Raw genomic sequence first — 55,582 nt, forward strand, 5'->3', positions numbered from 1 at the left:
ATAAGGGGCGCGGGGAACTGCGCAAGGCCTCAGCCCCGACGCAGCCGCACCCCGCACCGTGGCGGGCGCGGCTGCGCTTGCCGGCCCTGCGCCTATGGCGCAGACCTCCCAAGCGGGGTGCCCCCCCGCAAAGGGCCCCGCCTAGTGCGCGCCGATCTTCGTCAGGAGGTCGACGATGCGGGACTGGACCTCCGCGCTCGTCGACCGCTCCGCGAGGAACAGCACCGTCTCGCCGGAGATGAGCCGCGGCAGCTGCTCCGGGTCCAGGTCCGCCGAGGTGTAGACGACGAACGGGGTCCGGTTCAGCAGGCCGTTGACCCGCAGCCAGTCGATGATCCCGGCACGCCGGCGGCGGATCTGCATGAGATCCATGACCACCAGGTTCGGCCGCGCCTCGGCCGCCACGTTCACCGCCTCGGAGTCCGAGGGCGCGTGCGCGACCTGCATGCCGCGCCGCTCCAGCGACGCGGTCAGCGCACCCGCCACCGCCTCGTGCTCCTCCACCAGCAGCACCCGCGGCGGGTGCTGCTCGCTGTCCCGGGGCGCCAGCGCCTTCAGCAGCACGGCCGGGTCGGCGCCGTACGCCGCTTCCCGCGTCGCCTGGCCCAGACCCGCCGTCACCAGCACCGGAACCTCCGCCGCCACGGCGGCCTGCCGCAGCGACTGGAGCGCGGTACGGGTGATCGGCCCCGTCAGCGGGTCGACGAACAGCGCCGCCGGGTAGGCCGCTATCTGCGCGTCGACCTCCTCGCGCGAGTGCACGATCACGGGCCGGTAGCCGCGGCCGGCGAGCGCCTGCTGCGTGGAGACGTCCGGTTCGGGCCACACCAGCAGCCGGCGCGGGTTGTCCAGCGGCTCGGGCGGCAGCTCGTCGTCGACGGGCCCGTCCGGCACGGAGGTGCCCCGCCCGTCCGAGACCTCGACGAGGCTGTCCGGACCGTCCAGCGGCTCGGGCCCCTCGGCGGAACCCGCCGCCGGAGCGCCTATCGCGAACTCCCGCGCCGGGCCCTCTCCCTGGGGCTGCGGCTGCGGCATCGGTCCCGGCGGGGGCTGCGGCGCGGCGGCCGGAGCCTGCGGCGCCTGCCCGGCGGCGTCGGGCGCCTCCTCCGGCGGTGCCGCCAGTCGCCGCCGACGGCCGGAGCCGGGCGTCGAGGGGGTGGACGGTATGGCCGTCGCGGTGGACGGTACGGCCATACCGCCGCCCTCCGTCCGCTGCTGTGGCTGCTGCTGTTCGGCGATCCGCTGCGAGAACGGCACGCCCTGGCCGAGCGTCCGCACGCACGGGCCGCCGTCCTGCGCCTCGCCCGGGGGCACCGGCTGCTCACCGGCCTCGGGCTGCGGCAGCTGCTCGGCGGCCGGGACGCCGTCCTGCGCGGGCACAGGACCGGCCGACTGCGGCTGCTCCTGCGGGAGTTCACGCGGCAGCGGCATGGCACCCGGGGGCGTCCCGGGCGCGTTCGCGCCGCTGTCCGCTGCGCCGTCGGCACCTTCGGGGGCGTCGGCGGCGGCTTCCACGCCGTCGGCAGCCGCGTCACCGGCGCCGTCCTCCGGGGACGGGCCGTCGGCTGGTCCGGCCTGGGCGGGCAGCATCGGGGTCTCGCCGCCGGCGGGCAGCGCGTGCGGGCCGGGTGCGGCCTGCTGGGGCTGCTGCTGTCCGGGCGGAGCCGCGAACTCCGGCCCCTGCGCGGGCACTCCGGCCGGAACCGCCTGCGCGCCGGGTGCCTCCAGCTGGGGACGTCCCTGCTGCGGCGAGGGCTCGGCCACCGGCCGGTCCTCGGGGCCGGCCTGCGCGGGCAGCGCCAACTGGGCGCCGCCCTGCGCCGCTTCCGGCTCCGGCTCGGCACCGTTGCCGACGGGACGCCGGCCACGGCGGCCGGTACCCGGCTGCACCTGTTCCGGTACGGGCCCGGCCTGCGGGTCGCCCGCGCCCTCCTGCGCGGGGGAGGCCAGCGCGCGCCGGGCGCGCCTGCCGGTGCCCTGCGCCGGTACGGGAACGTCCGCGCGGGCGTCCGCGGCCGCCGGGGGCAGCGCGAGCGCGCCCCGGGCGCCCGACTCGTCCTGCGCCAGGGCCTGTTCGTGCTGTTCCTCCGCCGGGCTGGGCCGGCCGCGCCGCCTGCCCGTCGGGCGGGGCGCTTCGGCGACGGCCGCGGCGGGAAGCTGCTGCGGCGCCCCGGCCTGCCCCTCGGCCTCGCCGGATTCCGGGCCGGAGACGTCACCGGGAACGGCCAGCGCAGTACCGGGACCCTCGCCCTGGGCGGCGGGCATCATGCCGTCCGCGCCGTCCTCGGGCGCCTGCGGCGCCGTGCCGTCGCTGGTCCAGGCGCCGCCCGTGCCGACGGCCGCCGACCCTTCGGCGGCCTGCAGCTCCGTGCCGCGCACCGGCTGCGCCGGGACGGGCATCACCGTCGTCTCGTTCTCCCGCTCCACGGAGTGCGCGCCCGGCAGGCCGTCGTGGCCCGCCTCGTACGCGACTCCCGCGCCGTCCGTGGCACCCGGGACCGGCTCTGCGGCGCCCGCCTCGGCGCCCTCGCCGGGGACTTCGCCCGGCTCGCCCGGTACGGGAGCCTCGACCGGCGCTCCGGAACCGTCGGTTCCGGCACCGGGCTGCTGAGCCTGCGCGCCGTACTCGACGGAGCCCGTGCCGCCGGTCCGGCTGCCGTCCTCGCCCGGCTGGCCCGCGCCCGTGCCGACCGTGCCGGGGCCGCCGTCCGCGGAGACCGGCACCTCCAGCACGTACGCGCTGCCGCCCGCGGCGCCCGGCACCTCGTGCGTCTGGAGCACGCCGCCGTGCCGGCGCACGATGCCGCGCACGATCGGCTCGTGCACGGGGCTGCCGCCGCCGTGCGGCCCGCGCACCTCGATCCGGACCACGTCACCGCGGCGCGCGGCGGCGACCACGATCGTCGAGTCGACGCCCTGCGCCGCCTGCACGGGGGTGTTGCCGAGCGCGTCCACGCCGGTGACGTCGGCGACGAGGTGGGCCAGCGCCGTCGACAGCCGCTCGGCGTCGACCTCGGCCTCGACCGGCGGCGCGTGCACGGCGAACTGGGCCCGCCCGGGGCCGATCAGCTCGACCGCGCGGTCCACGCCGTTCGCGACGACCTTGTCCAGCGGGGTCATCTCGCGGCGCAGCTTCTCCTGCCCCGCGTCGAGCTGCTGGTAGGCGAGGACGTTGTCGACGAGCGCGGCCATCCGCCCGTATCCGGCGGTCAGATGGTGCAGCACCTGGTTCGCCTCGGGCCACAGCTGGCCCGCCGGGTCGGAGGCCAGTCCGGCGAGCTCGTCGCGCAGCTGGTCCAGCGGCTTGCGCAGGGTCTCGCCGAGCACCGTCCGCAGGTGCTCGTGCCGCGCGGTGAGGTCCTCGTACGCCCGGCGGTCGGTGAACGTCAGGACGGCGCCGACGAGTTGATCACCGTCCCGCACCGGGGCCGTGGTCATGTCGACGGGCACGCCCTGCCCGCTCTTCGTCCACAGCACCTGCCCCGCGCGCACCCGGTGCTTCCGGCCGGAGCGGAGGGTGTCGGCGAGCGGGGTCTCCTCGTACGGGAGCGGGGTGCCGTCGGCGCGCGTGTGGTGCACGAGCGGGTGCAGTTCGCGCCCGCCGAGGTCACCGGCGCGGTGGCCGAGGATCTGCGCGGCCGCCGGGTTGACGAGGACGATCCGCCCCGCGGTGTCCACCCCGACGACGCCCTCGGACGCGGCGCGCAGGATCATCTCCGTCTGGCGCTGCTGGCGGGCGAGTTCGGACTCGGTGTCGAGGGTGCCGGTCAGGTCGCGCACGACCAGCATCAGCAGCTCGTCACCGGTGTAGCTGTTGCCCGAGCCCGCGCCGTGGTGGTCGGTGGCGAAGGCGGCGTCGATCGCGGAGGCGTACGGGGTGCGCCCGTCCTCCAGGTTGGCGCTGGTCACCTCGACCGGGAACTCGGCGCCGTCGGTGCGCCGCGCGACCATTCTGGTCGGCTTCTGGCGCTCCCGCGGATCGGTCTCCTGGTCGGGCCTGCGCATCGAGCCCGGAATCCGCTTCGAGTCGAACTCGGGCAGCAGATCCAGCAGCCCGCGCCCCACAAGAGCCGTACCCGGAGTCTCGAACGCCTCCAGCGCGATGGCGTTGGCGTTCACCACCGTGCCGTTGCAGTTCACCAAGAGCAACGCGTCGGGCAGTGCGTCGAGTATGGCTGCGAGGCGAGCAGCGCCTCGGGATGGCCTGCTGCTCACGACGACATTTCCTCCCTGATAACCCCACGGTGCATGTGACCGGACGCGCCCCGCACCCCGTGCGGGATCGGGGCCCGGTCCCGGCTGCCGGTCTGCCGGGGACCGCGACAGTGCCACGGGAGGGAGTCTACGGGCCGAGCTTGTGCGTGAGGCGGCGGATCCGCGACAGAAAGGTGAGCGCACGGCCCCGCCGGGCCCGCCCGCGAGGACGCTCCGGCGCCGATCTCCCGTGCGTCGGGGGGCCGTTCGGCGACGCCGCCCGGGGCGGGTTCGGGCGGCGGAATTTCTTCGGGTTTTCTCGTCGCGTGCATGCCGGGGGCGTGCGCCCTCCCGCCGAAGTCCTACCGGATCTGCCCAACCCGCTCGGAGACTGCGGAACTTCACCCGGCGTGACGGGTGCGAAGTACCCGAAGTACCGGCAGAGGAGGGGAGAAGGGGCGCCCCGGCGGGCAAACCGGACGCACTCCGTCCGCTCCTCTGCCCGGCCCGCCGGTCAGTCCTCCCGGCCGGCCTTCGGGAGCGCGGGTACGAGGGCGTCCCAGCGCGCGGTCTCGCAGCCGTCGGTGCGCTTGAAGTGCGCGTCCACCTCGCGGCCGCGCCAGGTGCCCCTGATGTGTGCCGTCGCGGAGCCGCCGTAGATCTTCGTGCAGTTCTCGTCCGGGTGGACGGGACGGAACGGGTCGCGGTCGCCGCGGCTCGCGTCCAGCAGCGCGGCGCAGGCGGCCTCAGCGCGCGGGTGGTCGCCGCCCGGAGGCTCGCACTCCAGCCGGTACAGCCCGTCCTTCGCCGAGTACCTGCTGTCGGTGACGGTGAAGAACAGCTGGTGCGAGCCGTCCGGCGGTGCGGCCTTCCCGGGTCTCGCCGGGGGGCCGGCCGGGGCGGACGCGGAGGCGGCGGACCCGGTCAGGCCCGCGGCGAGCGCGAGCACGGAGACCAGGACGGTGAGGGACGCGTGGCGACGCGGCATGGTCTGCTCCAGATGTGTGCGTCGGTGGCAGCCGCGGGCCGGCGGCATCGCTGTCCCGGCCCCCGGAACGTGCGGATGTCCCATGACTGTCCCCCGTCCCCCGCGGTCCTAACGCGAAGCGGCCCCGCCTGCCGCCGTACGGGCAGGCCCCGGCCGGGGCGCGGGGTGCTCCGTAACGCTTTGCCCAGCGGCGCGGCGACCGAGTACTGTAGGGGCCGATTGGAGACAGCCGTCCCGGCTGTGCCATCATCGGCACACACCACGACATCGCTTCGCGGGTGTGGTTGGAGGCTTCGCCTAGTCTGGTCTATGGCGCCGCACTGCTAATGCGGTTTGGGGCAACCCCCCATCGAGGGTTCAAATCCCTCAGCCTCCGCACTTGATCCCCGGATCACGGAAACCCCGGCTGTTCTCAGCCGGGGTTTCTTCGTGTCCGGGGGTGTACTCGCGCCTGTTCGGTTCGGGGGACGCCCTCTTGCGGTCCGGGCCCGTGACGGCGGTCACTCCGAGGCCTTTGCGGTCGGGGCGTACCCGTGGGGCAGATCTGGTGCTGAGGAAGTTTCCGCAGGTCAGAGGCGGTCTGGCTATCGGATTTCGCCTCTGGGCGCGGTTCATGTAATGTTGTTCCCGCAACGCCGACGGGGCGGAAAAAACGGCCCGGAAGCCAAGCGCTCGTAGCTTAACGGATAGAGCATCTGACTACGGATCAGAAGGTTGCAGGTTCGAATCCTGCCGAGCGCACACCGCCGAAGAGGCCGGTTCCGATCAGGAACCGGCCTCTTTCGTGTTTCCGCCACACCGACGCGCCGCCCGGCCCCGTGGGAAACGCGGGGCCGGGCGGCGCGGGTTCACCGCGCCGTCGCGCTCACGCCCTGCCCGCGCCCCGCCCGTCCAGCGGAAGTGCCCGGGCGAGGGTGCGCCAGGATTCGCAGGGGAGGGAGTCGAACTGGGCCTCGGGGAGGACTACTTGGACGGCTACGTGGTCGGCGCCGGCGGCGAGGAACTCCTCGGTGCGGGACGCGGCGGTGTCGGCGTCGCCGATCGCGTAGACCGCGTCCAGGAGGCGGTCGCTGCCGCCGTCGGGGAAGTCGTCCTCGGTGAAGCCGAGGCGGAGCAGGCTGTTGCGGTAGTTCTCCAGCGCGAGGTAGCGGCTGAGGTAGCCGCGGGCCGTGGCGCGGGCGCGTGCGCGGTCGGTGTCGAGGACGACCTTGAGTTCGGGCGCGAGCAGCGCGCCGGCGCCGAGGGTTTCCCGGGCCCGCGCCGTGTGCTCGGCCGTGACCAGGTACGGGAGCGCGCCGAGGGTGCGCTCGCTCGCGAGCTTGAGCATCTTCGGGCCGAGCGCGGCCAGCGCGCGCCGTTCTGCGGGGAGCGGCTCGGGTGCGGCGTCGAGGGCGTCGAGGTAGGTGCGCATGGCGGTGTAGGGGCGGGCGGCGAGCGGGTTGCTCTCCGTCGTCGCGCCGCGGGTCTCGGAGTGGCTGACGCCGAGGCCGATGAGGAGCCGGTCGCCGTGCGCGGCGCTCAGCTCCGCGTGCCGGGCGGCGAGCTCGGCCGCCTCGTAGCGCCAGATGCTGAGGATGCTGCTGGCGACGGTGATGCGGGAGGTGGCGGCCAGTACCGGCTCGACGAGCTCCAGGGGCGGGTCGCCGCCGAGCCAGAGTGTGCCGTAGCCCAACTCCTCCAGTTCCGCCGCGGCTTCGGCGATCTCGCCGCTCCGTGCCGGGTCCGGGTTGCGGAGGCCGGTGTTCCAGATGCCGATCGTGCCGAGGTGCTCGTGAGGTGCCATGGGAACGTCAGCCGGGCGGGGGCGCGGGCTATTCCGCGCCGGGCGATACTGTCGCCCGGGCGGTACGTCAACCACTCGGACGGGTGCCGCCGGGATTCTCAGACGATTCACAGACTGTGGACAGTCTGTTCTCAGAGACCGTCAGCAGTCTGGTCCCATGAACGCCGCTACGCATCCCTCGCGCGCCCTGCGCGTGCTCGTGGTCGACGAGGAACCGTCCCTGACCGATCTGCTGTCGATGGCCCTGCGCTACGAGGGCTGGCAGGTCCGTGTGGAGCGCGACGGCGCCGGGGCCGTACGGACGGCCCGCGGCTGGCGGCCGCACGCCGTCGTGCTGGACGTGAAGCTGTCCGGGACGGACGGGCTGACCGTGCTGGGGAACCTGCGCCGGGAACTGCCGGACGTGCCGGTGCTGTTCCTCACCGCGAAGGGCGCGCTGGAGGACCGGATCGCGGGGCTGACTGCGGGCGGCGACGAGTACGTGACGAAGCCGTTCAGCGTCGAGGAGGTCGTCGCCCGGCTGCGCGGGCTGCTGCGGCGGGCCGGCGCGATGGAGGAGCGCACGCCCGAATCGGTGCTCGTGGTCGGTGACTTGAGGCTGGACGAGGAGAGCCACGAGGTCTCGCGCGGCGGCGTCGGCATCCACCTCACGGCCACCGAGTTCGAGCTGCTGCGCTATCTGATGCGCAATCCGCGCCGGGTGCTGAGCAAGGCGCAGATCCTGGACCGGGTGTGGAGCTACGACTTCGGCGGCAAGGCCAACGTCGTCGAGCTGTACATCTCCTACCTGCGGCGGAAGATCGACGCGGGGCGGGAGCCGATGATCCACACGCGGCGCGGCGCCGGATACCTGCTCAAGCCCGTCGCGGCCTGACGGACGAGCGCGGCGGTGGGCACCCCGGGCGCCCACCGCCGCGCTCGTACGTCGCCGCCGGTCAGAAGGGCAGCGTCTCGCCCTGCACGGCCTGGATGTCCAGGTCGACCTTGAGGGTGGTGCCGATCGCCGCGATACCGGCGGCGACGACCTGGTTGTAGTTCATCGAGAAGTCCTCGCGCCGCAGTTCGGCGCTCGCGCGGAAGGCCGCGCGGGTGCCGCCCCACGGGTCGGGCCCGGTGCCCAGGTACGTCAGGTCCAGGTCGACGTCCCGGACGACGCCGTGCATGGCGAGTGTGCCGTGCACCGTCCAGCGGTCCGGTCCCGCGGTCTCGACGGAGCTGCTGCGGTAGGTGATCTCGGGGTACTCCTCGACGTTGAGGAAGTCGCCCGACTTCAGGTGGCCGTCCCGCATGCCGTTGCCGGTGTCGATGCTCCCCGCGCGGATGACGGCCTGGACGGCCGACTTCTCCGGCTGCCCGTCGATGTCGATGCGCCCGCTGAACTCGGTGAACCGGCCGTGCACGCTGGTGATGCCCAGGTGCTGCGCCGTCGCCGCCACCGTGGAGTGCATCGGGTCGATCGTCCACGGCCCCGGCGGGGGCAGTTCGACGCCGCCCTGCCGGGCCAGCACCAGCGTGCCCAGGTCGGCCCGGCCCGCCGCGGTGACCATCGCCGTGGAGGCGGCCGGTGCGTAGCCGATGGCGGTCGCGATGACCGTGTACGGGCCGGCGGGCAGAGCCTCGCCGCTGCGTATGACGCCCTCGTCGTCGGCCTCGGCGCGCAGGACCTGTGCGCCCGTCATGTCGGTCACGGTCAGCACCGCGTGCTGGACCGCCCATCCGTCGCGGGTGCGGACCTGTGCCCGTACCCCCGCGCCTGCGCCTGCCATCGTTCTTCGCTCTCCTTCTCGCTCAAGACTGGCCCCGGCACCCCGCGTTGCGGGCCGTCCCCTGCCCGCGTTCCCAGCCGCGGGAGTGCCGGGGCCTTACCCGGCCGGTCCCGTGGGCGCGCGCTCCGCTCGAACTCGCGCGCCCACCGGACCGGGGGATCATTCGTCCGGGTGGTGCAGCTCGATGTTGTAGCCGTCCACTCCGGAACCGCCCACGTTCAGGGCGTTGGCCACCGGCGGGTAGCCGCTGGCGATGACCGAGTAGTCGCCCTGGTCCAGGTCGGTGAAGGCGTACGCGCCGTCCTCACCGGTGGTGGAGGTGGCGACCACGTTCCCGGCCGCGTCGACGAGCGTGACCCGCGCGTCGGCCAGCGGCCTGCGGTCGGCCCCGGCCCGTACGACGCCCTGCACGCGGGCACCCGCGGCGAGGTCGACGGTGATCCGGGTGATGCCCTGTCCGTCGACCTCGACGGGGCGGGCGACGGGGCGGAAACCGCTGCCGTTGACGGCGACGGTGTAGCTGCCGGTCACCAGCTCGTCGAAGCCGAAGTCGCCGCGGTCCCCGGTCTTCCCGGTGGCCAGGACCTCGCCGCGGACGTCGGTGACGACGACCATCGCGTCCGGGACGGGCGCACCGTCGGCGGCGCTGCGGACCAGGCCGGCGAGGCCGCTCGTGCCCGAGAGCAGGATGTCGTGGCTGAGCATCTCGCCGCCCACGAGCACCGTGGACGCCTGCGGCTGGTGGCCGTCGGCGGCGGCGATCAGGACGTAGGAGCCGGGCTCGGGCGCGTCCAGGCTGTAGGCGCCGTCGCCGTGTGCCACGGAACGGCCCAGCTGGCGGCCGCTGAGCGAGATCAGCGTGACCGCGGCCCTGGGCACGCCGGCACCGTCCGCGTTGCGGACCGTGCCGCGTACGCCGTAGCCGGTCGGGCCGGTGCCGCCGCCGGCCGAGGCCATCGCGGCGAGGGGCTGCCGCACGGTCTGGGGCTGCGCCTCGTCCCCGTGCTGCGGGGCGCCGACGAGCGCGGGCTCGGGCTGCGGGGCGGCCTGCGCGGCGGCGGCTTCGGCGGGGGTGTCCGCGCCGTCGCCCTGCTGCTCCAGGCTGTCCTGCTCCAGACCCGACTTGGTGTTCAACGGGACCTCCTTGATGAACAGCACGAAGATCAGGGCGAGCAGCGCGACCGGCGCGGCGTACAGGTAGATGTCGCCGATGCCGTGGCCGTACGCGCTCTCGATCACGGTGCGGATCGGCGCGGGGAGCTTGGACAGGTCCGGGATGGCGCTGCCGCCGCCACCGGTGGGTCCGCCGTGCTCCATGCCGATCTTCGCCATGCCGTCCTCGACGTAGTGGCTGATCCGGTTGGAGAGCACCGCGCCGAGCACGGAGACGCCGACGGCGCCGCCGAGCGAGCGGAAGAAGTTGATGGTGGAGCTGGCCGCGCCGAGGTCGGAGGCGGCGACCTGGTTCTGGGTGGCCAGCACCAGGTTCTGCATCATCATGCCGACGCCGAGGCCGAGCAGCGCCATGAAGATCGCCATGTGCCAGTACTCGGTGTCGTACCGCAGCGAGCCCAGCAGGCCGAGGCCCGCGGTCATCAGGACGCCGCCGGAGCAGAGCCAGATCTTCCACTTGCCGGTCCGGCTGATGATCTGGCCGGAGATGGTGGTGGAGAGGAACAGGCCCGCGATCATCGGGATCGTCATGACGCCGGCCATCGTCGGCGACTTGCCCCGCGCGAGCTGGAAGTACTGGCTGAGGTAGACCGTCGCGCCGAACATCGCGATGCCGACGAACAGGGAGGCCAGGGCCGCGAGCGTGATGGTGCGGTTGCGGAACAGCCGCAGCGGGATGATCGGCTCCTGCACCTTCGACTCGACGAGCACGAAGAGGAGCGCCAGCACGATGGAGCCGCCGACCATCGTGTACGTCTGCCACGACAGCCAGTCGTACTTGTCACCGGCGAAGGTGACCCAGATCAGCAGCAGCGAGGCGGCCGCGGCGACGAAGAACGCGCCGAACCAGTCGACCTTCACGTCCCGCTTGACCACCGGCAGCTTCAGCGTCTTCTGGAGCAGCAGCAGCGCGATCACGGCGAAGGGGATGCCGACGTAGAAGCACCAGCGCCAGCCGAGCCAGTCGGTGTCGGTGATGACGCCGCCGAGGAGCGGGCCGCCGACCGTCGCGACGGCGAAGACGGCGCCGATGTATCCCGTGTAACGGCCGCGCTCCCGGGGGGAGATCATCGCGGCGATCACGATCTGGGCCAGCGCGGAGATGCCGCCCATGCCGATGCCCTGCACCGCACGGGAGGCGATGAGCATGCCCGGGTTCTGCGCGAAACCGGCGCTCGCGGACGCCACCACGAAGATCACGATGGCCGTCTGGACCAGGACCTTCTTGCTCACGAGGTCCGCCAGCTTGCCCCAGAGCGGGGTGGAGGCGGTCATCGTCAGCAGCGAGGCCGTGACGACCCAGGTGTAGGAGCTCTGTCCGCCACCCAGGTCGGAGACTATTCGGGGCAGTGCGTTGGAGACGATCGTGGACGACAGGATGGCGACGAACATGCCGAGCAGCAGCCCGGACAACGCCTCCATGATCTGTCGGTGCGTCATCGGAGCCGCGCCGGCGGAGGCGGCGTCCGCGTGCGGCTGCGCCGCGTGCTTCGCTCCGCCCCCGTCACCGGCTCCGTGCACACCGTGAGTTGGTGTGGTCGTGGCCATTCGCTTCCTTCTTCTCGCTCAGTTCTGTGCGGTGGTCTGCTGCCCGGCCTCCCGCGTGGGCGGGCGTGCCGGGTCCGCGGTCTGCCGCGGCAGGTCCTGCGGGGCGCGGGTACGGCAGTCCCCGAAACTCGTGCGCAGGCGCTCCAGCAGCGCGTTCAGCTGGGCGACGTCGTCGTCGGACCAGTCGTGGAGGTAGTGGGCGAGGGCCTCGGTGACGCCCTCGGACAGCTCGTTCAGCAGTTGTTGTCCCTGTGGGGTGATCCGCAGCAGCCGGGACCTGCCGTCCTGCGGGTCGGGGTGACGGCCGATCCAGCCGTGCTCGGCGACGTGCGCCACATGGCGGCTGGTGACCGACATGTCGATGGCCATCAGCTCCGAGAGCCTGCTGGCCCGCATCTCTCCGTACTTCGCGAGCAGGGAGAGCACGGCGGCCGAGGCGGGCGGACATTCGGGGGGCAGTCCCCGCGACATCTCCCGTTTGACGGCGCCGATGCCACTCAGATGACGGGAGAGCTCTTCGTACTGACTGCGTTCGGCCATCCGTCACCCCTGGACGATTTGTTGCTTAGGGCAACCATAGGTCTGGTTAGTTGCTGCACGCAAATTGATTTCGGGGCATGCGGAGCAAACTTTCCACCAAGGCTCGGTGTGTTCCGCGCCAAAATCGTGATCATGGCCACCCCCGCGACGCCGCCCCACCAGGGCTGTTTCGGCCCCCGCGCGACGCGCTAGTCTCCTGCCCCATGGCTCACAACCCCCACGCCCCGCAGGGCCCCGACGGCCAGCACGACCCCGCGGGCAGCACCCAGATGTTCCGTGCCTTCGTCGACGAGGCGGGCCCGAGCGCCCAGGCGGCACCGCAGGACCGGCCGGGCCCGCGCGTCGGCCTGATCGCCGGTGTCGTCGCGGCCGTGGTGATCGTCGCCGCTGCCGCCTGGCTCGCCTTCGCCTGACCCGACCACGCCCGACCCCGACCACGCCCGACCGCGCGCCCGCGGGCCCGCCGGCTTCGCACCGGGTCCCGCGGGTCCGCCGGCCTCAGTCCTTCCAGCCGGAGGCCTTCACCTCCCGCGTGTCCACCCGCATCCCCAGGGGGACGCGCCAGGGGTCCACGCAGAGCTTCCAGGTCTTCTCCTTCTTCTCCCCCGCCTCCAGCGGCACGGGCAGCTCACGCTCGGACGTGACCGTCGCCCAGTCCACGCCCAGCGCGCCGATCACATGCGTCGCGAACCGGACGGTGCCCGACGTCACCGGCTCCCCGCCCTCGTTGCGGAAGGCGACGGTGACCTTCTCGCACCACCGGTCGCCGGCCTTCTCCCCCTCGGGCTTGCCGACCTCCAACAGCGCGGGGCCCGTCCGGTCCTTGTCCTTGCCCTTGTCCGGGTCGTCGGCGGCCTCGTCCCCGTCCCCGGTGTCCGCGCCGTCGCCGGGTGTCTCCTCGGGGGAGCCGGACGCGTCCCCGCCGGGCGTCGCGCCGTCCGCGGGCGGTGAGCCGGTGCCGGGCGGGGGAGCGGGGGTGCCGGCGTCCTCGTCCGGGGGCTCGGGGGCGGGCGGCTGCCGTTCGGCGTCGTCCCGTTCCAGGGGGGTGAGCGCGACGCCGTCCTCGGGCGGGACGTTCCGCGCGGAGCCGCCGTCGTCCCGTGGCCCGGCGGCGCCGACGGCGACCCAGCCCTCGCCCTCGCCGCCGCTCGTCCCGCAGCCCGTCAACAGTGCGCCCGCGCAGAGAAGAGCCGCCGGGGCGGTCAGTCTCCCGCCGCCCCGACGGCTCGTCGTGTGGTCACGCGGCCTCTTCGTTCCCAGCACTCGCCGTTGCCGTCGCATCGGCACAGTGTCGGTGACGCCGCGTCAGATGTGAATGCCTCCGCCCGTATCCCCCGCATTCCGGACGCCTCCTCAGTCCTCCGTGATCAGTCCCTCGCGCAGCTGGGCAAGCGTCCGGGTCGGCAGCCGGGAGACGTGCATCTGCGAGATGCCGACCTCCTCGCCGATCTGCGACTGGGTCATGTTCGCGAAGAAACGCAGCATGATGATCTGCCGCTCGCGGGGCGGCAGTTTGGCCAGCAGCGGCTTCAGCGACTCGCGGTACTCGACGCCCTCCAGCGCGGTGTCCTCGTACCCGAGCCGGTCCGCGAGCGAGCCCTCGCCGCCGTCCTCCTCCAGCGAGGGGGAGTCGAGAGAGGAGGCGGTGTACGCGTTGCCGACGGCGAGACCGTCGACGACATCGTCCTCCGACACCCCGAGGCAGGAGGCGAGTTCGGCGACCGTGGGCGAACGGTCGAGGGTCTGCGACAGCTCGTCGCTGGCCTTCGTCAGCGCCAGCCGCAGCTCCTGGAGCCGCCTGGGCACGCGCACCGACCAGGAGGTGTCCCGGAAGAAGCGCTTGATCTCGCCGACGACCGTGGGCATCGCGAACGTCGGGAATTCCACGCCCCGTTCGCAGTCGAAACGGTCGATCGCCTTGATCAGGCCGATGGTGCCGACCTGGACGATGTCCTCCATCGGCTCGTTGCGGCTGCGGAACCGCGCCGCCGCGTACCGCACCAGCGGCAGGTTGAGCTCGATGAGCGTGTCCCGGACGTACGCCCGCTCCGTGCTGTCCGACTCCAGCGAGGCGAGCCGCAGGAACAGGGAGCGGGAGAGGGTGCGGGTGTCGATCGCCCCGTACCCCGTCGCGCCGACCGGGGTCGCGGGTACGTCCCCGGCCGAGGGGCCCGTGACGTCGGGCGCGCCGGTCACGACGGGCGCTTCGGACAGGTCACCGGTGAGGCCGTGCGCCTCGGCGGCGTCCGGCGTGAGGGCATCCGGTGTGATGCCGCCTGGCACGAGGTCCGACGCGACATCCGGCGCGATGCCGTGCCGTGCGTCCCCTGTGACGTCGCCGGGCAGTGTCTCCACGGTCGCGGTCTCCACGGTCGTGTCGTCTGTGAGCACCTTCGAGCTGCCCAGTTCTACGGACATGCCACCCCCTTGAGGTCGCGGACGGGTCGCAGCGGCGCCCTCGCGGCGAGGGACACACCTCCCCCTCCATACCGGAAGAGCCGCTGCGGCAAACGCAGCTCTTGCAGAATGTCACAAGTCAGCAACGCGACGTAGCTTCATGTCGATAAAACTGCACAGCCGAGGGCCTGGTGACGGGGCGGAACGCCGGGAGGGTGTCGCTCTATCCGGTTACGCGTCGATTCGATGTACGCGTGACCGTGCGCCGGTCCGGCTCGGACCGGCGCACGGTGCGGGGAAGATGGTTCGCCCGGGGTCGCTCACGCGTCGATACGGTTCGCGGCGCGCAGCCGCGCAAAGCTTCGCGAGAGCAACCGCGAGACATGCATCTGGGAGACCCCCAGCTCGGCACTGATCTGTGACTGCGTCAGATTCCGGTAGTAGCGCAGCAGCAGGATCCGCTGCTCGCGCTCGGGAAGCTGGACGAGCAGATGCCGGACCATGTCGCGGTGTTCGACGCCGTCCAGCTCCGGGTCCTCGTAGCCGAGCCGGTCCAGCAGCCCGGGCGGACCGTCCTCGCGCTCCTGCGCCGCCTCCAACGACGTTGCGCGGTAGGCACGTCCGGCCTCGATGCAGGCCAGCACGTCCTCCTCGGCGAGCTTCAGGCGCTCCGCGATCTCGGCGGTCGTCGGCGAGCGCCCGAGCAGCGTCGTCAGGTCCTCGGTGGCGCTGCTGACCTGCACCCACATCTCGTGCAGCCGCCTGGGGACGTGCACCGTGCGGACGTTGTCGCGGAAGTAGCGCCGGATCTCGCCGATGATCGTCGGCATCGCGAAGGTGGGGAACTGGACGCCGCGTGCGGCGTCGAAGCGGTCGATGGCGTTGATCAGGCCGATCGTGCCGACCTGGACGACGTCCTCCATCGGCTCGTTGCGGCTGCGGAAGCGCGCCGCCACGTACCGCACGAGCGGCAGGTTCGCCTCGATCAGCGCGGCCCGTACGCGTTCGTACTCGGCGGAACCGTGCGACAGCTCGGAGAGCTGCTCGAAGAGCACCTGCGTCAGGGCCCGCGCCTCGGCGCTGCGCTTCCGGGCGGCCGTTCCTCCGGCAGTGGTCTCCGCCGAAGGTTCGCCGGAAGGCTCGGGGAGGGTCGCGGACCCGTCCACTCAGTCACCACCCCTTCACGGTGCAGGTTGGTCTCGCTCTGTCCGTCAAGGCAAAGCGGTCATAGCATCACAAGACATGTGCACTATGTGCAAGCACCGTAAAACGCCGTGTTGTGGGCGAGTTGGGGCCTAGTACGCGTATCGGACGCGAAGCGGAATCCCTTGAAGCGGGCCGGGACGCGCGTGCCGCCGGACAGCGCGAAACCCGCCGTCCGAGGAGCGGCGGGCCGGTTTCCGGGGGCTCGGCGGGGGCGTGGATCGCCCCGCGCGGAGGTTCAGCGCACGAGCTCCGACATGAACTGGCCGACGCCCTGCGCGGCGCTCGATATGCCCTCGAAGCCGATCTGCACCAGATCGGCGGCCCGCGCCGGCGAGGTGATGATCGTGTACAGCACGAAGACGACGACCACGTACAGCGCGATCTTCTTGGCCTGCGCCATCGCCATTCCTTCCCCCGTGACCGAGTGTCGTTCCTCTGTGCGGTCGTGCAGTCTAACGGGGCATTCCCTGGTGGCGATCCGGACGTCGGGCCCAAAGCCCCAGCAAACAGGGCCCTTTGACCCCTGCCGAATCCGCGCGGCCGACCCGAGCATGGACGTGAGGTCTTCCGGAGCGAGACGGCGGTTCGGCGGACCGGACGGCGCCCTCTGCGGGGCTCGCGGACCCCGGTCCGCGGCCTGGGCCCGTCCTCGCGAGGGGGAGGCGGCACTGTCCCCCGAGGCCACCTCTCCCTCGCCCCTCAACCGGCCCGCCGGGCAGGGGAGTTCGGGTGCTGGAGACGACGAAGGGCCGGACCCCGTGGGGTCCGGCCCTTCGTCGTAAGAGCGGTAGCGGTGGGATTTGAACCCACGGAGAGTTTCCCCTCACTCGCTTTCGAGGCGAGCTCCTTCGGCCGCTCGGACACGCTACCGAGAGGAACTCTAGCCCACACCCGCCCGTGTGCCGAAATCGGCGCCGGGCCGCGCGGTTGTGTCCCTGGTCACGCCGGGTCTCGCGGGGTCCGGAAGAACTCCGTGAGCAGCTCCCCGCACTCCCGCGCGCGCACCCCGTGGATCACCTCGGGCCGGTGGTTGAGCCTGCGGTCGCGGACGACGTCCCAGAGCGAGCCCGCGGCGCCGGCCTTCGCGTCGACCGCGCCGTAGACGACCCGCGCGAGCCGGGAGAGCACGATCGCGCCCGCGCACATGGTGCACGGCTCCAGGGTGACGAGCAGGGTGCAGCCGTGCAGCCGCCAGCCGCCCAGCGCGGTGGCCGCCTCGCGGATCGCGAGCACCTCGGCGTGCGCGGTGGGGTCGCCGGTCGCCTCGCGCTCGTTGTGCCCGCGCCCGAGCACCGCCTGGTCGGGGCCGAGGACGACGGCGCCGACGGGGACGTCCCCGGTCGCCGGGGCCAGCGCGGCCTCCCGCAGCGCCTCGCGCATCGGCTCCGTCCAGCGCTCGCGCACCGGGTCGCCGCTCGTGCCGTCCTCGTGTGTCGTCCCCATGCCCACCAGTTTCCCCCTGCGCGGGGGTGCGGACGTGCGAGGGGCGGCGCAGGCCCGTGGGCCGTGCGCCGCCCCTGTGGTCCGGCGTGCGGGTGCGGTCAGCGCACCGCTTCCAGGACGTCGGTGCAGCCGAGGGCGTCCGCGATCTCCGAGAGCGCGTCCTCGGGGGTGAGGGTGATCAGGGCCTTCTCGTCCATGCCGAGGTCCGAGAGCAGGTCGGCCGCGCCCAGCGGTCCCGGCGGGGCGTCCGGCTCCTCCGTGTCGCTGTCGTCGGCGGTGGAGTTCTCCGGCTCGCCGTCCTCCGTGCCGTCCAGGTCGACGAGCTGGTCGAGCGCGTCCGGGTCCTCCGGTTCGCGGCCCAGCAGTTCGTCGGAGAGCAGTATCTCGCCGTAGCTGCTGCGCATCGCTGCGGCGGCGTCCGAGACGAAGACGCGCGGGTCGTCCTCGCCGTCGATCCGGACGACGCCGAACCACACACCCTCCTGCTCGATGCAGACGAGCACGGTCTCGTCGTCGGTCGTGGCCTCCCGGGCCAGGTCGGCCAGGTCGGCGAGGGTCTCCACATCGTCGAGCTCCGTGTCGCTCGCTTCCCACCCGTCTTCGGTGCGCGCGAGCAGTGCGGCGAAATACACCGTGACTCTCCCACTGGTTTCTGAAGTGCCCGAGTCCTGCTGACGAGGACTGTTCCCCCGCCCCTCGGAATCGTGGCAGAAACCGGCGCTGTGAGAAGGGTCTTCGGCGGTGCGTCTTGGCGAGGATTGCCCGGATCGTGCGCGCCGCCACTCACTTGATGACGTACGGCGACGGATCAACGACGTACCGTCACGTCGATCGGGGTGCCGCGGGCGGGGCTACAGGCGGAAGGAGCGCATGCGCATCGCGTGCCGCATGCGTTCGGCGCGGGCCCGGCGGGGCTGCACGCGGTCGCGGAGTTCCTTCGCCTCGTTCAGCTCTCGGAGAAAGCGGGCCCGTCGGCGGAGCCGTTCCGCTTCGGCGGCCTTGCTCCCTGCTGCGGCGGTTTTCCCGGAATCCCCGGGCTGGCGCGGGTCGGGCATCGGCAACACCTCCGGCGTCCGTCCCTACCTTCCCCCCACGCGACGTGGGTACGCCAGTACGGAGCGGCCATGCGGCTCGGTTACTGTCGAAGGATGCGGACCCACGTCGTCGACCACCCGCTGGTGGCGCACAAACTGACCACCCTGCGCGATGAGCGCACCGACTCCCCGACCTTCCGTCGGCTGGCCGATGAGCTGGTGACGCTGCTCGCCTACGAGGCGACGAGGGACGTGCGCACCGAAGAGGTCGCCATCAACTCCCCGGTCACCCGGACCACCGGCGTGCGGCTCAAGCACCCGCGCCCCCTGGTCGTCCCGATCCTGCGGGCCGGGCTCGGCATGCTGGAGGGCATGGTCCGGCTGCTGCCGACCGCCGAGGTCGGCTTCCTCGGCATGATCCGCGACGAGGAGACGCTCCAGGCGTCGACGTACGCGACGCGCATGCCCGACGACCTCTCCGGCCGCCAGGTGTACGTGCTCGACCCGATGCTCGCGACGGGCGGCACCCTCGTCGCCGCGATCCAGGAGCTCATCGAGCGCGGCGCCGACGACGTGACGGCGCTGTGCCTGCTCGCCGCCCCCGAGGGCGTCGAGGTCATGGAGCGCGAGCTGAGCGGCACCCCGGTGACGGTCGTGACCGCCTCCATCGACGAACGGCTCGACGAGCAGGGCTACATCGTCCCCGGCCTCGGCGACGCCGGCGACCGGATGTACGGCACCGCGGGCTGACCGGACCGCACCCCGGAAACACCGCACCCGGCTCCCTCGACGAGGGGGCCGGGTGTTGTCGTACGGGCGCTCAGCGCTCGCAGCGGCTGGGGGAGGGCTTCGGGGACGGCTCGGGGTTGTTCAGCGCGTCCAGGGCCTTCTCGGCGTCCTGCTTCTTCGCCAGCTTCTTGAAGCCGTCGCCGATGACGAGGTCGACGTCCGAGCCCTTGCGGTCCTCGTACTTCTTCTCGCCGCCCGCGACCTGCGTGCCCAGTACGGCGAGGCTCGCGGTGGTGTCCTTGCCCGGCGCCCCGACGAGCAGGGCCGAGCCCTTGACCTTCTTGTCCAGCGCGGGCGGGGCGTTGCCCACCTCGCCCGGCTTGAAGCCGCGCTTCTTGAGCTCGTCCGAGGTCCGCTGCGCGAGCCCGCTCCGGTCCGTCGCGTTCAGGACGTTGACGGTGATGCTCTTCGGCGCCGGGTACTTCACGTCGCTCTTCGCCGGGTCCGGGGCGGGCTTGTCGTCCTTGGCGGAGCCGGGGGCCGCGCAGTCCGGGGGCGAGTCCTTCTTGCCGGAGGCGCTGGCCTGGCTGCTGCCGCCGGTGAAGGCGTCGAGGAGCTGGAGCGAGCCCCATCCCAGCAGGCTGAGCGTGGCGATCACGGCGACGGTCGCGAACGCCGTCTTCCGCCGGCCACGCGGCCTGCGCATGCGCGGGTAGCGGTCACCTTTGACGCGGTATTTGCCGCCCATGCCGGGGGGAGTGAGCATGCTCATGTGCGCAGCGTAATGCGGGGTGACAGAGCTGCCTACTAAACGATCAGCCCATTACGCCGACCCCGCCCCAATTGACCCCGAATGGCTGCCCGGACGGGACGGCGGACGTAGGCCGACGGGGGCGGACGGAGGGCCCGGCGGGGGACGGGTGTACGGAGGCGCGGCCCGTCAGTCGAGTTCGAGGACGCGGGCGTGCAGGACCTGGCGCTGCTGGAGCGCGGCGCGCACCGCGCGGTGCAGGCCGTCCTCCAGATACAGGTCGCCCTGCCACTTCACGACGTGGGCGAAGAGATCGCCGTAGAAGGTCGAGTCCTCGGCCAGGAGCGTCTCGAGATCGAGCTGGCCCTTGGTGGTGACCAGTTGGTCAAGGCGCACCGGGCGAGGAGCGACATCCGCCCACTGGCGGGTGCTCTCCCGGCCATGGTCGGGGTACGGCCGCCCGTTTCCGATTCGCTTGAAGATCACACGGAAAGCCTACCGGGACGTCGGGGCCCGGCGCAGCCTCCGGTGGGCGCCTGTACCTCGTACCGGCGGCTGTGACCGCGTCCCGTGGGAGCGTGCTCCGATGCGTGATAGTAGGCCGACGGGGGATGAACCCGGCGTTACGGAAGGGCGTCCGCCGACCACGCGTAGTGGCCGACGGCGTCGGCGATCACCTTGACGTTGACGTCGAACGCCCGGTGGTCGAGGTTGTCCAAGCCGTCGCACTCGCGGTGGTAGCAGGGGTCGTACGGTTCGCCCGCCTCGCCGCCCCACAGTTCGCGCTCCGCCCGGCCCTTGGTGTCCTCGGCGCCGGTGAACGTGCCGCCGGACGGGATGCCGGCGGCGACGAACGGGGCGTAGTCGGAGCGGCCGTCGAAGTCCTTGCCGCGCGGGGTGTGGCCGTGCGAGGTGAGGAACTCCTCGATGCCGCGCTCCAGTTGGCCCGAACCCTCGGGGCCCGGGCCCGCGCCGTCGCCGTCGGAGTCGTCCCCGTCGTAGACGAACAGGCCCGGGTTGGGGGAGGCGATCATGTCGAAGTTCAGGTAGAGCGCGATGCGTTCGCGCGCGTGCCGGGGGAGTTCCCGGACGTACGCCTCGGAGCCCTGGAGGCCCATCTCCTCGGCGGACCAGAGGGCGAAGCGCACCTTGTTCGGGGGCCGTCCGTCCGTCTTCAGGTCGGTGGCCTCGGCGAGGCTCTGGGCGGACTCCAGGATTCCGGCCGCTCCGGAGGCGTTGTCGTTGATGCCGGGGCCCTCGTGCACCGAGTCGAGATGGGCGCCGAGCATCACGACCCGGTCCGCGTCGCCGCCCGGGGTCTCGGCGAGGACGTTGGCGGTGCGGCGCCGCTCCCGGAGCTCGCGCAGGTCCACCGTCAGCGAGACCTTGTCCTCGCGGGCCGCCTTCGCCAGGCGCTCGCCGTCCTGCCGGGTCAGGCCGCCGGTGGGGATGCGGGCGGCGTCCGGGGTGTCGAGGCTGCCGTGCAGCGGTCCGTCCTCGGTGTTGTAGATCAACGCCGCGGCGGCGCCCGCCTGATGGGCCGCCGCCTGCTTCTCGGCGAAGGTGCAGCCGCCGCGCCGGATCAGCGCGATCCTGCCGTCGAAGTCGCCGGAGTAGTCCGCCGGTTCGCAGCCGGTGCTCTTGTCCTTGTCCGGGGGCACCTCGCGCAGCTGCGCCTTGGTGCCGCCCTTCGGCGTGCTCCGGCTGTACTTCAGCAGGCTCACCGGGACGCCGGCCTCGTGGGGCGCGTGCACCGTCAGCTGCTGCGCGACGGCCTCGCGGTAGGTGAACGTGAAGTGCTGGTACGTGACCTCGTACCCCGCGTCCCGCAGCACCTTCGCCGCGTACCGGGCCGACCTCGCGTGCCCCTCGGTCCCCGCCGCGCGGTTCCCGCCGCTCGCGCGTGCGGCGGCGTCGAGCGCCCGTACGTGCTCCATCGCGCCGTCCGCGCCGGAACGCCGGACGAGCTCGCGCGCCTGGCGGTCGCCCTCGCTCTCCGGTGCGCGGGCCCCCGCGGAGGCCGTCGCCGGCGTCGAGGCCGGGGCGGGGGAGAGGAGGAGGGGGACGGCGAGTGCGGTGGTGACGGCGGCGGCCAGGGCGCGGTGGCGGGTGCGGCGCGCGGTGGGGGCTCGGGTGCCTCGGTGACCTCTGCGGTGTGAAGCGTGCACAGTCGGGTTCCTTCCGGTTCCCCACGGCGGTGACGGGCCGTGGGCCGGGGGCTGTGGCTTGGGGGCTCGGGGTCTTCGGGGTGTGCGCGGGCCGGGGCTCGCGGCTGGGTGCGGGGTGGTCCCGGGCGCCGGCGTTCGCGTGACGGGCGGTGTCCGGCTACCAGGCTGCGTCAGCTCCCGCGATCGTGCCTGTTCGCGGCCGGCTTGCGGGGGCGGGGCGCCTGTGCGGGCCCGGAAAAGGGTGAGGCCCGGACCGTGGGGGTCCGGGCCTCGGTTTGTTCTCACGTCGCGCGCCGGTGGGGCGCGGAAGTTCCCGTCGGGCGGCGGGAGTTGGTCAGCCGCTGTGGGTGAGCTGCTCCTGCTGCTGAGGCTGTGGCTGCCGTGGCTCGGGGGCCGGGGCGCCGGAGCCGCTCGGTGCGGTGGACACGCGCCGGCGGGCCTCGGCGGCCGGGTCCTCCTTGAAGGCCCAGGTCATCTTCGGCTCCATGGCGAAGCGGAAGACGCGCTGCACGGGCGTGGTGCACAGCACGGTGACGACGGCCGCCGCGATGACGGTGACGACCACCGCGCCCCACGGCGTGTGCGGCCAGTCCGCCTCGTACCAGTCCCAGAAGCGGGAGCCCTTGGCGAGGAAGCCGTGCAGCAGGTAGCCGTACAGCGTTCCGGCGCCGAGGACGGTGAACCACATGTGGCGGCGCGGCACCCAGGCGAGGAAGCAGGCGGTGAGGACCATCGAGCAGCCGAACATCGCCAGCGTCATGACCACGCCGACCCACCACGGGACGCCCAGTTCCTGCGCGCTGTCGCGGTGGTAGAACCACTGCGAGTTCATGCGCTCGACGGCCCAGTAGGAGAAGACCAGCGAGGCGAGGACGACCGGGACGGACAGCAGGCGTGCCTGGCGCGTCCGGACGAGGTCGAAGTGCTCGGGCTTGAGGAAGAGGCCGATCACGAAGAACGGCAGGAACTGCAGGACCCGTTGGAGGTCCAGGTCGTCACCGATGTCCGGCGAGATGGACGCCAGGACGGCGATGCCGAGGGCCAGCGGGACCGGCCAGCGCACCATCTTCCACAGCGGGGTGGTGAGCCGCCAGATGAACAGCGCGATGAGGAACCAGGTGAGGTACCAGGGGTCCAGCAGGCTGATCGGGTAACCCGGGTCGTCGTCGGCGTAGCGCTTGAACAGCGTGTACGCGATCTCGAACAGGATGTACGGCACGGCGATGCCCGTCACCAGCCGCTTGAGCTGGTGCGGCTTGCCCTGGAAACTCCGGGAGAAATAGCCGGAGATGACCATGAAGGCCGGCATGTGGAACGCGTAAACGAAAATGTAGAGCGCGGCCGCCGCCCGTGAGTCGTCCCTCAGCGGTTCCCAGGAATGGCCGAGAGCGACGAGGACGATGGCCAGATATTTGGCGTTGTCGAAGAACGGGTCCCGTGCTTTCGCCTGGGATTTCGCCGGTGCCTCCTGGCCGGTGGACGCGGTCGGCCCGGCGCTGCGGGAACCGCTTCCGGTCAGTGCGGCGGCCTTGGCCCTGGCGCCCGCCCTGGCCTTGGCGGTGAAGCGGCGGGGGGCGGCATGGGCGGCGCGGCCGCCCTGGCGGGAATCGTGCGGGGGTTGTTCCGGTGGGGGTTCCGGGCGCGACGCCTGGGGTGGTGCGGCGCCGGGCACGGCGTCGGGGTGTTCGGGACGGGCCGGGGGAAGCGGGGAGCGCGGGGAAGAGCGCTGATGCAGGCCATCGGTCATCGGGCCTCCCGGCAAGGCCTTCTGCCACGTGCTGCCTGTGCAGAGCGCGAAGCGGCGTGGAACATCGACAGCACTGTAGTAGCGGTGCCGTGGTGCGTAAATTCACCCCCGGGCGCCTGCGGCGGAGCCGAACGTACCGAATCGGGACGTGTGGTGCGTGCTGAGGCCCGTGGTGTTGCGGAGGTCGCATCGGGGGCCCTTCTTTCTCCTTCTCGTGTGACCAACTCCCTTTGCGGGAAAGAGCGTTACGCTGTAGTTCTACAGACGTGTAGAAGGTGGACGGGGTGGGCCTGCCCCTCCGTCGTACCGATGTCGTCCCGAGGAGGCCGCGTCCCGTCCCATGAACACTTCCGCGTTCCCCCCTTCGCAGGCCCCGGGTGCCGACCTCGCCCCGGAGGACGTGGCCGACTTCGAGCGCGTACTCGACGACGTCCTGGCCGGGCCGGAGTTCGCCGGGGACGGGGCGGACGTGCGCGGGCTGCGGGCGCGGGCGGTGCGGGGACGTGCCGGGATCGTCCGGGCCGCGCGGGAGGAGTACCTCGTCCTCCTGCGGTGGCGGGAGCGGTGGTCGGGCGAGGGCGGGGACGCGACGGCGCTGCCGCTCGTCCTGGGGCTGGTGCCCCGTCTGGGTGCGGTCGCTGCCGCCTTCTTCCTGCTGTTCGGATACGGGCTCCTGTTCCTGGGGCTGCGCCCCGACCTCGGCTCCACCTGCGTCACCTGCGGCGGCGCCTTCCTCGCGCTCGCCGTCGCCGGCTGTGTGCCCCTCGGCTGGCTGCTGCTGCGGCGGGAACGGGCCCGCGCGCGGTGGCACGCCGCATTGCGGGACCGTGGCATCCTTCCCTTCCTCCGCGGACAGCGCCCGGGCCACGACGCCCGGGACGTGGTGCGTGACGGGCGCCCCGACGGGTAGCCGCGCCCCGGGGACGTCACCGGACCGGGGCGCGGCGCGGGAGCCGCGGCCGGCGGGGGAGGGCCGGAGCCGAGCGGCTGCCCGCCTCGTCACCCGGGGATGGGACGATGCCCTGACGGCACGCGCGGGCGACCGCGCAGAAGGGAGACACGGCGATGAACGGGGACCGGAACGGGCAGGAGGACGTGACGGGCAGCCGTGGCCGTGAACACGCCCGCGGCCGCAGACGCGGACAGGGCGAACTCGAGTCACAGGTGCTGTCCGTACTCGGTACGGCGCCCGAGCCGGTCAGCGCGGCCTGGGTGCAGCAGCGCCTCGGGGGCGACCTCGCGTACACGACCGTCATCACCATCCTTTCCCGGCTGCTCGCCAAGCAGGCCGTCACCCGGACCCGGGTGGGCCGGTCCTATGTGTGGAGTCCCACCGCCGACCAGGCGGGACTGGCCGCGCTGCGGATGCGGCGGGTGCTCGACAGCGAGAAGGACCGGGACGCCGTCCTCGCCAGCTTCGTCTCCTCCCTCTCGCCCGACGACGAACGCCTCATGCGGGACCTGCTCCGGGAAGCCGGAGTGCCCGATGCCGAGGTCGGCGTCCCCGGTGACGCCGACCGCGAGGAATGAGCATGGGTCTCTTCGTCCTCCTGCCGCTCGTCCTCCCGCTGAGCGCGCTGCCGATCGCGCGCCTCGCGGAACAGCACCTTCATCCGCGCGGCACCACACGGCTCCTGACCTGCATCGGAGTCGTCCTCGCGCTGTGCAGCACGCTCTGTCTCGGTCTGCTGATGGTCGTCGGGACCGCGCAGCTGCCGGGGAACCCGCTGCCCGACGGCTGGTCCGACCCGGAGGTCCGGGCGGCCGTTCCCTTCGCCGAGACCACCGGTACGGCGGCGATCGGCGCGCTGGCGCTGGTGCTCGGCTCGTGCGGGACGGCGCTCTGGCGGCACCGGCGGGTACGGGCGCGGGCCCTGGAGGCCCTCGACGGGCTGCCGTACCGCTCGGACCTCGCCGTGCTCCCCGACAGCCGCGCCTATGCCTACGCCCTTCCGGGCCCGTTGTCCTTCACCTCTCTCTCCCGGTTCGACGCGTCCCACGTCGTCTCGCCCCTCGTCTCCCCCTTCACGTCGCGCTTCTCGGGCTCGCTGCTGTCGGGTCCGGGTCCGTACGGGTCGGGGCTGAACCCGGGGTGGCCCCGGGCCGAGGTGCCGGGGCGGGGCCGGGCGGGGCGGGTCGTCGTGTCGACCGGCATGCTGCGGTCGCTGGCCGGTGACGAGCGGCGGGCGCTCATCGCCCATGAGCGGGCGCACCTGGGGGCCAGGCACCACCGCTTCCTGCTCGCCTCCCAACTCGCCGCGCGCGCCAATCCGTTGCTCCGGCCGCTCCGGGACGCGGTCGCCTACAGCGCCGAGCGCTGGGCCGACGAGGAGGCCGCCCGGGCCGTGGGCGACCGCAAGGTCGTCGCCCGCGCCGTGGGCAAGGCGGCGCTGGTGTCACGGGGCGAGGCGATGGCCGGGGTACTGGCCTTCGCCTCCACCGGTCCGGTGCCGCGCAGGGTCGCCGCGCTGCTCGAACCGACACCGCCGTCCCGCAGTTGGCCGCCGGCGCTGACGCGTGCCGGGCTGGCCGCCTTCGTGGCCGCCGCCGGGACGGCCGCCTCCGCGCTCTCCTCGCTCAACGCGGCCGTCGCCCTGTTCCTCGTCCTGAAGGCCGCGACCCCGCTGTAGCCGTGGGGGTGCCCGGCGGGGTCAGAGGCTTCGGTCTATGAGGTACGGCAGGAGGGCCTCCAACTCCTCGGCCGGACGGTGCTCCATCTCGACGCCGCGCAGCAGCTCCCGGGCCGTCGCGAGGTGGACGCGGGCCTCGGCGAGCGTGGCCGAGCGTCCGTCCGCCCGTTCCACCAGGGCGGCGGCCCGGCGGAGGGTTCCGCTGTCCGGGGTGGGGCCGGACATGGCGTCCGAGGTGAGGAGTTCGCCCAGTTCCTGAGCGGCGGGGCCGCCGGAGGAGAGCGCGGCGAGGACGGGGAAGGTCTTCTTCCGCTGACGCAGGTCGTTGTGCACGGCCTTGCCCGTGACCTGCGGGTCTCCCCAGATGCCGAGCAGGTCGTCCACGGCCTGGAAGGCGATGCCGAGGTGCCGGCCGGCGCGGTCGAGCACGTCCGCCGTGTGCCGGGGAGCCCCGGCGAGGACGGCGCCCGTCGCGGCGGCGCAGCCGAGGAGCGAGCCCGTCTTGTGCTCCGCCATTGTCCGGTACTCCTCGGGTCGTACGGCCTCCTCGCCCGTCCAGGGGCGGTCCTCGAACGTCAGGTCCTCGGCCTGGCCGCGGACCAGTTCGCCGAGCGCCCTCGTCAGCCGCCGCACCGCCTCGGGGGCGTACGGCCCTGCCGAGGTGGTCAGGGTCTCCATCGCCAGGGCGAACAGGGCGTCACCGGCGAGGACGGCGGGGCCGGTGCCGTACGCCTTCCACACCGTCGGGCGCTGCCGGCGGAGCTCGTCGCCGTCCATGATGTCGTCGTGCAACAGCGAGAAGGTGTGGATGAGTTCGACGGCCACGGCGCCGGGCACCGCCTCGGCCGCGGGGGCGCCGAACGCCTCGGCGCAGAGCACCGTCAGCGCCTGGCGCACGCCCTTGCCGCCCGCGCCGGTGCGGCCCGACGGGGTGCCGCCCGGCTCGCACCAGCCGAGGGAGAAGGCGGCCATCTCGCGGGGGAGCGCGTGGAGTTGGCCGACGGCCTCGCTCAGGCCGGGGCGTACGGTCTCGCGGCAGCGGGCGAGCACCTCGGGGGCGCTGACCTCGGGAGTGAGCGCGCAGGTGCAGGTGCCGGTGGATTCGGTGGTGGTGGCGGAATGCTGAGCCGGTTTCATCGTCAGTGGTCCCCCTCTCCCGTCGTGCCCGCCGGGGTCGGTTCGAGCGCGGCGCCCAGTTCGGCCAGGGCCTTGTCGACCATGTCGCGGGCGTGCCGCAGGCCGATCGTGTCGAGGGTGCGGCGGAGCGCGTGCAGGTCCCGCGCGGTCTCCCGGGGCTCCCGGCCGAGCTGCGCGAGCGTCTTCACCAGGCCGAGCCGGGACAGCGCGGCGCCGCGCGGCTCGTTCATCTCCTCGAACTCCTGGAGCGCCAACTCGTAGACCGGGCGGGCCTCTTCGTACCGTCCGGCGCGGAAGAAGACGTTGCCCCGCATCTTGTGGTTGTAGGCGAGCGCGCTCGACAGCCGCATGGCGCGGCAGGTCGACTCCGCCTCCGAGAGCAGCTCCAGCGCGCGCTCCGGGTCGTCACCGCGTACCGAGAGGATGTCGGCCACGCCGCGCAGCGCCCAGGCGCGTCCGCGCTGGTCGTCCGCCTGCCGGGCGATGCCGGCCGCCTCCTCGAACATCGCCAGCGCGGTGTCGTACCTGCCGGTGTTGCGGTGTATCTGGGCTATCCCCTCCAGCGCCCAGACGGTGTGCCGGGCCTCGCCGCGCTTCCGTGCCTCGGCGAGCAGTTGTTCGTGCAGCTGCTCCACCGCCTCGTAGTCCCCCTGGATGCGGCCCGTCTCGGCCATGCCCGCCAGGGAGTACCCGCGCGCGACGATGTCGTCGCCGCGCTTGCCCATCTCGGCGGCGAGCCCGAGCAGCCGGCGGGCCAGCGTCAGCTTTCCGCGCTGCCTGGCCAGGGTGCCGCCGCTCCACAGGGCCCAGGCCATCGCGCCCAGGTCGCCGGCGCCGCGCGCCGTGCGGTAGCTCGACTTCCAGGCGAGGTCGGCCTCGGCGACGTTCCCCAGCCGGCGCTGGGCCTCGGCCACGGCCAGGCCCGCGCGCGCCACCTCGGACGGGGAGCCGGACCGCTCGGCCTCCCGCAGCTGTTCGGTGCCCTTGGCCAGCACGTCCGTGAGCGACGCATTCACCGAGAGGGAGGTGAGTGCGCCCTGGTACTCGGGTGCGGATGCCTTCGTGAACATGAATGCCTTTCTGCTCGCCCCGTCCGGCTCGCGCCGCAGAAAACCGCGCCGAGGCCCGGCCCGGAGATCGGCCCGGCCCGGAGCCCGGGCCGGGCCTCGGCGCTGGTCAGGCGCCTCGTCCCCGTCGTGCGAGGAACTATACACCCGGTGTCTACACCTGGTGTATAGCGATCTGCACGGATTGCGTCGCGAACGGCCTGCCCGGCCCTCCGGCCGGTCGGTCCGTACGCGCCGGCGGCGGTACGTGCCGGTGTCCGACGGTCTTTCCACGCCCAACGCGCGCGCCGGACGCTCCTGTTGCTGATCAAGACGACGGCCGGGCCGATGACGTTGCCTCGGCGCGGAAGTTTCCTCCTCAAGGCGGACCCCCTCCGCCTCAGGGGGTATCCGGAACGACGGAGGCGTCGCGTCCGCAGCGGACGCGACGCCTCATACGTGCCGGGGGCGGGGGCTCACTTCTTCCCGGTGGCGCCCTTCCGCTCCTTCTCCTCCTTCGCCCGCTGCTTCATCTCCCGCTTCCGCTCGCGGACTTGGCCCAGCGACTCCGGTCCCGTCACGTCCGCGACGGACAGCTGCGCGTCCTCGGCTCCGTAGTCGCCCGCCGCCTCGCGCCATCCGGTGGGGCGGACGCCGTACTGCTTGCCCAGGAGGGCGGTGAAGACCTGGGCCTTGTGCTTCCCGAAACCGGGGAGGGCGGTCAGCCGCCCCAGCAGGTCCCGGCCGCTCTCCGCCTCCTCCCAGACGCGCTCGGCCTTGCCGTCGTACGTCTCCACCAGGTACGCGCACAGCTCCTGCACCCGTTTGGCCATCGAGCCCGGGTAGCGGTGCACCGCGGGCTTCTCCGAGAGGATCTGCGCGAAGTCCTCCTGGCTGCGGGCGGCGATCTCGTGCGCGTCCAGGGAGTCGTGCCCCATGCGCTGCGCGATGGTGTACGGCCCGGTGAACGCCCACTCCATGGGCACCTGCTGGTCCAGCAGGGCGCCGACCAGGACGGCGAGCGGGTCGCGGCCGAGGAGCGCGTCGGCCTCGGGCTGCTGGGCGAGTCGCACGGTGATGTTCATGCCCCGATGTTGCCCCGGCGCACAGTGCCGCGCACGCCGCACCCCCGGAACGCCACGGGCGCGGGCCCCCGGAGGGTGCCCGCGCCCGATCGAACCGGTCCGCGCGTCAGTCGTTCAGCTGCGCGGCCGCGTCGACCGCCGCCTGCGCGGCCTTCGCCGCGGCCCGGCCGCCGTTGCCGCCGCCGCGCGGGGCGGCGCCGTTGCCGTTCGGCAGGCCCTGCATGCTCGGCAGGAGCTGCGCGGTGAGCAGCGTGGACAGCGCGGAGGTGTCCCCGCCGCCGTTCGCCCCGTCCGTGCGGACGACCACCGGCTGCGGTGCGTTCCCGGCGAGTTGGGCGCCCACCTCAAGCCTGCGGCGGGCGAGTTCGTACTGCAGCACCGCGCGGTTGTCGCGGTACGCCTGGGCGAGGCGGCGCTGTGCGCGGGCCTCGTTCTCGGCGGAGATGAGGCCGCTGCGGCCGCGGGTCTCGATCTCGAAGCGCACCTTCTGCGCGTCGGTCTCCTGCTCCTCCAGCAGCTGCGCGACGTCCTCGCGTGCCTTGTTGAGCGCGGCCTTCACCTCGACGATGCGGGCGTCCCGCACCTTCTTGGCCCGCTCGATGTCCATCTGGAGGCTGTCGATCCGGCGCTTGCGGGTGAGGCCCCACTCCTGCTCGTACGCGGTGGCCTCCTTGGCGACGCGCTCCCGCGTCGCCAGGTGCTGCTGGTACTGCGCGGGCAGCTGGACGTCCGGGATGTTGCATCCGGTGATGCGCACGCCGTACCGGGACAGCTGCCGGGTGAGCAGTTCCTGCATGTCGTGCACGTCCGAGCCGCGCAGGTCGTAGGCGCGTTCGGTGTGCACCATGCGGCCGCGCTGCCGGATCGCGTCCTGGACGGCGGCCGACAGCACCAGGTCGAAGTTGCCCGCGCCGATGGTGCGGACGAACAGCACCGCGTCGGTGATGCGGAACTTCAGGAAGAACTCGATCGCGCGCAGCGGCACGTTCTCGTGCGTCGGGCAGGCGACGACGGGGGCCGAGTACGGGATCTCCGTCGCGGTGTCGACCACGAAGTCCACCCGCGACCAGGGGTGCCACAGGTAGTGACGTCCCGGGTCCAGGGTGCGGGAGATGGCGCCGTAGCGGGTCAGGATGCCGTTGGTGCCCTGCTCGATCTCGACGATCGAGGAGCGCCACCACCACAGTGCCCCGCCGAGTACGAGGACGACGCCCGCCACGTACGCGGTCACGGCGAGCGAGCCGTACGCGAGGGCCGCGGCTCCGCCTCCGCCGCCCTGCACGGTCAGCATCACGCCGCTGAGCAGCGCGAAGAGGCCGGCCCACAGGGGGAGCATCCACCACAGCTTCTGCCGGTGGCGGGGGATGATGACCGGTACGAGGGTGCCCGCCTCGCCGCCGCGCAGCAGCTGCGGGATCTCCGACCAGGGGGCGACCTGTTCGGTGATGACCGACCTGCGGTTGATGCCTGCGCTGCTCATTCCGCGCCTCCCTCGAAAACGGTCGCCGGGGCGGTGGTCTCGTCGTCCGGATCGTCCGTGCCGCCGGTGCCCTGCGGGGCCGCCGGGACGGTGGGCCGGTCGGCCTCCAGCAGTGCGTCGATCTCGCCCTGACGGGAGGTGATGCGCTCGGTGACCTCGTCCAGCCGGGCGCGCACGGCCGCCATGTCCTCCTCGGAGAACAGTTCGGTGCCGCGTTCGCCCACCAACTCGCGGGCCAGCGCCAGGAAATCGACGCCGGCCGCGCCGTCGGGGCCGTCCGAGCCGCCGATGCGCACCAGGCGCGGCAGGTGGTCGGCGACGCCCTCCAGGGTGTCCAGGACCTGCTGCTGGTAGCGGTACTCCAGGATCTCCGGGGCCTCGGCCGCGGTCACCGCGCGGATGTCGAGCGCCTGGGCCTCCAGCAGCGCCGCGTTGGCCTTCGCCTCGGACTCGGCCTGGACGTAGCGCTGGCGGGCCAGCGCGCCCGCGCGGTTGGTCTCGCGCTCGACGGCGGTGTCCATCTGCGCCTGGTACTGGGCGATGTCCGCGGTGATGGCGGACAACGTCTCCTGGCGGCCCGCGAGTTCCTTGCTGAGGTCGCCCTCGTCCTGCTCCTTGCGCAGCTGGAGCGCGTACTCGTGGGTGTACGCCTCCTTCGCGACGCGCACCATCTCGGGCGCCGCGAGGTCCATGCGGTAGCCGCGGTCGGACGGTTCGGCGTGCGTGATGTTCGCGTTGGTCAGCTCGGCCGCGGGCCGGAACTGGCCGTTGAGCTGCTCCAGCAGACGGCCGGTGTCCTCACCGACCATGTCGTAGATGCCGGAGGCCTCCTGCTCGTAGATGAGGCTGCGGATCGTCTCGCTGACCGCGTTGTTGAGCTTCTCCTCGAAGCCGCGCACGGCGCCCAGCGTGTAGACGAACTCGACCGGGTCGCTGATCCGGAACTGGATGAACAGGTCGATGGACGCCTTCACCCCGCCCCGCGTGGGGGCCTCCCGCACCGGCGCGTTGAAGGGGTACTCGCGGGTGGTGTTGATGATGTACGAGACCCGCTTCCACGGGTTCAGCAGGATGACCCGGCCGGGGCCGACGACCTGCTCCAGCTTGCCGAAGCGGGTGATCAGCGCCTGGCAGCCGTCCGGGACCATCACCATGCCCTGCTTCCACCACACGAAGGCGACGGCGGAGACGGCGACGATCCAGTAGTGCAGCCCGAACAGCGGGTGGGCCAGGGTGGAGATGCCCGTCACGGCCGAGGTCGCGGCGGCGACGGAGGTGCCGATCACGCCGATGACCAGCAGGAGCAGCACGGGCAGCATGCTCAGCAGGGAGCGCCCCTTGGGGATGACCATCGGGCACACGCCGTGCACCGTCCGGCCGCTCTCGCGGTGCTGTTCGCTGCGGTTGAGCGCCTCGGCGGCCTCGTCCAGCGGGACGGTCTGCTCCGCCATGACGGTGTCGATGCTGCCGCCCTGTTCGCGGGCCGCGGGGAAGTCGGCGGGGTCGACGCCGTCCTCCCGTACTCCCTCGGCGCCCTGGCCTCCGGCGCCTCCGGCGGCTCGTCGCAGTTCCTCCTCGGCCACCCCCCGCGGGTCGGCGCCGCCGGCCACCGCTTGCGCGACTCTCCGCGCGTTCTGTCCCCGTGCCACAGGTCCCCCTTTGATCACGGTCAAGTTGTGAATGGTGCCCGGCCATCCCACACCATGCGCTGTGCCGGGTACAGGGCGGGATGGAGGGGTGTGACCTCTCCGTTGCAATTGCGCACGCCGGGTCGCTGACGTGCGGCGACCAGGGGCGCGCGGGGTCCGTCCGGGGCCGGGGGCGTGCCCTGTGACATCTCCGGGGGCGTTGGCGCTGGACACAGTGGGCCGACTGGTCATCGGCCGCGCGGTCCCGCGACGAGGTCTCTCCCCCCGAAACCTCCGGGCCGCGCACGGCGCGGGCGGGACACACACCCGGCCACGGCCGCTCCCGCCCGCGCCGCTCTCCCCGCCGTCGACCCGGCCCAACTCCCCGCCGCAGCAGGCCGGTTGGCGCCTCCTGCCGTGCCCCGCCCCGCCACCCCGGGGCGTATCCGAAGTGACTCGCGCGTAGCGCCGGTGCGTTGGCCGGGTGGGCGTCCCCCGTTTGCGGGGTCGGACATATGGGATTTAACTGTCTGAGGATCTACAAGCCACTCATAGGGGATGATCCTATGCTGCCGGTCGAAGAACCTCGTACGCTCGCGACAGAGGCCATGGCGGACGACGTCGAGTCGCTGCTGAACCAGGCCGAGCCGGACGGTACGTTCCGCGACAGTGCGGAATGCGCAGGTGCAGTGCTCCTCGCGGGGCTGCTGCTCCTCTCGCCGCAGACCCCGCGCCCCGGGAAGGGCTGACGCGGATCGTGGAAACGGAGCGTTCTGCAACCGCGAGCCGACTTCAGGCCGTGGTACAGGAGTTCGCGTCCGCGGTCGTCCCCGCCCTTCGGGGCGGGGGCGGCCGTTCCGACGTCCTGGGCTCTGTACTGACCGGCGCCGACGACCCGGTCGCCCTCGCCGCCGCGCGCGTGCTGGGCGCCGATGTGCTGGCCCCCTGCACGCTGGCCGGCAAGACCCCCACGGACGCCGATGTGGCGCTGGTCGGCGCGGCGGTGTCCGCGTACCCGCCGGGCAGTGGCGCGTCCGCCGCGACGGCCTGGACCCACTGGGGCATGTGCGCGGCGCTGGAGCGCGCCCGCGCGGCCGGAGCCGGAGGCACGGCCCCGCCCGGCGCCCCCGACGGCGCGGCGCCCGCCACGGACTGGGTGGCCGCCGAGTCCTGGCAGCGGGTGACGCACCAGCTGGCGCAGGTGGCCTCCCTCGCCGTCCCCGGCATGCCCTCCGCGCTGGCGGACGCCGTGGCCCGGCGTCCGGTGGACCTCTCTCGCGGCTTCGTCCGGGCGGTGCGCCGGCGGGACTGGCTGCAGGCGGCCGGAGCGGGCCGCTGGCTGGCGACGACCGAGGGCGTACCCGAGTCGCTGTGCCTGGACACGGGCCTCGAATTCGTGCACCACATGGGCGCCGCGGCGGACGCCCGCGTCGCCCTGCACGTACGGGCGGCCCGACTGGCCCGGGAGACCGCGCTCCTCGCGCAGGACAGGGCGGGCGTATGAACACAGCCGTCGCGCAGGGGGACCGGGCGGCGGACGACGGGGCGGAGCTGCGGAGCCTCCAGGACGGGCTCTCCCGCGCCGCGCTGTCCTGGCTGCACTCCCACCTGGCCGACTTCGCCCTGCCCGAGGACGTCGACCACCCGCGCATCGACCGCAACGTGACGCTCAAACCCCTCGGCGAACTCGCGCAGATCAGCCAGTGCACCCTGCGCCACGCCCCGCCGGGCAGCGAACAGCGCCGCACGGCAGGGGAGTTGCTCGATGCCGCCTGGGCCGAGATGCGGCACGGCGAGCTGTTCCTGACGCTCGTGCGCGGGGAGCCGCACGCGACGTACCCGGTGGAGTTCTACGGCGCGTTCTCCGAAGCGGGCCTGCGGCACGAGGAGTTCGAGGAGTACGCGCGCTTCGCCGCGGGCACCCGCGCCTGGCGGCTGACCGAGCACGACCCCACCCGCAAGCTGTCGCTGCTCAACGTCCAGCACCGGCTGGGCCTCCCGCCGGGCGAGGACCCCCAGGACGCCATGCGGCGCACCTGGCTCGGCGGCCCGGCGGAGCCGTGGGCGTTCGAGCTCCACGCGGGATACGCGCTGACGCACCACGTCTTCCACGTCACCAACTGGGGCAGCGCGCCGTGGCGGCTGCCCGGCGAGGTCTGCGACTACCTCGCGCTGTGGCTGCCCGCCTGGCTGGACTCCTGCCTGGAGCACGGGTATTGGGACCTGACCGGCGAACTCCTCGCCGTCGCCGCGTGCCTCCCCGACCCCGGCGCCGTACCGGTCACCGAGGCGTGGCGGGCCTACGCGGCGGTGCAGGGCGCCACGGGCGCGATCCCGGAGTCGGGCCCCGTACCGGACGAGGACGCGGAGGGGACTTTTCTCGCCTGCTACCACTCCACGCTGACGGGCACCCTGGCCGCGGTCCTGGCCTCGGCACGCGCGGCGGACGAGAGCGAGCGGAGTACCGGAGGAGCAGAGACATGACGAGTCCGCAGCTGCCGCACACCGTGGGCGCCAAGGCGCTCGACTGGCTGTCCGCGAACCGTTCCCGCTTCCGCGGCAGAGAGGGCGACGCGACGGGGCGGGAGCTGGGCGAGCAGCTCAAGCCCGTCGGTGAGTTCGCCGTCGTCGGCAAGGTGCTCTTCCGCGAGGGCGTCGCCGGATCGCGCCAGTCCGAGGTGGTCCGGGAACTTCTGGACTACCTGTGGCGGGAGCCGCTGGAGGGCGGCGGGCTGCTCGCGCACATGCAGCGCAGGGAGCCGCTCTCGCCCATCCCGCTGGAGCTGTACGTCCCCTTCCGCGAGCTGGGCTACCGGCACAGGGACGTCGAGGACTGTGCGAACAGCGCGCGGCGGCTGGCCAGTTGGCGGGCGATGGAAATGGGGCCCACCCGGCGGCTCGGCCTCGCGCGGGTGGAGGAGCGCGCCGGAATGGAGGCCAGCCTCCCCGTTCCGGAGGCGACGGCGCGTACCTGGCTGGGGCAGACCCCCGAGCCGTGGTCGGCGGAGTACTACGTCAGCTACGACGTCACCCACACCGTCTTCCACCTCACCGACTGGGGCGAGCGGCCGGAGGGGCTGCCCGCCCGCATCGCCGACTATCTGGCGCTGTGGCTGCCCGTGTGGATCGACGACTGGGCCGGAATGGAGCACTGGGACCTGCTCGGCGAACTCCTCGTCGTCGACGCCTGCCTGCCGCGTCCCGTGCTGGACCCGGACATCTGGCAGCGGTACGCGGACGCGCAGCGCGCGGACGGTGCCATGCCGGTGCAGCACAGCCTGCCGGACGCCGGACCGGACGAGACCTTCGACATCGCCTTCCACCCCACGCTCGTCGCCGCCTTCGCCTCCGTCATGGCGACCTCGCGGGCGATGACCGCGCTCACCGGCGCCGCCCGATGAGCATGCTCGCCCCGGCCGAGGCGACCACCGACGTCGCCCGCAGCCTGGCCGAGGAGCGGCTGCGGGAGGCGGTGGAGTCGGTCGACGCGCCGGACGTGGTCTTCGCCCACAGCCAGTACGGGCTGCGCACCGTCGCCACCGGAGGCACAGGGCCGCTCCCCGGGGTGCCACGGGAGGCGCTCCGCTACGAACTCGGCTCGGCCACCAAGACGTTCACCGGCCTGCTGCTCGCCGAGCTCGCCCGGCAGCAGTACGTCCGCCTCGACGAACCGGCCGCGCGCCGCCTGCTCCCGCCCGGGCCGCCCGCCTACCGGCGCGGCACGGGGGAGCGGCACCGCGACGCGATCACGCTGCTCCATCTGGCCACCCACACCTCCGGACTGCCGCGGGTGCCGCACGACCTCATCCCGCAGGCCGTGCCGAAGTGGCGCACCAATCCGTACGCCGCGTACGGGCGGCGGCAGCTGCTCGACGCCTTCGCCGGAAGCCGCCCGCGGCGCGCTCCGGGAAGCCACTGGTGGTACTCCAACTTCGGCGTCGCACTGCTCGGCATCGCCCTGTCCGAAGCGGCGGGCACCCACTATCCGCAGCTGCTGCACCAGCGGGTGCTGGCCCCGCTGGGCATGGACCGCACCTGTCTCGCCCCGCAGGAGCCCGGCGAGGACGCCACGGGGCACGGGAGGGACGGCGTGCGCGAGCTCCCGCCGTTCGACCCGGGCGGCTTCACCGCCAGTGCGGGCGTCCGGGCCACCCCCGGCGACCTGCTCACCTATCTGGAGGCCCATCTCCGGCCCGGCGCAACGCCGTTGCCCACCGCCCTGACGTACGTGCGGAAACCGCTGCTGCACACCAGCGCGGGGGCCGGGCGCCGGCACACGTACACCCTCGCCTGGACGCGGCACCCGTCCCCCGAGGGCTGCGTCTACTTCCACTCCGGCGCGACGATGGGGCAGGAGGCGTTCCTCGGCTTCCGCCCCGACACGGGGACGGCCGTCGTCGCCCTCGCCACCCGCAGGTACGCGCGCGGCCGGACGGTGGTCAGGCCGGCGTACCGGCTGCTGACCGAGGGCATCTGACCGGCCGGGCCCGGTGGTTCAGCCGCCGTCCTGGTGGGGCGGCGGGGGCGAGCCCTGGTGCTGGACGCGGTCGAATTCCTGCATCAGACGCTCCGCGTCGATCAACAGCGCCCCGCCGGCGGGCCATTCGGGCCGCTCCTCGATCTCCTCGGCGAGCTCGCCGTACCTCCGGCGGCCCTCCTCCCGGTGCCGCTCCAGCGCGGCGTACTCACCGTCCCCGGACTCCTCGTCGCGGCCGTCCCGGTCCTCCTTGCCGTCGGCCGTGCGGCCGAGGTCGCGGGCCATGGCGGCGGTGACCTCCAGCAGCCGCGCGTAGGAGCGCAGGAACCGCGAACCGGGCGTCTCGGGGCGCCGGTCGGCCCCGCCGCCCGGCTCCCGCTCCCCGCCGTCCGAGGCGTGCTGGACGCCCCTGGCGATGCTCCGCACCTGCTCGCTCGCCCGCTCCAGGCACTCCACGGCGGTCCGGCAGCCCTCGAAGGTCGTGGGATGGCGGCGCGACAGCAGCCGGCGCGGGTTGTACGAGACGCTCTCCGCGCCGTGCTCCACCGCCTGCCGCGCCTTGCGCGCCGTCCCGTCCATCGCGGCGGTGCGGCGCACCCAGTCGTCCGCCGTGTCGGAGCTCGGTACGCCCTCGCGCAGGCCCTCGGACATGTCGCACAGCAGCGTGTGCAGCGCGGAGGCCAGCTCCCGCACGCCCTGTTCCGCGTCCCGGTACCGCATCGGCGGGAGCAGCAGCAGGTTGCTCAGGACGCCCACCGCCGCGCCGAGCACCACCATGCCGACGATGTCGGTGAGCGCCCCCGTCGCGCCCCCGGAGAGGGAGTTGAACGCGAAGATCCCGATGACGGGCACCTGCGCGCCCTGTGCGCCGAGCCGGTTCCAGCGGCCGCCGAGCAGCCCGACGACGAGCATCACGGCGAAGGCCACCAGCGCCGGCTGGAGGAAGCTCCCGGTCAGTGCGGCGGCGAGCACCCCCAGCAGCACGGCGGCGAGGTACTGCGCGGACTGCAACAGCGTCCGGTACACCGTGGACTGCACCACCAGCAGCGCGGTGAACGGCGCGTAGGTGGCCTGCGGCGAGGCGAACACCCCGTCCGCCACCGCCCAGGAGACGACGCCCGCCAGGGCGCTCTTCGCGAGCAGCAGCGCGGTGTCCCGCTCGTACCCGGCGGTGTCCCGCGCCCGCCGCACCCAGTTCCGCATCCGGCCGGGGACGCGGCGCGTGCCGCCCGCCCAGTCGCGCAGCCGCGCCCGCACTCCGCCGTGCCGGGAGCGCTGCTCTCCGTCCCGTGGTTCCTTCGCCGCGTCCACCTGTTCCTGAACTCTCCTTCTGCCGCCGCCCACTGTGCTCGTGGCCGGACCGGACGGTGGAACCACGCTGTAGTGACGGGCCGCCCGCTGTCACCCGGCTCGCCGTACCGCCGTCGCCGACCGCACGTCCGGCCCTTCGTCCCCAGCTGTGGACAGTGCGCCGGGCCGCCGGGAAAACCGCTGGCAGTCGCGGTGCGGCGGGGTGAGGATGCGGGCATGGCACGTACGTTTGACGATTTGCTCGCCGAGGCCGAGGACGCTCCCGTGGAGGGCTGGGACTTCTCCTGGCTGGACGGCCGGGCGACGGAGGAGCGGCCGTCCTGGGGATACCAGCGGTCGATGGCCGGGCGGCTGGCGTCCGCCTCCGCCGCCCTCGACGTGCAGACGGGCGGCGGCGAGGTCCTGGCCGGGGCGGCGGGAGCGCTGCCCGCCACGATGGTCGCCACCGAGTCCTGGCCGCCGAACGTCGAGAAGGCCACCCGGCTGCTGCACCCGCTGGGCGCCGTCGTCGTCGCCGACCCGGACGAGCCCCCGCTGCCCTTCGCGGACGAGGCGTTCGACCTGGTCACCAGCCGGCACCCGGCGACGGTCCACTGGACGGAGATCGCCCGCGTGCTCCGCCCCGGCGGCACGTACTTCGCCCAACACGTGGGCCACGCCTCGGTGTTCGAGCTGGTGGAGTACTTCCTCGGCCCGCAGCCCGAGGCCGCCCGCCTGCGGCATCCGGACCTGGAGTGCGCTCAGGCGCGGGCCGCCGGGCTGGACGTCGTGGACGTGCGCTGCGAGCGGCTCCGGACGGAGTTCTTCGACGTCGGCGCCGTGGTCTATTTCCTGCGCAAGGTGATCTGGATGGTGCCCGGTTTCACCGTGGCCGCCCACCGCGAGCGGCTGCGCGCCCTGCACGACCGGATCCAGGCGGACGGCCCCTTCGTCGCCCACGCGACCCGCACCCTCGTCGAGGCCCGCAAGCCGGCGCGCGGCTGACGCGCCCGGCGCCTCAGCCGGCGCCGGTGGAGGCGCGGGTGCGCAGGGTCCAGTCGTGGTGGCGTACGGCGTCGCGCGGGGCGCGGTCCGCGAGGATGTCGCTCAGCAGCTCCGCGCAGGCCCGCCCGTAGTCCGTGGGACGCAGGTCCACGGCGGTGACCGGGGGGATCGCGCCCCGGGTGGTGACGCCGTCCACGCAGGAGGCCACCAGCAGGTCGCGCCCGGCCTCGCGGCCCAGCGCCGCGGCGGCCTGGAGCACGCCGGGCGCCGCGCCGTCCGGGGCGCAGACGACGGCGTCGATGTCCGGCTCCTCGGTGAGCAGCCGGCGGGTGGCGGCCTCGGCCTCGGCGGGGGTGGCCGCGAACGGAACGGTGCGTACGGCGACGGGAGTTCCGCCGTTGTCGCGCCCCCAGGTGCCCGCCGTCTCGCGCAGCGCGGTGGCCCAGGCGGAGCTTCCGGCGGGGGCGAGCAGCGCGGGGCGCCGGGCGCCCCGGGCGCCGAGGTGGTCCAGCAGCGCGGTCAGCGAAGCGGCGTTGTCGCAGACGACGGCGCCGCTGGGGCCCGAGGCGGGGCCCAGGTAGCGCTCGCCGGTGACGACGGGGACGCCCGCGCCGAGCAGGCCGTGCACGGTTTCGTCGCCCGCCTCGGGGTCGATGACGAGCAGCCCGTCGACGCGGGAGGCGAGCGGCCCGCCGGTGCCGCCGGCCGGGGCGAGGAGGACGACGTCGAGGCCGTCCTCCTGGGCGCGCGCGGCGGCGCCGAAGGCGAGGCGCATGTAGTAGTCGAGCCGGGTCGCGGTCTGCGGGAGGTGCAGGCCGACGGCGCCGGTGCCGGCGCGGCGGAGGCTGCGGGCCGCGCTGTTGGGGCGGTAGCCGAGCTCCCTGGCGACCTCGCGGACCCGCTCGCGGGTCGCCTCCGCGACCCGGCCCGAGCCCTGGAGCGCGTCGGAGACGGTGCTCTTGGAGACCCCGGCCGCGCGGGCGACATCGACGAGATTCACGCTGCGACTGCTCACAAGTCCGCAAGTCTATCCCCGCGGGCGGTTGCCGGACGGGGCTTGCCGGAACGTTCCGGCCGTGCGTACATTGCTCCGTGCCGGAACGTTCCGGCAAGGTGGTGGGCGGTGTCCGGCGCCCCGTGCGCCGGACCCTCCCCACCGTCCGCCCCACCCGCCGCTCGTCCCCCCCCCGTCACGTCATCGGGAGCCCTCATGCGTGTGATCACCGCGTACAACCCGCCCGCATCGCCCACCCGCACCCGCCCCGCCGAGCGCGAGCCGTTCCGCGTCGCCGCCGTGCAGGAGCGCTGGCACAGCGACCCGGCCGAGCACAAGGCAGCACTGCGCGAGGGCATCCGCCTCGCCGCGGAGGAGGGCGCCCGGGTGGTGTGCCTCCAGGAGCTGACCCTCTCCCCGTACTTCGCCGTGGTCCGCAAGGCCGACCACCCCGCGCCCGCCGGCCCCGAGGAGCTGGAGTCGGGCCCGACCTTCACCTTCGCCGCCGAGGCGGCCCGCGAGTACGGCGTGTACGTGCACGCCTCGCTCTACGAGAAGGCCCCGGCCCCGGACGGCTCGGACGACGGGCTCGGCTACAACACCGCGATCCTCGTGGCCCCCGACGGCACGCTCGTCCGCCGCACCCGCAAGATGCACATCCCCGTCTCCGAGGGCTACTACGAGGACCACTGGTTCCGGCAGGGCCCGGCCGGGGACGACGCCTACGCGCCGGTCGACGTCGAGCAGGCCCGCGTCGGCCTGCCGACCTGCTGGGACCAGTGGTTCCCCGAGTTGGCCCGCGCCTACTCGCTCGCCGGGACCGACGTCCTCGTCTACCCGACGGCCATCGGCTCCGAGCCCGGCCACCCCGGCTTCGACACCCAGCCGCTGTGGCAGAAGGTCATCACGGGCAACGCCATCGCCAACGCGACGTTCATGGTCGTCCCCAACCGCATCGGCACCGAGGGCACGCTGACCTTCTACGGCAGCTCCTTCATCGTCGACCCGTACGGCCGGGTCCTCGCGCAGGCCCCGCGGGACGAGGCCGCCGTCCTGGTCGCCGACCTGGACCTGGACGCGCGCCGCGACTGGCTGGAGCTCTTCCCGTTCCTGGCCACCCGCCGCCCCGAGTCCTACGGGCCGCTGTCCTGAGCCCGCGCGCGGGGGTGCGTGCGGCGGCGCGCACCCCCGCGCACGGTTCGTTCTCCGTCGCTCAGTCCGTTCCGGAGGGCCGGCCGGTGAAGCGGAGCAGATAGGTGTCCATGATCCAGCCGTGCTCCGCGCGGGCGCGCTTCCGCAGCGCGTCGATGCGGGCCGCCACCTCCGGCAGCGGCCCGGCGACGAGGAGTTCGTCCGGGGTGCCCAGGTAGGCGCCCCAGTAGATCCACAGCGCCGCACCGGCCCGCTCGGCGAGCTGGGGGAGCGCCTCGGTGGTGTCGAGCATGACGACGACGTCGCTCTCGCCGCCGAGGAACTCCGGGAGCCGGTCGGCCAGTTGGCGCCCCGGCGTGATGTGCACGGGACGGCCGACCCGGTTCAGCGGGATGCGGTGCCGGGCGGCCAGCGCGGAGACGCTGCTCACCCCGGGCACCACCTCGTAGCCGAAGGCCACCGTGCCCCGCGCGGTGACCTCCTCCAGCACCCCGAGCGTGCTGTCGTACAGCCCCGGGTCGCCCCACACCAGGAACGCGCCGCACTCGCCCGGCGCGAGCTCCTCGCGGATCAGCCGCTCGAACAGGTCTGCCCGCCGCCCCCGCCAGCCGTGCACGGCCGAGGCGTACGCCCCGGCCTCCCGCCGGGTGCGGTCCCGCCACGGGTCGTCCGCCTCGACGATCCGGAACGGGCCGGGCACGTGTGCGTCCAGCACGTCCCGGCGCAGCCGCGTCAGGCCCGCCTTCGCCTCGCCCTTCTCGATCACGAAGAAGACGTCGGCCCGCCGCATGGCGTGGACCGCGGCGAAGGTCAGGTGCTCCGGGTCGCCCGCGCCGATGCCGACGACGAGGACGTGCCGCTCCGGCGCCATCAGGCCGTGCCCGCGCAGCTCGGTGCGGTGAGGCCGGAGGGGCCCGCGTCGGCGCCGGGGGTGAGGCGCTGCGCGCTGTCCAGCAGCTCCTCGATGATCTCGTCCATCTCCAGCCGCCGCTCGATGCGTTCGAGGTCCGGCAGCCGCGCGGCGGTGGTGACCTTCTCCGGCGTCAGCAGCTGGCAGCAGTCCTCGTCGGGAAGTACGGAGATGTCCGCGGTGCCGATGCCCCGCGCCTCGTCGATGATCTCCTGCTTCTCCCAGCCGACCAGCGGGCGCAGCACCGGCAGGACGGACGCCTCGTCGACGGCGGCCAGGTTCTTCAGCGTCTGGCTGGCCACCTGCCCGAGGTTGTCGCCGGTCACCAGCGTCTCGGCGTGCAGCCGGCGCGCCAGTTCGCCCGCGGCGCGCACCATCAGCCGCCGCTGCGCCACCACTTGGTACCGCCCGGCCCCGACGATCGCCAGCTGCTTCTGGGCCGCGCCCATCGGCACGATGTGCAGCTTCCCGTCGGGCTGGTACCGGTTGAGCTCACGCGCCAGCGCGTACGCCTTGTACGCGGAGGACGGGTTCGTGTACGGCGCCCCGGTGAAGTGCACGAAATCGCAGCGCAGCCCGCGCCGCATCGCACGGTAGGCGGCGACGGGCGAGTCGTAGCCGCCGGAGAGCAGCACCAGGGCGCGGCCGCTGGTGCCCACCGGCAGACCGCCCTGCCCGCGCAGCCGCACCCGCGAGACGTACGTCTCGTGCTTCTCCACCTCGACGTTCAACTCGACGTCGGGGGCGGAGAGATCGACCGGGAGGCCGAGTTCGGCCTGCACCCGGGCGCCGATCAGGGCCGAGAAGCGGGAGGACTTCACGGGGAAGTTCTTGTCCCGGCGGCGGGCGCGGACGGCGAAGGTGATCCGCGGGTGCGCCTCGTCCCGCGCGGCGGACAGTTCCGCGACGGCCGCCGCGTAGATGTCCTCCTCCGTGGACGGGACGCGCACGGCCGGCTGCACGGTGTTGAACCCGATCACCCGGCGGACGCGCTCCACCAGCTCGTCCAGCCCGACCGCGTCCCCGTCACCGTCGCTCTCGCTGCCCACGACGGTGACGTTCGGCTCCTTCCGGATCCAGACGGAGCCCTCCAGGCCGCGCAGGGCCAGCCGCAGGTTGTCGCGCAGCCGGGCCTCGAAGTGCTCGCGGTTGCGGCCCCTGAGGAAGATCTCGCCGTGCTTGAGCAGGACACAGTGCCGTGCCCCGCTCCCCGCGGTCCTGGCCGCGGTCTCCCGGGACGCGGGCTGCCGGGGCACGGTCCGGTGGTCGCCGTCCGGCTGCTGCTGTGGCACGGAACTCTCCTTCGCGAGTCACGTCACGGACCCGGCCGCGGGTCGCGCGCTGCCGTGCACGGCTCTCGCGCACGGGCAGTGGCAGGTCTTCGGACTGGTGGGCACGCCCGACGCGTTCGGGCATCTACTGGCCGTCGCTTCCCGGAGCCGCTCACCGCACTCCAGTGCTCGATGACGGCGGTCGTTCCCACTCACCGCTGCGGGGCAGTCCCGGACTCCCACCGGGTTCCCTCTTACGACGCGCCTGCCTGGCGGGCAGGGCGAACCAGCTGCACGTCCAGCGTACGAAAGCCCCGGGCCCCCGGGTGCGCCGTGAACCCTCAGGGACGGACCCGCTCCCCGTAGGGGCCCGTACGGCCGGAGACGGACGGCGAAGCCGTCCCTGAGCCGTACGGAAACGGGCATTCGGCGCCAACAGACTGGAAAGGCGTCCACGGCGGACGCCTCGCAGCAGTCACAGCGGTACGGCCTCTCCGTGGCGGCCACCGCGGAGAAAGGACCACCGGATGACCCGCGCCCTGCGCACCACCCTCCTCGCCGCCGGCGGCACCGCGCTCGCCCTGGGCCTCACCGCCTGCGGCTCGATGAACCCCTTCGACCGCCACCAGGAGAGGTCGGAGTACAAGACGGGGGCGGAGGCCAAGGAGGACCGCGCCTCCATGCCGCGCTGGCTGCCGGACGACGCGAGAGACGTGAAGTACGTGCTCTCCACCACCGGCGACGACCGCCTCCTCTCCTTCACCCCGAAGGACGGAAAGCTGCCCGCCCCGTGCAAGCCCGGCAAGCCCCAGGGCGAGCCGCAGCTCAAGGCCGACTGGTTCCCCGAGGGGACGGCCGCCAAGGCCGGCACCAACTGCGGCACCTGGTCGGGCCACCTCGCGGACGGCACCTTCACCGCCTGGCAGGACAAGGCCACGGTCCGCTGACCGGCCCGGCAACTCCCCTGCCGCAGCGCGGAGTTGGAAGCGCCCGGGGAACGACGAAGGCCCCGGCCGGTTTCCCGGTCGGGGCCTTCGTCGTATTGCCCGGTGAAGGCAATGGCGGAGGATACGAGATTCGAACTCGTGAGGGGTTGCCCCCAACACGCTTTCCAAGCGTGCGCCCTAGGCCACTAGGCGAATCCTCCACGGAAAACTCTACAAGACGCGGAGGGGTGCCTCTGCACACGCGCGCGGCCGCACCCCGTCCGCCGGTGAACGGTGCGCGGCGGCAAGCCGGTTGGGGCGCGTCAGGTGGAGCGCGTCCGGTGCTCGTCCCCCGGGTCCAGGACCTGGGCGCGGCCCTCGGCGGTCTGCTGGGCGTGCGGTTCGCCCGTCGGCTGGTGCGCGCCGTTGTGCGTGGTGGCGCGGCGGATGAACAGCGCGCCCACGACGATCAGGGCGAGCACGATCACGACGGCCAGGAAAGTGCCCACGGTCCTCATCTCCCATCCCGCAGCCGGTACCTGTGACCGATATACGAGCTTTGTCCCCGTAGTGCTCTCACTGTACTCCGGCCGTGGGTGGCCGCTCCCTGTGCGGAACGGGGGGTGGGGATACGACAAAAGCCCCGCCCGGTTTCCCGGTCGGGGCCTTCGTCGTATTGCCCGGTGAAGGCAATGGCGGAGGATACGAGATTCGAACTCGTGAGGGGTTGCCCCCAACACGCTTTCCAAGCGTGCGCCCTAGGCCACTAGGCGAATCCTCCGCCGGAGACTCTACAAGACGCCGAGGGGTGCTCGCGAACCCGTGAGCCGGTGCCCGGGGTGCGCTGAGTCACAGGTCGGGGCGGTGCGGAACGGGTGTGCGTACGGGTTCGGTTCACGGGGCGGGGATCGGGTAAGGTGGGCGCAGCCCCTCACGTGGCGCTATCTCTCTGAACTCCCCCAGGGCCGGAAGGCAGCAAGGGTAGGAGGGCTCTGGCGGGTGCGTGAGGGGCGCTTGCGTTTCCGGGGTCGCTTTCTCGCCTTCCATCGGCTTCCGTCGCCCCGCTGTCATCTCCCGTACGCGGAACGTGACATGAGCGGTCCGGGCGGGGTTCGAGACTGGCGTCACTTGTCAGTCGTCCCCGATATCGTCGTAGTCGTGTCGTCCCTCGCCCTGTACCGCCGCTATCGCCCCGAGACCTTCGCGGAGGTCATCGGGCAACAGCACGTGACCGATCCGTTGCAGCAGGCCCTGCGCAACAACCGCGTGAACCACGCGTATCTGTTCAGCGGGCCGCGCGGCTGCGGCAAGACGACCAGTGCGCGCATCCTCGCCCGGTGCCTCAACTGCGAGCAGGGGCCGACGCCGACGCCCTGCGGCGAGTGCCGCTCCTGCCTCGACCTCGCGCGCAACGGCCCCGGCTCGATCGACGTGATCGAGATCGACGCCGCCTCGCACGGCGGTGTGGACGACGCGCGTGAGCTGCGCGAGAAGGCGTTCTTCGGCCCGGCCTCCAGCCGGTACAAGATCTACATCGTCGACGAGGCGCACATGGTCACCTCGGCGGGCTTCAACGCCCTGCTGAAGGTGGTCGAAGAGCCGCCCGAGCACCTCAAGTTCATCTTCGCGACGACGGAGCCCGAGAAGGTCATCGGCACCATCCGCTCGCGGACACACCACTACCCCTTCCGCCTCGTCCCGCCGGGCACGCTGCGCGACCACCTCGCCGAGGTCTGCGAGCGCGAGGACATCCCCGTCGACGACGCGGTGCTGCCGCTCGCCGTCCGGGCCGGCGCGGGCTCCGTGCGTGACTCCATGTCCGTCATGGACCAGCTGCTGGCCGGCGCGGGCGAGGACGGCGTGACGTACGCCATGGCCACCGCGCTCCTCGGGTACACGGACGGCGCGCTGCTGGACGACGTGGTGGACGCCTTCGCCGTCGGTGACGGCGCCCGGGCCTTCGAGATCGTCGACCGCGTCATCGAGGGCGGGCACGACCCGCGCCGCTTCGTCGCCGACCTGCTGGAGCGGCTGCGCGACCTGGTGATCCTCGCCGCCGTCCCGGACGCCACCGACAGCGGACTGATCGACGCCCCGGGCGACGTGGTGGAGCGGATGCGCGCGCAGGCGCAGGCCTTCGGCCCCGCCGAGCTGAGCCGCGCGGCCGACCTGGTCAACACCGGCCTGACGGAGATGCGCGGGGCGACGTCGCCGCGCCTCCAGCTGGAGCTGATCTGCGCCCGCGTCCTGCTCCCCGCGACGTACGGCGACGAGCGCTCCGTGCAGGCCCGGCTGGACCGGCTGGAGCGTGGTGCCGCCTTCGCCGGCCAGGGCGGCGCCCCGGCACCGGGCCTCCCCGAGGGGCTGAGCGGGCCCGCGGCGGCGCGTGCGGCCGTGACGGGTGCGGCTCCGGCTCCGGCCGCCGCGCCTTCGGCCGGGGGGCCTGCGCCCGGTGTCCCCGGTGGGCAGCCGGCCGCGCAGCCCGGGGGTGAACAGGCCGTTCCCGCGCCGCAGTCGGCGGCACCCGAGCCGCAGCCGCAGGCCCAGCAGCCCGCGCCCGCCGCGCAGGCCGCACCGCCCGCCGCCGCACCGCCCGCCCCCGCGTCGAAGCCCGGCGCGTGGCCGGGCGGTACCGGTGGCGACGGCGCCCCGGCCGGGGCCGGTGCGTCCGGCCCCGGTGCGTCCGGACCTGCCGCGTCCGGCCCCGGCGCGCAGTCCGGTGCGCAGGAACGTCAGCCGGGGGCATGGCCGACGGCCACGGCGCCCGGTTCCGGTGGCGGTGCCCAGGGCGGCGGCTCCCCAGGAGCAGGCGCCCAGGGCGGCGGCACCCCCGGAGCGTGGCCCGGCGCCGCGGCCCCCGCGTCGCAGGCCGCGCCCGCCGCGCAGCCCTCGGTGCCCCCGGCCCAGCCGCAGCCCGCGCAGCCGGAGGCGCAGGCTCCCGCGCCCGCCGCCGGCGGTCAGGACCCGGCGCAAGGGGCCGCGCAGGTACGGCAGATGTGGCCGACGGTGCTGGAGGCGGTCAAGAACCAGCGCCGCTTCACCTGGATCCTGCTCAGCCAGAACGCGCAGGTGCTCGGCTTCGACGGGACGACGCTCCAGCTGGGCTTCTCCAACGCGGGCGCGCGGGACAGCTTCAACAACAGCGGCAGCGAGGCGATGCTCCGGCAGGCGCTCCAGCAGGCGCTGAACGTCGACTGGAAGGTCGAGGCGGTCGTCGATCCCTCGGGCGGCGCGGGCGGCCCGTCCGGCGGCGGCCCGGGCCCCGGCGCGGGCGGCTTCGGCGGCGGACCGGGCGGACAGAGTGGCCCCGGCGGCGGGTTCGGCGGCGGGGGTTCCGCCCCGCAGCCGCCGCCCCCGGCCCCGGCACCGCCCGCCGGCCCGCCGCAGGGCGAGGCGCCGGGCGGCCAGGGCGCGGGCGGAGCGAGCGCTTCCGGTGCGCCGGGCGGCGGCGCGGCCGCGGGGGCGCGGCAGGCGCTCGCCGCGGCGCAGAGCGGCGGCGCACCGTCCGGCCGGGCCGAGGGCGGCGCCGCGCCGGCCCCGGCGGAGGAGCCGTCGTGGGCGGGCGTCGAGGAGGACATGCCCGCCGAGGACGACCCGGATCTCGACGAGTCCGCCATGTCCGGGCACGACCTGTTCGTGCGCGAGCTGGGCGCGACCGTCATCGAGGAGTTCCACCACGAGTGAGCGGGCGCGCGGCACCGCCTGAGCGCCCCGTGGTGCTCGCTCACGCGGGAGCGTCCGGCGGGACGTGCGCAGCGGAGCGGCCCGGTGTCGTTGGGTACGCAGGGTGACGACTCAACCGTCCATTCCGCACCCAGAGTTCGTTTTCTGTCACCCTGCGCGACAGTCTGTCGGTGGCATTGTCGGGGTGTCGTATCTCGTACGCGTGCATGCCGGTATCGGCACGGCGGCGTGGAGTGTGAACACGTAGGCTCAGCTACGAGTACAAGACGTCGTCGACGAGCCAGGAGCCAAGTCGTGATTCCCGGTGGTGGCCAGCCCGACATGCAGCAGCTGCTGCAGCAGGCCCAGAAGATGCAGCAGGACCTCGCCACGGCTCAGCAGGAGCTTGCCGAGACGCCCGTGGAGGGTTCCGCGGGCGGCGGCCTCGTCCAGGCGACGGTGAACGGGGCCGGTGAGCTCAAGGGCCTCGTGATCGACCCCAAGGCCGTGGACCCGGAGGACACCGAGACCCTCGCGGATCTCGTGCTCGCCGCCGTCCGCGACGCCACGGCAAGCGCCCAGGAACTCCAGCAGCAGAAGCTCGGCCCGCTCGCGCAGGGGCTGGGCGGCGGCGGGATGCCCGGGCTCCCCTTCTAGCGCCTCCCGGGCGGGTGCCGGCCTCCGGCGCCCGCCCCGGTGCCCGTCTCCGGCGGATTGCTGGTGGCGGGGCCGCGCGGCAACTACCGTTCGTAGAGCAGTTACTTCACAGGATTCGGAGCGGCATCCGTGTACGAAGGCGTGGTCCAGGACCTCATCGACGAACTGGGCAGGCTGCCCGGCGTCGGTCCCAAGAGCGCGCAGCGGATCGCCTTCCACATCCTCCAGGCCGAGCCGGCGGACGTACGCCGCCTCGCGCACGCGCTGACCGAGGTGAAGGAGAAGGTCCGCTTCTGCTCGGTCTGCGGGAACGTGGCGCAGGAGGAGCGCTGCCGTGTCTGCCTGGACCCGAGGCGTGACGGTTCGGTGATCTGCGTCGTGGAGGAGCCGAAGGACGTCGTCGCGATCGAACGCACCCGTGAGTTCCGCGGCTGCTATCACGTGCTGGGCGGGGCGATCAGCCCGATCGAGGGCGTCGGCCCGGACGACCTGCGGATACGGGAGCTGCTGGCCAGACTCGCGGACGGCGCCGTCAAGGAGCTGATCCTGGCCACGGATCCCAACCTCGAGGGCGAGGCCACGGCCACGTACCTGGCGCGCATGGTCTCGGCCATGGGCCTCAAGGTGACGCGGCTGGCGAGCGGCCTGCCCGTCGGGGGAGACCTGGAGTATGCCGACGAGGTCACGCTGGGGCGTGCCTTCGAGGGGAGAAGGTTGCTCGATGTCTGAAGCCACGCTGAATTCGATCAAGGAGAACCCCGACGAGTTCTCCGTCCAGATCTCCGATCAGGTCGAGAGCTTCCTCGTCTCCGTCGCGGAGGTCGCCAAGGGCGACGACCCCGACAGTGCCGTCCCGTACCTGCTCCTGGAGCTGTCGCAGCTGCTCCTCGCGGGCGGGCGGCTCGGGGCGCACGAGGACTTCGTGCCCGACGAGCGGTACGAGCCGGACACCGGGCCCGAGGCCGACGTGGACGAGATGCGGCTGAAACTCGCCGCCCTGCTGGAGCCGGTGGACGTCTACTCCGAGGTCTTCGACCCCTACGTCCCACGCACCGCGCCCGTCGCCTGCCGGATCTCCGACGATCTCGCCGACATCGTCACCGACCTGCGGCACGGCATGGCGCACTACCGCGCCGGCCGGATCAGCGAGGCCCTGTGGTGGTGGCAGTTCTCCTACCTGTCGAACTGGGGCCCCACCGCCTCCGCCGCCCTGCGCGCGCTCCAGTCGCTCGTCGCGCACGTCCGGCTCGACACCCCGCTCGACGAGTTGGACGGGCTGGACATCGACAGCAACGCCACCTCCGACGACGGTGAGCTGGAGGCCGAGGCAGGCAAGGTCATGGCCGCCGAGATCGGCCTTCCGCTGGGGCTCCAGCAGCGCAGCTGACCAGGGAAAACGCTCTCGGGCCGCCGTTCCGCACCCGCGGGACGGCGGCCTTTTTGCCGCACCTCGCGGGCGCGCCTACCGTGGCCTGAGGGGCTGTGCCGCACGGAGCGGAGGAACGGATCATGCCCGCGACGGGACGCATCCTGGTCGTCGTCACCAACACCGGCGAGTACCAGAAGGTCGGCATGCGCACCGGGCTCTGGCTCGGCGAGCTCACCCACTTCTGGGACGTCGCCGAGGGCCAGGGCTTCACGATGGACATCGCCAGCCCGCAGGGCGGCGGCGTACCGCTGGACCCGGAGAGCCTTTCGGCCACGGTGCTCGCCGAGCTCGGCACGGAAGAGCGCTACCGGGACCGGCAGTTCATGGACCTCCTCGACGACACCCTGCGGGTCGCCGACGTCAACCCCGAGGACTACGACGCCATTTATCTCACCGGCGGTCACGGCGTCATGTTCGACTTCCCGCAGAGCCCCGAACTGGAGGCGCTGATGGCCCGGTTCTACGAGTCGGGCCGGGTCGTGTCGACGGTGTGCCACGGCGCGACGGGGCTGCTCAACGTCGACCTCTCGACGGGCGAACCCCTGGTCAGAGGGAAGCGCGTCACCGGATTCTCCTGGCCGGAGGAGGAGTTGGCGCACCGCGCGGACGCCGTTCCGTACAACCTGGAGGAGCAGCTGCGGAAGCTCGGCGCCGAATACACCGCCGCCGACGAGCCGTTCGAGCCGTACGTCGTGGAGGACGGAAACCTCGTCACCGGTCAGAACCCCGGCAGCGCGAGGGGCGTGGGGGAGGCCGTCGTGCGCCGTCTGCTCGCTCCAACAGGCGGCTGAATTCCGTACGTTCGCTCCATTTCCGGTAGAGGGCCGACTAACTTCGCGTGGGACGACGCGGAGCGGACGGCCCGCTCCGGGAAAGGGGGGAGCGATGGGACACCAGGAGAACGCCTCGCCGACCATGCGCATGTACGGCAGCCAGCAGCGGCTGTGGCGGCAGCGTGCGGGAATCAGCCGCCAGCGCCTCGGCGAGGAGTGCGGCTACTCGGAGGAGACCGTCAAATCCGTCGAGGTGGCCCGCAGGCTGGTCCCGCCCAGGATGGTCCAGGTCGCCGAAGACCTGTGCGGCGCGGGCGGGTTGCTCCAGGACGCGGCGGACAAGATCGTGCGGAGCAAGTATCCGGACTGGTTCGAGGACTTTGTCCAGTACGAGGCGCAGGCAGTCGTGTTGGGCATGTACGAGAACCACGTACTGCCGGGACTGTTCCAGACGGAGGAGTACGCGCGGGCGGTGTTCCGCAGCGAGTATCCGCGCCTGGAAGACGAGCAGTTGGAGCGCAGGCTGGCGGCTCGACTGGAGCGTCAGCAACTGTTGACCGGCAAGAAGGCGCCCTTGGTCACGGCAGTGATGGAGCAGGCTTCTGTCGAACGAGCCATCGGCGGAGCCCATGTGATGAAGGGGCAGATCACACATCTGCTGAACCTGACCGAACTGCGCACCATCGACGTGCAGATCATGCCGACGCGCAGGGAGAGTCACGCGGGCCTTGCCGGGCCCCTCTACGTGCTGGAGACGGGCGGTCAAATGCGGCTCGCCTATTCGGAGACGCATCAGGGCAGCGTGCTGATCTCTGACTCAAAAGAGGTCGCCGACTGCAACATGCGGTATGGGATGCTCCGTTCGCAGGCTTGGGATCCGGAGGAATCCCTGAAATTCCTGCGCGACACGTTGGGAGAGCTATGAGTAACCAGCGGAATGGACTGACCTGGGTCAAGTCCAGCTACAGCAGCGGCCAGGGCGGCGCCTGCGTCGAGGTCGCCTGGACCAAGTCCAGCTACAGCGCCAGCGAGGGCGGCGCCTGTATCGAGGTCGCCTCCCGGCAGGGAGAAATCCGCGTGCGGGACTCCAAGGTGGTGGACGGTGTGCAGCTGGTCGTCCGTCCGGAGGCGTGGGAGGCGTTTGTCTCGTTGGCGGCGCGGGCGTAGGTGAGCTTCGGGCCTCGGGGATCGGTGGGGGGCCGGTCTCCGGGGCCGTTCCCGTGGTCCGGTGAGACCCGAGCTTCGGGGGCCGGGGTTCGGGCGCTGTTTCTGAGGAATGGGTGGGTAAGAGTTGTTCCCACCCACCCGCCCTGTGCGCCCAAGTCACGCCCATAGCAGGCGAGATGGCGGCACAGGGAGGGTTTGCCGGAATTCGTGGCGCGGGGTTGGCGTTCGCGGCAATAGGAGTTCCCGCACCTCGAGAGCCGCATGCCCACCCTGTGGTCGTCGTCGTTCTTCGTCGCCTCGGTCGGCGCCGTCTCGGCGGACACGGTGGAGAAGCACATCGACACCCAGTGGGAACAGCCCTGGACGAACAAGCGGAAGGAGGGACAGGTGTGATCCGTGCCTACAAGTTCCTCCTGCGCCCCACCGCCCGCCAGGATCAAGCGCTCTCGGAGATGCTCCGAGACCACTGCTCGCTCTACAACGGTGCCTTACAGGAACGACGCGACGCGTACCGGCACCCGTCGAAGACAGCGGTCAGGTACGGGCAGCAGTCCGCACAGCTCAAGGACATCCGGGCGTTCGACCCCGAGCGGCAGGGGCGCTGGTCGTTCTCCAGCCAGCAGGCCACCTTGCGCCGCCTGGACAAGGCATTCCAGGCGTTCTTCCGGCGCGTCAAGGCCGGCGAGAAGCCCGGGTACCCCAGGTTCCGGGGCGCCAACTGGTTCGACACCGTGGAGTTTCCCAAGGATGGTGACGGCTGCCGCTGGGACTCCATCCCGCACAATCCCGTCACCCGCGTCCGTCTGCAAGGCGTCGGGCACGTCCGCGTGCACCAGCACCGGGCCGTGAAGGGGCGCGTCAAGACCGTCAGCGTCAAGCGCGAAGGACGCCAGTGGTACGTCGTTCTCGCCTGCGACGAGGTGGCCGCCGAACCACTCCCCACAACGGGCGCCGTGACCGGCCTCGACATGGGCGTCACGCATTTCCTCACCACCTCCGAGGGCGCCCACGTCGAAAACCCCCGGCACGGCAAGCGCAACGCCGATGCCCTGGCCGAAGCTCAGCGTGAACTGAAAGCGTTCGGTCGCCGGAAACGGGAGGGCCGCACGGCGAAGCACCGCCGGGCGGTGGAGAAGGTCGCCAAGCTGCACCGCAAGGTGCGACGTAAGCGGCTCGACCACGCACACAAGACCGCGCTCACCCTGGTCCGCGACTACGACCGGATCGCGCACGAGCGGCTGAGCATCGCGAACATGGTGCGCGCGCCCAATCCGAAGCCCGACCCCGAGACGCCCGGCGCGTTCCTGCCGAACGGTGCCGCCTCGAAGGCCGGACTCAACCGAAGCATTCTTGACGCGGGTTGGGGGGTGTTCCTGGGAATCCTCGCGCAGAAGGCTGAAAGCGCCGCTCGTGTACTGATCCCGGTGGACCCCCGCAACACCTCGCGGACGTGCCCCCAGTGCGGGCACGTGGACGTGCAGAACCGCGCCGGCGAGAAGTTCCAGTGCACCACCTGTGACCACCGCGACCACGCGGACCGGGTGGGCGCATGGAACGTCGCACTCAGGGCCGGGCTGGTCCTTCCCGACGTGGCCTAGCCACCGACAGGAGAAGCCCCCCGGATTTATCCGGGGGGAGGAGTCACGGCCAAGCCCGGCTACGGCAAGCGCTCCGCGGGTGACGACGGGCCCGAGGCCCGTACGGCTTTCGCGCATCTGCCCGAGCGTGAGGCGTATCTCGCGGCGTACATCGACCGGCTGCCCGAGGGCGCCGCGATCGACGTGAAGACCCTCGCCAAGTCCCAGCCGCTGTACGGGCAGTTGGCCGTCCGCTCCGCCCTGCGCAGGCTCACCGCCGCCGGTCATCTGCGCCGCGTCGGCGGCCACTCGGGCGGCCCGGTGCTCAAGCACGTGACGCGTACGTACTTCTCCCGCGTGCCCCGCGACGAGCACTGGTGGTGCGCCTTTCTGCACGTCACACCCCGCCCGCCGGAACCGGAACCGGAACCGGAGCCCGTGGCCTGCCGCCCGCGCCGAACGCGGCGGTCGGAGGCGTACGAGAGCCGTACCGCAAGAGCCGCGCCCGCCCCGACGGCGCTCTCGCGCCCGAGGACCATTTCGCAGGACAGGGCGAATGGGCCGACCCCGAGGGCGTGTTGATGGCCGTGGAGGTCACCTCCCGCGACCGGGACCGGCGTGAACGTCGGGACGGGTACGCCGCCGCGGACATTCCGGTGTATCTCCTGGTCGACCGCGACACCTGCACGCTCACCGTGTGCAGCGAGCCGGAGGCCGGGTCGTACCGCAGCCGGGTGTCGCGGGACTTCGGTGCGGTGGTGGAACTCCCGGCGCCGGTGGGCGTCACGTTGGAGACGGAGAAGCTCAGGAATTACGTGCAGTGAGAACGGTGCGTAGTCAAACGGTCACCCCTGGGATGTGAGCTGTCTAACGTTCCCGTGTTGTCGCCCGGTCGGCGGGAAGGTGTGCGCCTGGACGGGAGGGCGAAGGAGCCCGCTCGTTACACTGAGCCGACCGCAGGATCCCCGGCTAATGGGATCCAGAAAGACTGATTCGAGGAGCGAGCACACGTGGGCCTTGTCGTGCAGAAGTACGGCGGCTCCTCCGTTGCCGATGCCGAGGGCATCAAGCGCGTTGCCAAGCGGATCGTCGAAGCCAAGAAGAACGGCCACCAGGTGGTCGTCGTGGTTTCCGCGATGGGTGACACGACGGACGAGCTGATCGATCTCGCCGGAGAGGTTTCTCCGGTCGCCTCCGGGCGCGAGTTCGACATGCTGCTGACCGCCGGAGAGCGTATCTCCATGGCCCTGCTGGCGATGGCGATCAAATCCCTCGGCCACGAGGCACAGTCGTTCACCGGCAGCCAGGCCGGCCTGATCACGGACTCCGCGCACAACAAGGCGCGGATCATCGACGTCACGCCGGGCCGGATCAAGGACTCCGTGGACGAGGGCAACATCGCCATCGTCGCCGGTTTCCAGGGCGTCTCGCAGGACAGCAAGGACATCACCACGCTGGGCCGTGGTGGTTCCGACACGACGGCCGTCGCGCTGGCCGCCGCGCTGGACGCCGAGGTCTGCGAGATCTACACCGACGTCGACGGCGTCTTCACGGCCGACCCCCGGGTCGTCAAGAAGGCGAAGAAGATCGACTGGATCTCGTTCGAGGACATGCTGGAGCTGGCCAGCTCCGGTTCGAAGGTGCTGCTGCACCGTTGCGTCGAGTACGCGCGCCGTTACAACATCCCGATCCACGTGCGCTCCTCCTTCTCCGGGCTGCGCGGCACGTGGGTCGGCAGTCAGCCGCAGGAACAGAGCGGGCGAGGGGAAGACATGGAGCAGGCGATCATCTCGGGTGTCGCACACGACACGTCCGAGG

Annotated in this window: 51 protein-coding genes, 5 tRNA genes, 1 other RNA gene, 1 pseudogene and 1 riboswitch (1 of these 59 cut by a window edge); of the genes and pseudogenes, 28 read left to right on the plus strand and 30 right to left on the minus strand. The window is 72.8% G+C overall.

Annotated elements, in window-relative coordinates; all coding sequences use genetic code 11:
• Positions 1-141: 141 nt before the first annotated feature.
• The gene (locus HCC30_RS11015; RefSeq protein ID WP_169442280.1) at positions 142-4,215 is read right to left on the minus strand and encodes a PAS domain-containing protein; all 4,074 of its coding nucleotides are present in this window, start codon (positions 4,213-4,215) and stop codon (positions 142-144) included.
• 493 nt (positions 4,216-4,708) lie between these two features.
• Complete coding sequence (locus HCC30_RS11020; protein ID WP_169442281.1) at positions 4,709-5,182, minus strand: SSI family serine proteinase inhibitor; 474 nt, start codon at positions 5,180-5,182, stop codon at positions 4,709-4,711.
• Between the two features lie 286 nt (positions 5,183-5,468).
• Here HCC30_RS11020 and HCC30_RS11025 point away from each other — a divergent pair.
• Both HCC30_RS11025 and HCC30_RS11030 read left to right on the plus strand, forming a co-directional pair.
• Positions 5,469-5,558, plus strand: a tRNA-Ser gene (locus HCC30_RS11025).
• Positions 5,559-5,850: 292 nt separating this feature from the next.
• Positions 5,851-5,923 (plus strand) — tRNA-Arg (locus HCC30_RS11030).
• A 124-nt stretch (positions 5,924-6,047) separates the two neighbouring features.
• Here HCC30_RS11030 and HCC30_RS11035 read toward each other — a convergent pair.
• A complete protein-coding gene (locus HCC30_RS11035) occupies positions 6,048-6,965 on the minus strand; it encodes a TIGR03620 family F420-dependent LLM class oxidoreductase (protein WP_169442282.1) in 918 nt (305 codons plus the stop codon).
• Positions 6,966-7,122: 157 nt separating this feature from the next.
• Here HCC30_RS11035 and HCC30_RS11040 point away from each other — a divergent pair, with 157 nt between their 5' ends.
• Entirely contained in the window at positions 7,123-7,839 is a 717-nt protein-coding gene (locus HCC30_RS11040; RefSeq protein WP_169442283.1) for a response regulator transcription factor, read from the plus strand.
• Between the two features lie 61 nt (positions 7,840-7,900).
• Here the strand turns inward: HCC30_RS11040 and HCC30_RS11045 are convergent, their stop codons facing one another.
• The 3 genes from HCC30_RS11045 to HCC30_RS11055 all read right to left on the minus strand — a co-directional run bounded on the left by HCC30_RS11045 (position 7,901) and on the right by HCC30_RS11055 (position 11,992).
• Positions 7,901-8,731, minus strand: coding sequence for a YceI family protein (locus HCC30_RS11045; protein WP_169442284.1), 831 nt, complete (start codon positions 8,729-8,731; stop codon positions 7,901-7,903).
• 159 nt (positions 8,732-8,890) lie between these two features.
• Complete coding sequence (locus tag HCC30_RS11050; RefSeq protein WP_169442285.1) at positions 8,891-11,452, minus strand: MFS transporter; 2,562 nt, start codon at positions 11,450-11,452, stop codon at positions 8,891-8,893.
• Positions 11,453-11,470: 18 nt separating this feature from the next.
• Positions 11,471-11,992, minus strand: coding sequence for a MarR family winged helix-turn-helix transcriptional regulator (locus HCC30_RS11055; RefSeq protein WP_169442286.1), 522 nt, complete (start codon positions 11,990-11,992; stop codon positions 11,471-11,473).
• Between the two features lie 203 nt (positions 11,993-12,195).
• On the opposite strand from HCC30_RS11055, the gene HCC30_RS11060 reads away from it, so the two are divergent.
• Positions 12,196-12,405, plus strand: a complete 210-nt coding sequence (locus HCC30_RS11060) for a hypothetical protein (RefSeq protein WP_169442287.1) — start codon at positions 12,196-12,198, stop codon at positions 12,403-12,405.
• Positions 12,406-12,490: 85 nt separating this feature from the next.
• Here the strand turns inward: HCC30_RS11060 and HCC30_RS11065 are convergent, their stop codons facing one another.
• The 8 genes from HCC30_RS11065 to HCC30_RS11100 form a co-directional block, all read right to left on the minus strand.
• A complete protein-coding gene (locus HCC30_RS11065) occupies positions 12,491-13,159 on the minus strand; it encodes a hypothetical protein (protein WP_240979504.1) in 669 nt (222 codons plus the stop codon).
• Positions 13,160-13,345: 186 nt separating this feature from the next.
• On the minus strand, positions 13,346-14,410 hold the full coding sequence (locus HCC30_RS11070) for an RNA polymerase sigma factor SigF (RefSeq protein WP_169442288.1): 1,065 nt from the start codon (positions 14,408-14,410) through the stop codon (positions 13,346-13,348).
• Between the two features lie 299 nt (positions 14,411-14,709).
• Positions 14,710-15,555, minus strand: coding sequence for an RNA polymerase sigma factor SigF (locus HCC30_RS11075; protein ID WP_169442289.1), 846 nt, complete (start codon positions 15,553-15,555; stop codon positions 14,710-14,712).
• Positions 15,556-15,830: 275 nt separating this feature from the next.
• Entirely contained in the window at positions 15,831-15,995 is a 165-nt protein-coding gene (locus HCC30_RS11080) for a hypothetical protein (protein ID WP_169442290.1), read from the minus strand.
• A 385-nt stretch (positions 15,996-16,380) separates the two neighbouring features.
• Positions 16,381-16,465 (minus strand) — tRNA-Ser (locus HCC30_RS11085).
• 69 nt (positions 16,466-16,534) lie between these two features.
• Positions 16,535-17,038, minus strand: coding sequence for a tRNA adenosine(34) deaminase TadA (tadA, locus tag HCC30_RS11090; protein WP_240979505.1), 504 nt, complete (start codon positions 17,036-17,038; stop codon positions 16,535-16,537).
• 98 nt (positions 17,039-17,136) lie between these two features.
• Positions 17,137-17,670 carry a hypothetical protein gene (locus tag HCC30_RS11095; protein ID WP_169442291.1) on the minus strand — a complete coding sequence of 178 codons (534 nt, stop codon included), beginning with the start codon at positions 17,668-17,670 and terminating at the stop codon, positions 17,137-17,139.
• 219 nt (positions 17,671-17,889) lie between these two features.
• On the minus strand, positions 17,890-18,093 hold the full coding sequence (locus HCC30_RS11100) for a hypothetical protein (RefSeq protein ID WP_169442292.1): 204 nt from the start codon (positions 18,091-18,093) through the stop codon (positions 17,890-17,892).
• A gap of 93 nt (positions 18,094-18,186) precedes the next feature.
• Between HCC30_RS11100 and upp the strand changes: the two genes are divergently transcribed.
• Positions 18,187-18,822, plus strand: coding sequence for a uracil phosphoribosyltransferase (gene upp / locus HCC30_RS11105; protein ID WP_169442293.1), 636 nt, complete (start codon positions 18,187-18,189; stop codon positions 18,820-18,822).
• A gap of 70 nt (positions 18,823-18,892) precedes the next feature.
• On the opposite strand, the gene HCC30_RS11110 is transcribed toward upp, so the two are convergent.
• The 4 genes from HCC30_RS11110 to HCC30_RS11125 form a co-directional block, all read right to left on the minus strand.
• A complete protein-coding gene (locus HCC30_RS11110) occupies positions 18,893-19,573 on the minus strand; it encodes a LytR C-terminal domain-containing protein (protein WP_240979506.1) in 681 nt (226 codons plus the stop codon).
• A gap of 168 nt (positions 19,574-19,741) precedes the next feature.
• Positions 19,742-20,038: a type II toxin-antitoxin system VapB family antitoxin gene (locus tag HCC30_RS11115; RefSeq protein WP_003999914.1), complete on the minus strand. Its 297-nt coding sequence runs from the start codon at positions 20,036-20,038 to the stop codon at positions 19,742-19,744.
• A gap of 137 nt (positions 20,039-20,175) precedes the next feature.
• A complete protein-coding gene (locus HCC30_RS11120; protein ID WP_169442294.1) occupies positions 20,176-21,720 on the minus strand; it encodes a M28 family peptidase in 1,545 nt (514 codons plus the stop codon).
• A gap of 334 nt (positions 21,721-22,054) precedes the next feature.
• The gene (locus HCC30_RS11125) at positions 22,055-23,467 is read right to left on the minus strand and encodes an acyltransferase family protein (protein ID WP_169442295.1); all 1,413 of its coding nucleotides are present in this window, start codon (positions 23,465-23,467) and stop codon (positions 22,055-22,057) included.
• Positions 23,468-23,807: 340 nt separating this feature from the next.
• Here HCC30_RS11125 and HCC30_RS11130 point away from each other — a divergent pair, with 340 nt between their 5' ends.
• The 3 genes from HCC30_RS11130 (at position 23,808) to HCC30_RS11140 (ending at position 26,097) form a co-directional block, all read left to right on the plus strand.
• Positions 23,808-24,377 (plus strand): hypothetical protein, encoded by a 570-nt coding sequence (locus tag HCC30_RS11130; RefSeq protein ID WP_169442296.1) that lies wholly within the window; start codon positions 23,808-23,810, stop codon positions 24,375-24,377.
• Between the two features lie 155 nt (positions 24,378-24,532).
• Complete coding sequence (locus HCC30_RS11135) at positions 24,533-24,997, plus strand: BlaI/MecI/CopY family transcriptional regulator (RefSeq protein ID WP_169442297.1); 465 nt, start codon at positions 24,533-24,535, stop codon at positions 24,995-24,997.
• A 2-nt stretch (positions 24,998-24,999) separates the two neighbouring features.
• Complete coding sequence (locus HCC30_RS11140; protein ID WP_240979507.1) at positions 25,000-26,097, plus strand: M56 family metallopeptidase; 1,098 nt, start codon at positions 25,000-25,002, stop codon at positions 26,095-26,097.
• A gap of 21 nt (positions 26,098-26,118) precedes the next feature.
• On the opposite strand, the gene HCC30_RS11145 is transcribed toward HCC30_RS11140, so the two are convergent.
• From HCC30_RS11145 to HCC30_RS11165, 5 genes are all read right to left on the minus strand, one after another.
• Positions 26,119-27,234, minus strand: coding sequence for a polyprenyl synthetase family protein (locus tag HCC30_RS11145; RefSeq protein ID WP_169442298.1), 1,116 nt, complete (start codon positions 27,232-27,234; stop codon positions 26,119-26,121).
• Between the two features lie 2 nt (positions 27,235-27,236).
• Positions 27,237-28,304 (minus strand): tetratricopeptide repeat protein, encoded by a 1,068-nt coding sequence (locus HCC30_RS11150; RefSeq protein WP_169442299.1) that lies wholly within the window; start codon positions 28,302-28,304, stop codon positions 27,237-27,239.
• A gap of 452 nt (positions 28,305-28,756) precedes the next feature.
• A complete protein-coding gene (locus HCC30_RS11155; RefSeq protein ID WP_169442300.1) occupies positions 28,757-29,365 on the minus strand; it encodes an HhH-GPD-type base excision DNA repair protein in 609 nt (202 codons plus the stop codon).
• Between the two features lie 106 nt (positions 29,366-29,471).
• The gene (locus tag HCC30_RS11160; protein WP_169442301.1) at positions 29,472-30,845 is read right to left on the minus strand and encodes an SPFH domain-containing protein; all 1,374 of its coding nucleotides are present in this window, start codon (positions 30,843-30,845) and stop codon (positions 29,472-29,474) included.
• Positions 30,842-32,494: an SPFH domain-containing protein gene (locus HCC30_RS11165; RefSeq protein ID WP_169442302.1), complete on the minus strand. Its 1,653-nt coding sequence runs from the start codon at positions 32,492-32,494 to the stop codon at positions 30,842-30,844. Before HCC30_RS11165 ends, HCC30_RS11160 begins: the two co-directional genes overlap by 4 nt.
• Positions 32,495-33,081: 587 nt before the next feature.
• Here HCC30_RS11165 and HCC30_RS11170 point away from each other — a divergent pair.
• Genes HCC30_RS11170 through HCC30_RS11190 form a run of 5 tightly spaced genes read left to right on the plus strand, consistent with a single transcriptional unit; the run spans position 33,082 to position 36,950 of the window.
• Entirely contained in the window at positions 33,082-33,222 is a 141-nt protein-coding gene (locus HCC30_RS11170; RefSeq protein ID WP_169442303.1) for a hypothetical protein, read from the plus strand.
• A gap of 50 nt (positions 33,223-33,272) precedes the next feature.
• The gene (locus tag HCC30_RS11175) at positions 33,273-33,977 is read left to right on the plus strand and encodes a hypothetical protein (protein ID WP_346776585.1); all 705 of its coding nucleotides are present in this window, start codon (positions 33,273-33,275) and stop codon (positions 33,975-33,977) included.
• Positions 33,974-34,957 (plus strand): hypothetical protein, encoded by a 984-nt coding sequence (locus HCC30_RS11180; protein ID WP_240979508.1) that lies wholly within the window; start codon positions 33,974-33,976, stop codon positions 34,955-34,957. The genes HCC30_RS11175 and HCC30_RS11180 overlap by 4 nt, the downstream gene beginning before the upstream one ends.
• Entirely contained in the window at positions 34,954-35,874 is a 921-nt protein-coding gene (locus HCC30_RS11185) for a hypothetical protein (protein ID WP_169442305.1), read from the plus strand. Before HCC30_RS11180 ends, HCC30_RS11185 begins: the two co-directional genes overlap by 4 nt.
• Positions 35,871-36,950, plus strand: a complete 1,080-nt coding sequence (locus HCC30_RS11190) for a serine hydrolase domain-containing protein (RefSeq protein WP_169442306.1) — start codon at positions 35,871-35,873, stop codon at positions 36,948-36,950. The genes HCC30_RS11185 and HCC30_RS11190 overlap by 4 nt, the downstream gene beginning before the upstream one ends.
• Before the next feature lie 18 nt (positions 36,951-36,968).
• On the opposite strand, the gene HCC30_RS11195 is transcribed toward HCC30_RS11190, so the two are convergent.
• Positions 36,969-38,261, minus strand: a complete 1,293-nt coding sequence (locus tag HCC30_RS11195; protein WP_169442307.1) for an FUSC family protein — start codon at positions 38,259-38,261, stop codon at positions 36,969-36,971.
• 216 nt (positions 38,262-38,477) lie between these two features.
• Between HCC30_RS11195 and HCC30_RS11200 the strand changes: the two genes are divergently transcribed.
• Positions 38,478-39,245: a class I SAM-dependent methyltransferase gene (locus HCC30_RS11200; protein WP_169442308.1), complete on the plus strand. Its 768-nt coding sequence runs from the start codon at positions 38,478-38,480 to the stop codon at positions 39,243-39,245.
• Positions 39,246-39,258: 13 nt separating this feature from the next.
• On the opposite strand, the gene HCC30_RS11205 is transcribed toward HCC30_RS11200, so the two are convergent.
• The gene (locus tag HCC30_RS11205) at positions 39,259-40,260 is read right to left on the minus strand and encodes a LacI family DNA-binding transcriptional regulator (protein WP_169442309.1); all 1,002 of its coding nucleotides are present in this window, start codon (positions 40,258-40,260) and stop codon (positions 39,259-39,261) included.
• A gap of 195 nt (positions 40,261-40,455) precedes the next feature.
• On the opposite strand from HCC30_RS11205, the gene HCC30_RS11210 reads away from it, so the two are divergent.
• Positions 40,456-41,391 (plus strand): carbon-nitrogen hydrolase, encoded by a 936-nt coding sequence (locus tag HCC30_RS11210; protein WP_169442310.1) that lies wholly within the window; start codon positions 40,456-40,458, stop codon positions 41,389-41,391.
• Positions 41,392-41,452: 61 nt separating this feature from the next.
• Here HCC30_RS11210 and cobF read toward each other — a convergent pair whose 3' ends face one another.
• A complete protein-coding gene (gene cobF / locus HCC30_RS11215) occupies positions 41,453-42,262 on the minus strand; it encodes a precorrin-6A synthase (deacetylating) (RefSeq protein WP_169442311.1) in 810 nt (269 codons plus the stop codon).
• The gene (gene thiI / locus HCC30_RS11220) at positions 42,262-43,488 is read right to left on the minus strand and encodes a tRNA uracil 4-sulfurtransferase ThiI (protein ID WP_206323713.1); all 1,227 of its coding nucleotides are present in this window, start codon (positions 43,486-43,488) and stop codon (positions 42,262-42,264) included. The genes cobF and thiI overlap by 1 nt, the downstream gene beginning before the upstream one ends.
• A gap of 167 nt (positions 43,489-43,655) precedes the next feature.
• Positions 43,656-43,878, minus strand: a riboswitch (cobalamin riboswitch).
• A gap of 221 nt (positions 43,879-44,099) precedes the next feature.
• On the opposite strand from thiI, the gene HCC30_RS11225 reads away from it, so the two are divergent.
• Positions 44,100-44,519 carry a hypothetical protein gene (locus HCC30_RS11225; RefSeq protein WP_169442312.1) on the plus strand — a complete coding sequence of 140 codons (420 nt, stop codon included), beginning with the start codon at positions 44,100-44,102 and terminating at the stop codon, positions 44,517-44,519.
• A gap of 112 nt (positions 44,520-44,631) precedes the next feature.
• On the opposite strand, the gene HCC30_RS11230 is transcribed toward HCC30_RS11225, so the two are convergent.
• From HCC30_RS11230 to HCC30_RS11240, 3 genes are all read right to left on the minus strand, one after another.
• A tRNA-Ser gene (locus HCC30_RS11230) sits at positions 44,632-44,719 on the minus strand.
• Between the two features lie 102 nt (positions 44,720-44,821).
• Positions 44,822-45,007: a hypothetical protein gene (locus HCC30_RS11235; protein ID WP_169442313.1), complete on the minus strand. Its 186-nt coding sequence runs from the start codon at positions 45,005-45,007 to the stop codon at positions 44,822-44,824.
• 184 nt (positions 45,008-45,191) lie between these two features.
• Positions 45,192-45,279: transfer RNA gene (locus HCC30_RS11240), tRNA-Ser, on the minus strand.
• A gap of 141 nt (positions 45,280-45,420) precedes the next feature.
• Here HCC30_RS11240 and ffs point away from each other — a divergent pair.
• The 12 genes and pseudogenes from ffs to HCC30_RS11300 all read left to right on the plus strand — a co-directional run.
• Positions 45,421-45,519: signal recognition particle sRNA small type (gene ffs / locus HCC30_RS11245), an RNA gene on the plus strand.
• A gap of 137 nt (positions 45,520-45,656) precedes the next feature.
• Complete coding sequence (locus tag HCC30_RS11250) at positions 45,657-48,182, plus strand: DNA polymerase III subunit gamma and tau (RefSeq protein WP_346776586.1); 2,526 nt, start codon at positions 45,657-45,659, stop codon at positions 48,180-48,182.
• Positions 48,183-48,476: 294 nt separating this feature from the next.
• Entirely contained in the window at positions 48,477-48,818 is a 342-nt protein-coding gene (locus tag HCC30_RS11255; RefSeq protein ID WP_169442315.1) for a YbaB/EbfC family nucleoid-associated protein, read from the plus strand.
• A gap of 129 nt (positions 48,819-48,947) precedes the next feature.
• Positions 48,948-49,547 (plus strand): recombination mediator RecR, encoded by a 600-nt coding sequence (gene recR, locus HCC30_RS11260; RefSeq protein ID WP_169442316.1) that lies wholly within the window; start codon positions 48,948-48,950, stop codon positions 49,545-49,547.
• Positions 49,540-50,205 carry a DUF5063 domain-containing protein gene (locus HCC30_RS11265; protein WP_169442317.1) on the plus strand — a complete coding sequence of 222 codons (666 nt, stop codon included), beginning with the start codon at positions 49,540-49,542 and terminating at the stop codon, positions 50,203-50,205. Before recR ends, HCC30_RS11265 begins: the two co-directional genes overlap by 8 nt.
• A 122-nt stretch (positions 50,206-50,327) precedes the next feature.
• Entirely contained in the window at positions 50,328-51,038 is a 711-nt protein-coding gene (locus HCC30_RS11270) for a type 1 glutamine amidotransferase domain-containing protein (protein WP_206323692.1), read from the plus strand.
• A gap of 94 nt (positions 51,039-51,132) precedes the next feature.
• Positions 51,133-51,945, plus strand: coding sequence for a helix-turn-helix transcriptional regulator (locus HCC30_RS11275; RefSeq protein ID WP_169442318.1), 813 nt, complete (start codon positions 51,133-51,135; stop codon positions 51,943-51,945).
• Positions 51,942-52,187: a DUF397 domain-containing protein gene (locus tag HCC30_RS11280; RefSeq protein ID WP_169442319.1), complete on the plus strand. Its 246-nt coding sequence runs from the start codon at positions 51,942-51,944 to the stop codon at positions 52,185-52,187. Before HCC30_RS11275 ends, HCC30_RS11280 begins: the two co-directional genes overlap by 4 nt.
• A gap of 249 nt (positions 52,188-52,436) precedes the next feature.
• Positions 52,437-52,580 (plus strand): annotated as a pseudogene (locus tag HCC30_RS11285) (hypothetical protein); the annotation flags it as partial.
• Positions 52,577-53,785: an RNA-guided endonuclease TnpB family protein gene (locus HCC30_RS11290; RefSeq protein ID WP_169442320.1), complete on the plus strand. Its 1,209-nt coding sequence runs from the start codon at positions 52,577-52,579 to the stop codon at positions 53,783-53,785. The pseudogene HCC30_RS11285 and the gene HCC30_RS11290, both read left to right, overlap by 4 nt.
• 356 nt (positions 53,786-54,141) lie before the next feature.
• Entirely contained in the window at positions 54,142-54,588 is a 447-nt protein-coding gene (locus tag HCC30_RS11295; RefSeq protein ID WP_346776587.1) for a Uma2 family endonuclease, read from the plus strand.
• 186 nt (positions 54,589-54,774) lie between these two features.
• On the plus strand, positions 54,775-55,582 hold the 5' portion of the coding sequence (locus HCC30_RS11300; RefSeq protein WP_169442321.1) for an aspartate kinase. The gene runs 476 nt beyond the window's last position; the window shows 808 of its 1,284 coding nt (coding positions 1-808); its start codon is at positions 54,775-54,777; its stop codon lies beyond the right edge, outside the window.

This window comes from Streptomyces sp. HNM0574 (genome assembly GCF_012726235.1).
GTDB lineage: Bacteria > Actinomycetota > Actinomycetes > Streptomycetales > Streptomycetaceae > Streptomyces.

Bases quoted from the DNA above. Each gene is read 5' to 3' on its own strand.
- HCC30_RS11020 (WP_169442281.1), bottom strand. From the start codon at position 5,182: ATGCCGCGTCGCCACGCGTCCCTCACCGTCCTGGTCTCCGTGCTCGCG.
- HCC30_RS11035 (WP_169442282.1), bottom strand. From the start codon at position 6,965: ATGGCACCTCACGAGCACCTCGGCACGATCGGCATCTGGAACACCGGC.
- HCC30_RS11040 (WP_169442283.1), top strand. From the start codon at position 7,123: ATGAACGCCGCTACGCATCCCTCGCGCGCCCTGCGCGTGCTCGTGGTC.
- HCC30_RS11045 (WP_169442284.1), bottom strand. From the start codon at position 8,731: ATGGCAGGCGCAGGCGCGGGGGTACGGGCACAGGTCCGCACCCGCGAC.
- HCC30_RS11050 (WP_169442285.1), bottom strand. From the start codon at position 11,452: ATGGCCACGACCACACCAACTCACGGTGTGCACGGAGCCGGTGACGGG.
- HCC30_RS11055 (WP_169442286.1), bottom strand. From the start codon at position 11,992: ATGGCCGAACGCAGTCAGTACGAAGAGCTCTCCCGTCATCTGAGTGGC.
- HCC30_RS11060 (WP_169442287.1), top strand. From the start codon at position 12,196: ATGGCTCACAACCCCCACGCCCCGCAGGGCCCCGACGGCCAGCACGAC.
- HCC30_RS11070 (WP_169442288.1), bottom strand. From the start codon at position 14,410: ATGTCCGTAGAACTGGGCAGCTCGAAGGTGCTCACAGACGACACGACC.
- HCC30_RS11080 (WP_169442290.1), bottom strand. From the start codon at position 15,995: ATGGCGCAGGCCAAGAAGATCGCGCTGTACGTGGTCGTCGTCTTCGTG.
- tadA (WP_240979505.1), bottom strand. From the start codon at position 17,038: ATGGGGACGACACACGAGGACGGCACGAGCGGCGACCCGGTGCGCGAG.
- HCC30_RS11100 (WP_169442292.1), bottom strand. From the start codon at position 18,093: ATGCCCGACCCGCGCCAGCCCGGGGATTCCGGGAAAACCGCCGCAGCA.
- upp (WP_169442293.1), top strand. From the start codon at position 18,187: ATGCGGACCCACGTCGTCGACCACCCGCTGGTGGCGCACAAACTGACC.
- HCC30_RS11110 (WP_240979506.1), bottom strand. From the start codon at position 19,573: ATGAGCATGCTCACTCCCCCCGGCATGGGCGGCAAATACCGCGTCAAA.
- HCC30_RS11125 (WP_169442295.1), bottom strand. From the start codon at position 23,467: ATGACCGATGGCCTGCATCAGCGCTCTTCCCCGCGCTCCCCGCTTCCC.
- HCC30_RS11130 (WP_169442296.1), top strand. From the start codon at position 23,808: ATGAACACTTCCGCGTTCCCCCCTTCGCAGGCCCCGGGTGCCGACCTC.
- HCC30_RS11135 (WP_169442297.1), top strand. From the start codon at position 24,533: ATGAACGGGGACCGGAACGGGCAGGAGGACGTGACGGGCAGCCGTGGC.
- HCC30_RS11140 (WP_240979507.1), top strand. From the start codon at position 25,000: ATGGGTCTCTTCGTCCTCCTGCCGCTCGTCCTCCCGCTGAGCGCGCTG.
- HCC30_RS11145 (WP_169442298.1), bottom strand. From the start codon at position 27,234: ATGAAACCGGCTCAGCATTCCGCCACCACCACCGAATCCACCGGCACC.
- HCC30_RS11150 (WP_169442299.1), bottom strand. From the start codon at position 28,304: ATGTTCACGAAGGCATCCGCACCCGAGTACCAGGGCGCACTCACCTCC.
- HCC30_RS11155 (WP_169442300.1), bottom strand. From the start codon at position 29,365: ATGAACATCACCGTGCGACTCGCCCAGCAGCCCGAGGCCGACGCGCTC.
- HCC30_RS11160 (WP_169442301.1), bottom strand. From the start codon at position 30,845: ATGAGCAGCGCAGGCATCAACCGCAGGTCGGTCATCACCGAACAGGTC.
- HCC30_RS11170 (WP_169442303.1), top strand. From the start codon at position 33,082: ATGGCGGACGACGTCGAGTCGCTGCTGAACCAGGCCGAGCCGGACGGT.
- HCC30_RS11180 (WP_240979508.1), top strand. From the start codon at position 33,974: ATGAACACAGCCGTCGCGCAGGGGGACCGGGCGGCGGACGACGGGGCG.
- HCC30_RS11185 (WP_169442305.1), top strand. From the start codon at position 34,954: ATGACGAGTCCGCAGCTGCCGCACACCGTGGGCGCCAAGGCGCTCGAC.
- HCC30_RS11190 (WP_169442306.1), top strand. From the start codon at position 35,871: ATGAGCATGCTCGCCCCGGCCGAGGCGACCACCGACGTCGCCCGCAGC.
- HCC30_RS11200 (WP_169442308.1), top strand. From the start codon at position 38,478: ATGGCACGTACGTTTGACGATTTGCTCGCCGAGGCCGAGGACGCTCCC.
- HCC30_RS11210 (WP_169442310.1), top strand. From the start codon at position 40,456: ATGCGTGTGATCACCGCGTACAACCCGCCCGCATCGCCCACCCGCACC.
- cobF (WP_169442311.1), bottom strand. From the start codon at position 42,262: ATGGCGCCGGAGCGGCACGTCCTCGTCGTCGGCATCGGCGCGGGCGAC.
- HCC30_RS11225 (WP_169442312.1), top strand. From the start codon at position 44,100: ATGACCCGCGCCCTGCGCACCACCCTCCTCGCCGCCGGCGGCACCGCG.
- HCC30_RS11265 (WP_169442317.1), top strand. From the start codon at position 49,540: ATGTCTGAAGCCACGCTGAATTCGATCAAGGAGAACCCCGACGAGTTC.
- HCC30_RS11270 (WP_206323692.1), top strand. From the start codon at position 50,328: ATGCCCGCGACGGGACGCATCCTGGTCGTCGTCACCAACACCGGCGAG.
- HCC30_RS11275 (WP_169442318.1), top strand. From the start codon at position 51,133: ATGGGACACCAGGAGAACGCCTCGCCGACCATGCGCATGTACGGCAGC.
- HCC30_RS11280 (WP_169442319.1), top strand. From the start codon at position 51,942: ATGAGTAACCAGCGGAATGGACTGACCTGGGTCAAGTCCAGCTACAGC.